General features: G+C 55.5%; 32 protein-coding genes and 1 riboswitch. Of the genes, 16 read left to right on the top strand and 16 right to left on the bottom strand.

The window, feature by feature from the left end; genetic code table 11:
* Positions 1-280: 280 nt before the first annotated feature.
* Positions 281-1,870, bottom strand: coding sequence for a serine/threonine-protein kinase (locus IQ273_RS05125; protein WP_194022093.1), 1,590 nt, complete (start codon positions 1,868-1,870; stop codon positions 281-283).
* A 459-nt stretch (positions 1,871-2,329) separates the two neighbouring features.
* On the opposite strand from IQ273_RS05125, the gene pheT reads away from it, so the two are divergent.
* Both pheT and IQ273_RS05115 read left to right on the top strand, forming a co-directional pair.
* Positions 2,330-4,768: a phenylalanine--tRNA ligase subunit beta gene (pheT, locus tag IQ273_RS05120; RefSeq protein WP_194022092.1), complete on the top strand. Its 2,439-nt coding sequence runs from the start codon at positions 2,330-2,332 to the stop codon at positions 4,766-4,768.
* Positions 4,769-4,903: 135 nt separating this feature from the next.
* Entirely contained in the window at positions 4,904-5,293 is a 390-nt protein-coding gene (locus IQ273_RS05115; RefSeq protein WP_194022091.1) for a pentapeptide repeat-containing protein, read from the top strand.
* Positions 5,294-5,422: 129 nt separating this feature from the next.
* Here IQ273_RS05115 and IQ273_RS05110 read toward each other — a convergent pair whose 3' ends face one another.
* Positions 5,423-6,103, bottom strand: coding sequence for a HupE/UreJ family protein (locus IQ273_RS05110; RefSeq protein ID WP_194022090.1), 681 nt, complete (start codon positions 6,101-6,103; stop codon positions 5,423-5,425).
* A gap of 20 nt (positions 6,104-6,123) precedes the next feature.
* A riboswitch (cobalamin riboswitch) is annotated at positions 6,124-6,297 on the bottom strand.
* A gap of 132 nt (positions 6,298-6,429) precedes the next feature.
* On the opposite strand from IQ273_RS05110, the gene IQ273_RS05105 reads away from it, so the two are divergent.
* The 3 genes from IQ273_RS05105 to IQ273_RS05095 all read left to right on the top strand — a co-directional run bounded on the left by IQ273_RS05105 (position 6,430) and on the right by IQ273_RS05095 (position 14,309).
* Positions 6,430-8,076, top strand: coding sequence for an AarF/ABC1/UbiB kinase family protein (locus IQ273_RS05105; protein WP_194022089.1), 1,647 nt, complete (start codon positions 6,430-6,432; stop codon positions 8,074-8,076).
* Between the two features lie 445 nt (positions 8,077-8,521).
* Positions 8,522-11,320 carry a TIR domain-containing protein gene (locus IQ273_RS05100; RefSeq protein ID WP_194022088.1) on the top strand — a complete coding sequence of 933 codons (2,799 nt, stop codon included), beginning with the start codon at positions 8,522-8,524 and terminating at the stop codon, positions 11,318-11,320.
* Between the two features lie 82 nt (positions 11,321-11,402).
* The gene (locus tag IQ273_RS05095; protein ID WP_228052361.1) at positions 11,403-14,309 is read left to right on the top strand and encodes a C1 family peptidase; all 2,907 of its coding nucleotides are present in this window, start codon (positions 11,403-11,405) and stop codon (positions 14,307-14,309) included.
* 584 nt (positions 14,310-14,893) lie between these two features.
* Here IQ273_RS05095 and IQ273_RS05090 read toward each other — a convergent pair.
* Positions 14,894-16,324 carry an FAD-binding domain-containing protein gene (locus tag IQ273_RS05090; protein WP_194022087.1) on the bottom strand — a complete coding sequence of 477 codons (1,431 nt, stop codon included), beginning with the start codon at positions 16,322-16,324 and terminating at the stop codon, positions 14,894-14,896.
* 155 nt (positions 16,325-16,479) lie between these two features.
* Between IQ273_RS05090 and IQ273_RS05085 the strand changes: the two genes are divergently transcribed.
* The 3 genes from IQ273_RS05085 to IQ273_RS05075 all read left to right on the top strand — a co-directional run bounded on the left by IQ273_RS05085 (position 16,480) and on the right by IQ273_RS05075 (position 17,752).
* Positions 16,480-16,644 (top strand): hypothetical protein, encoded by a 165-nt coding sequence (locus IQ273_RS05085; RefSeq protein WP_194022086.1) that lies wholly within the window; start codon positions 16,480-16,482, stop codon positions 16,642-16,644.
* Between the two features lie 283 nt (positions 16,645-16,927).
* On the top strand, positions 16,928-17,113 hold the full coding sequence (locus IQ273_RS05080) for a DUF4278 domain-containing protein (protein WP_194022085.1): 186 nt from the start codon (positions 16,928-16,930) through the stop codon (positions 17,111-17,113).
* A 339-nt stretch (positions 17,114-17,452) separates the two neighbouring features.
* Positions 17,453-17,752 (top strand): ferredoxin, encoded by a 300-nt coding sequence (locus IQ273_RS05075; protein WP_193968448.1) that lies wholly within the window; start codon positions 17,453-17,455, stop codon positions 17,750-17,752.
* A gap of 124 nt (positions 17,753-17,876) precedes the next feature.
* Here the strand turns inward: IQ273_RS05075 and IQ273_RS05070 are convergent, their stop codons facing one another.
* Together IQ273_RS05070 and IQ273_RS05065 are read right to left on the bottom strand one after the other, a co-directional pair.
* Positions 17,877-18,386: an inorganic diphosphatase gene (locus tag IQ273_RS05070; RefSeq protein ID WP_194022084.1), complete on the bottom strand. Its 510-nt coding sequence runs from the start codon at positions 18,384-18,386 to the stop codon at positions 17,877-17,879.
* A gap of 798 nt (positions 18,387-19,184) precedes the next feature.
* Positions 19,185-19,595: a resolvase gene (locus tag IQ273_RS05065; protein ID WP_228052360.1), complete on the bottom strand. Its 411-nt coding sequence runs from the start codon at positions 19,593-19,595 to the stop codon at positions 19,185-19,187.
* Between the two features lie 150 nt (positions 19,596-19,745).
* On the opposite strand from IQ273_RS05065, the gene IQ273_RS05060 reads away from it, so the two are divergent.
* Positions 19,746-21,707: an FAD-dependent oxidoreductase gene (locus IQ273_RS05060; protein ID WP_194022083.1), complete on the top strand. Its 1,962-nt coding sequence runs from the start codon at positions 19,746-19,748 to the stop codon at positions 21,705-21,707.
* A gap of 139 nt (positions 21,708-21,846) precedes the next feature.
* Here the strand turns inward: IQ273_RS05060 and IQ273_RS05055 are convergent, their stop codons facing one another.
* Together IQ273_RS05055 and IQ273_RS05050 are read right to left on the bottom strand one after the other, a co-directional pair.
* Positions 21,847-22,344, bottom strand: a complete 498-nt coding sequence (locus IQ273_RS05055) for a hypothetical protein (protein WP_194022082.1) — start codon at positions 22,342-22,344, stop codon at positions 21,847-21,849.
* A 144-nt stretch (positions 22,345-22,488) separates the two neighbouring features.
* Entirely contained in the window at positions 22,489-23,064 is a 576-nt protein-coding gene (locus IQ273_RS05050; protein WP_194022081.1) for a hypothetical protein, read from the bottom strand.
* Positions 23,065-23,562: 498 nt separating this feature from the next.
* Here IQ273_RS05050 and IQ273_RS05045 point away from each other — a divergent pair, with 498 nt between their 5' ends.
* On the top strand, positions 23,563-24,735 hold the full coding sequence (locus IQ273_RS05045) for a histidine kinase (RefSeq protein ID WP_194022080.1): 1,173 nt from the start codon (positions 23,563-23,565) through the stop codon (positions 24,733-24,735).
* Between the two features lie 42 nt (positions 24,736-24,777).
* Positions 24,778-25,698, top strand: a complete 921-nt coding sequence (locus tag IQ273_RS05040; protein ID WP_194022079.1) for a hypothetical protein — start codon at positions 24,778-24,780, stop codon at positions 25,696-25,698.
* Positions 25,699-25,767: 69 nt separating this feature from the next.
* Here IQ273_RS05040 and IQ273_RS05035 read toward each other — a convergent pair whose 3' ends face one another.
* The gene (locus IQ273_RS05035) at positions 25,768-25,956 is read right to left on the bottom strand and encodes a hypothetical protein (protein ID WP_194022078.1); all 189 of its coding nucleotides are present in this window, start codon (positions 25,954-25,956) and stop codon (positions 25,768-25,770) included.
* Between the two features lie 309 nt (positions 25,957-26,265).
* On the opposite strand from IQ273_RS05035, the gene IQ273_RS05030 reads away from it, so the two are divergent.
* Together IQ273_RS05030 and IQ273_RS05025 are read left to right on the top strand one after the other, a co-directional pair.
* On the top strand, positions 26,266-26,856 hold the full coding sequence (locus IQ273_RS05030; protein ID WP_313898021.1) for an SRPBCC family protein: 591 nt from the start codon (positions 26,266-26,268) through the stop codon (positions 26,854-26,856).
* Complete coding sequence (locus tag IQ273_RS05025; RefSeq protein WP_194022077.1) at positions 26,843-27,208, top strand: hypothetical protein; 366 nt, start codon at positions 26,843-26,845, stop codon at positions 27,206-27,208. Before IQ273_RS05030 ends, IQ273_RS05025 begins: the two co-directional genes overlap by 14 nt.
* 12 nt (positions 27,209-27,220) lie before the next feature.
* Here IQ273_RS05025 and IQ273_RS05020 read toward each other — a convergent pair whose 3' ends face one another.
* Complete coding sequence (locus IQ273_RS05020) at positions 27,221-27,412, bottom strand: hypothetical protein (RefSeq protein WP_035993818.1); 192 nt, start codon at positions 27,410-27,412, stop codon at positions 27,221-27,223.
* A 168-nt stretch (positions 27,413-27,580) separates the two neighbouring features.
* On the opposite strand from IQ273_RS05020, the gene IQ273_RS05015 reads away from it, so the two are divergent.
* Entirely contained in the window at positions 27,581-28,246 is a 666-nt protein-coding gene (locus tag IQ273_RS05015; RefSeq protein ID WP_194022076.1) for a class I SAM-dependent methyltransferase, read from the top strand.
* Between the two features lie 30 nt (positions 28,247-28,276).
* On the opposite strand, the gene IQ273_RS05010 is transcribed toward IQ273_RS05015, so the two are convergent.
* The 4 genes from IQ273_RS05010 to IQ273_RS04995 all read right to left on the bottom strand — a co-directional run bounded on the left by IQ273_RS05010 (position 28,277) and on the right by IQ273_RS04995 (position 33,365).
* Entirely contained in the window at positions 28,277-30,223 is a 1,947-nt protein-coding gene (locus IQ273_RS05010; protein ID WP_194022075.1) for a CHASE2 domain-containing protein, read from the bottom strand.
* 32 nt (positions 30,224-30,255) lie between these two features.
* Positions 30,256-31,281, bottom strand: a complete 1,026-nt coding sequence (locus tag IQ273_RS05005) for a hypothetical protein (RefSeq protein ID WP_194022074.1) — start codon at positions 31,279-31,281, stop codon at positions 30,256-30,258.
* A 183-nt stretch (positions 31,282-31,464) separates the two neighbouring features.
* Positions 31,465-31,770: a hypothetical protein gene (locus IQ273_RS05000; RefSeq protein WP_194022073.1), complete on the bottom strand. Its 306-nt coding sequence runs from the start codon at positions 31,768-31,770 to the stop codon at positions 31,465-31,467.
* 164 nt (positions 31,771-31,934) lie between these two features.
* Positions 31,935-33,365, bottom strand: a complete 1,431-nt coding sequence (locus IQ273_RS04995; RefSeq protein ID WP_194022072.1) for an NAD(P)/FAD-dependent oxidoreductase — start codon at positions 33,363-33,365, stop codon at positions 31,935-31,937.
* Between the two features lie 358 nt (positions 33,366-33,723).
* Between IQ273_RS04995 and IQ273_RS04990 the strand changes: the two genes are divergently transcribed.
* Complete coding sequence (locus IQ273_RS04990; protein ID WP_194022071.1) at positions 33,724-35,532, top strand: aspartate kinase; 1,809 nt, start codon at positions 33,724-33,726, stop codon at positions 35,530-35,532.
* Between the two features lie 160 nt (positions 35,533-35,692).
* Here IQ273_RS04990 and IQ273_RS04985 read toward each other — a convergent pair whose 3' ends face one another.
* Positions 35,693-36,037 (bottom strand): DUF1815 family protein, encoded by a 345-nt coding sequence (locus IQ273_RS04985; RefSeq protein WP_194022070.1) that lies wholly within the window; start codon positions 36,035-36,037, stop codon positions 35,693-35,695.
* A gap of 371 nt (positions 36,038-36,408) precedes the next feature.
* Positions 36,409-38,232, bottom strand: a complete 1,824-nt coding sequence (locus tag IQ273_RS04980) for an ABC transporter ATP-binding protein/permease (RefSeq protein ID WP_194022069.1) — start codon at positions 38,230-38,232, stop codon at positions 36,409-36,411.
* 440 nt (positions 38,233-38,672) lie between these two features.
* Here IQ273_RS04980 and IQ273_RS04975 point away from each other — a divergent pair, with 440 nt between their 5' ends.
* The gene (locus IQ273_RS04975) at positions 38,673-39,572 is read left to right on the top strand and encodes a transglutaminase family protein (RefSeq protein WP_194022068.1); all 900 of its coding nucleotides are present in this window, start codon (positions 38,673-38,675) and stop codon (positions 39,570-39,572) included.
* On the opposite strand, the gene IQ273_RS04970 is transcribed toward IQ273_RS04975, so the two are convergent.
* Positions 39,569-40,890 (bottom strand): pentapeptide repeat-containing protein (locus IQ273_RS04970; protein WP_313898020.1); only part of this gene is annotated, 1,322 nt, incomplete at its 5' end. The genes IQ273_RS04975 and IQ273_RS04970 overlap by 4 nt on opposite strands.

Genomic DNA, 40,890 nt, shown 5'->3' with positions numbered 1-40,890 from the left:
GGGTCATTGTGGCTGTTCCCGCTGCGGTCATTATCAAAGAGGCTTTAGTGGCGCTGCGCAACGCTCCCGCTCCAGTTTTGAACGCTGAACCCGTTGATACCTCTAGCGCTGGTTCAACTCAGACGCAGGCGGCTGCCCTGCCCTAGGGCGTGTCATCGGTCCTAGCTATACTCCTGATGCCCTCAGCGTTGTCGCACCCAATCCAAAAAAGGCGAGGGGCTAAGGCAAGAGGCTGTAACCGCTGATGCTCGAACTATCAGCCATTAATGGATGCCAGCCCCTAGAGCACGCCACGACGACCGTTGGGCATAACCGTTGACCAGTTAGTTCGAGCGCTAGCGAGCTGATCATCAGAGATCAATGCGCCCGTGAGGTCGGCTCCACAGAGGTTAGCGCCGCGCAGGTTGGCATTAGAAAGACAGGCGTGGGCTAGATTTGCGCCGCGAAGGTCGGCTCCTTCTAAATTGGCATAGTGGAAGTAGGCCTTGACCAGCTTAGCGTTGCGTAGGGTGGCCCGGATCAGGTTAGCGCGGCCAAAGTTGGCGTTGCTGAGGTCAGACCCCTGGAAGTTGGCGCTGGGCAACTTGGATTGGTTAAAGTTGACCTCCACCAGTAGCGTGCGCTGCAAATCGAGGTCTTTGAAGGTTTGCAGCGAGAAGTCGCGCCGCCCCTTGGTGTATTTTTGCTTGACATCGTCTGAGGTCAGCAGGGTAGCAGGGGCTACTTTAGGCCGGGGAGAAGGTGTCCCATTGCGGCTGGGTACCAGGGGAGCGACGCTCTTGGCCCCCGAATGCGATCGCTCGCGCCTGGCTCGAATCGCCGCCGCCATCCGAGATGAGGGAGAACCGCCAGAATTGCTGATAGACGGATGGCTGGAAGAATTGCTGACCGGTCCGCTGCTGTTCGTAAACCCATTGCTGTTCGGCCCCGCTGCCGAGGGAAAGGCCATATTTTGGGCCAAACTCTCCATATAGGGCTCTAGATCTAGATCGCGGTGAATGGCCGCTACGCTTTGGTAGCGGTGCTTCACCGAAATTTCCAGCATTTTTTGCAGCACCCCAGCGAAGTGGTCGCTAATGTGTACCTGCTCGCGCCACAGCAGTTCCCCCGTATTGGGGTCGTAGTTGAGATCCTTGGGTGCTTTGCCCGCCAGCAGATAAACGCAGGTGACCCCCAGAGCATAGATGTCGCTGGCGTATACCGGGCGCATGGCCATTTGCTCGGGCGGTGCATAGCCGGGGGTGCCAATGGCGTAGGCAGTGAGGGCCGTCTGGTCAGAGTTGGCGGCCTGGGTTGGGTTGACCTTGTCTTTTACTGCGCCAAAGTCAATCAGCACCAGTTTTTTATCCTGGTCGCGGCGAATAATATTGGCGGGTTTAATGTCGCGGTGAATGACGTGGTTGTCGTGAACGTACTGCACCATCGCCAAAATTTCGCTCAAGAACTGCTTCACCCCCGCTTCGGTAAAGGGGCCACCGCGCTTGACTTCCTGCTGAAGCGTGAGTCCGTTGATATATTCCTGCACCAAAAAGAACTCTTGATCGCTTTCAAAGTAATCAAGCAGGCGAGGCAGCTGGGGATGGTTGCCAATCATTCCCAAAATTTTGGCTTCCCGCTTAAATAGATCGCGGGCCATTTCGAGGATGTGGGGAGCCTCGGCCGACGGGCGCAGCTGCTTAATGACGCAGGGAGGTTTGCCCGGCAGCAGTTCATCGCGGGCTAAGAACGTAGCACCAAAGCCGCCCCGCCCCAGGGCGCGAATCATGCGATAACGGCCCCGCAGCAGCAGCTCTGCCCCACAGTTTTGACAATGGCTGACCGTGGGGGGGTTTTTTGGCTTTGAACAGTCGGGTTGAATGCAGTAGCTCATGCGGCCCAGGATGGTGGATATCTAGACGAGGCCCGAAGACTACGCCTGGGGTTGAGTTAACCAGCAGCGGGGCAGTTTAGATGGGGGCCACAACGCCGACAATGCGGGAGTTGTGAGGGCCAGTCCCATGCGGTAATGCCACATTACCCCAATTGTTCCCTCTTTCAGAGAGGGGTTATAGCATTCACCCACAGGGATATATACTTCCGCCCAAAATCGCAGTGAAATGTAAAAAATCGATGAACCCTTGATCCCCAGGCGCAGTTGTGCGCCAGTAGAATGCTGGGCCGGGGTCGCCCTTGGGTAGATGCAATGCCCACGGGGTAGAATGTTTGGGCAAATATATCAAGTTCAGCTCGGAATCTGTAGGTTTCCCACCGGCCAAACTCCACTTCTGGACTTGGATGAGGTTTAACCTACAGCGTTTCAGCTTTTTTTAGCGGTCAAACTAGCCCTACCATGCGCATATCTCTCAACTGGCTCAACGAATACGTCAATGTTCAGCTTTCTCCAGAAGAGCTAGCCGATGCCCTAACTATGGCAGGCTTTGAGGTAGAAGACATTGAAGATAGACGCACTTGGGCTGATGGCGTGGTAGTGGGTCGAGTGGTAGATCGCACCCCGCACCCCGATGCCGATAAGCTTAGCGTTTGTGTGGTGGATATTGGCCAGGCCGATAGGTCAACTATAGTGTGCGGAGCCGCCAATGTGCGCGCCGATATCTACGTGGCGGTGGCGACGGTGAATACGCATTTGCCCGTTGTCGATCTCACTATTAAGCCTCGCAAGCTGCGCGGGGTGCCCTCCGAGGGCATGATTTGCTCTCTGGCTGAACTGGGTTTGGCGAAGGATTCGGAGGGTATTCATATTTTTGCGGCCGAGGAGCTGGAGCTAGGGCAAGACGTGCGCCCTTTGCTGGGTCTCGATGACATAATTTTGGATGTCACCTCCACCGCTAACCGGGCCGACGCCCTGAGCATGGTGGGCATTGCCCGTGAGGTAGCGGCGATTACAGGAGCAACGCTGCGTCTGCCCGTTACCCCATCTCCGGCGATACCTGAGAATCAGGCGGCTTTGGCGATCGCCCTCACCGATGAGAAAGCCTGCCCCATTTACATGGGTACGGTGCTGGAGAATATTGAACTGGGGCCGTCTCCCCAGTGGTTGCAGCAGCGCCTGGTGGCGGCGGGCACCCGGCCTATTAACAACGTGGTAGATATCACCAACTATGTGCTGCTGGAATGGGGTCAGCCGCTGCACGCCTTCGATCGCGATCGCCTGCCCACTACCGGCGATGGGTTAACCCTGGGGGTTCGCTATGCCCAGCCTGGCGAAACCCTGGTGACGCTAGATAGCCAGAAGCGTCAGCTCCAGCCGGAAACGCTGCTGATTACCGCTAACGATCAGCCTGTGGCTCTGGCCGGGGTAATGGGCGGTGAAGCCACCGAAGTGCACGACGGTACCCAGGCCATTCTGCTAGAGGCCGCCTTTTTTGATGCGGCAGCGATTCGTAAATCGGCCCGCAGTCAGGGGTTGCGTACGGAGGCTTCGGCTCGCTATGAGCGGGGGGTCAACCCGGCTGAACTGGGGCTGGCCTGCGATCGCGCCCTCCAGCTGCTGCAGGAGCTAGCCGGGGCCACCGTGGTGGCTCAAACCGTGGGTACTACAGCCCTCGGGGCCGCTATTCCCGAACGGGTGCTGACCCTGCGGTTGGGCCGGGTGGCTCAGCTGTTAGGCAAAGTTGTCAATTTGGGGGATACGCCTCAGGAATTGCCGCCTGAGACCATTCAGCGGCTATTGGAAACGCTGGGCTGCCAGGTAGCGCCTGCCGACGACGCAGGGGTGTGGGCTGTGACGGTGCCCGCCTACCGCTACCGCGACCTGGAGCGCGAGGTCGATTTAATTGAAGAGGTTGCCCGCCTCTACGGCTACAACCATTTTGCTGACACCCTGCCCCAAAGGGCGGTGGGGGGCTACCTCTCGGTGGAAGCGGCCCTGCGGCGTCGGTTGCGGGAGGCCTTTCGGGCGGCGGGGCTGACCGAGCTGCTGCATTACTCGTTGACCAAGCCAATTAGCGATCGCCAGGTTACTCTGGCCAACCCACTGTTTCCTGAATATTCTGCCCTGCGACAGGATTTAGTCGATGGTCTGATCGAGGCCTACGCCTTTAACCTCAACCAGGGCAACGGCCCCCTCAACGGCTTTGAGATTGGCCATATTTTTTGGCAGGACGACGACGGCATCCACGAAGCCGAGGCGGTGGGCGGCATTGTCGGCGGTGACGGGCAATCGAGCCAGTGGGTAACCGGCGGCCAAGACCAGCCCCTCACCTGGTACGAGGCCAAGGGCATTTTAGACAGCGTATTCCATCGCCTGGGGCTGGCGGTTGACTACCGGGCCGATAGCACCGACCCGCGTTTTCACCCCGGCCGCACGGCGTCGCTGTGGGTGCGGGGGCGGCTAGAACTAGGGCGGTTTGGCCAGCTGCACCCACAACTGCGCCAGCAGCGCCAGCTGCCCGCTGAGGTGTATGTGTTTCAGCTCAACTGGTCGGCGCTGGAGACCTGCCTGGTGCCGGTGCTGCAAAAGTCGGCCAAGTTTGCGGCCTACTCGACCTTTCCGGCCAGCGATCGCGACTTGGCCTTCTACGCGCCCCTAGAGGTACCCGTAGCTGACTTGACCACCGCCATGGCTAAAGCCGGAGGCAAACTGCTGGAATCTGTCGATTTATTCGATGAATACCGGGGTGAAACCGTGCCCGAGGGACAGCGCAGCCTTGCTTTTCGCCTGGTTTATCGCTCCCCGGATCAAACCCTGACCGATGACACCGTCGACCCCGTCCACCAAAAAGTACGCGCCGCGTTAGAAAAGCAGTTTAAGGTCACCCTGCGGAGCTAAGGGACGATTAGATTTGATCGGACAGAAGGGGAAACGCCAACAGCAGCGGTGCCTACCCGCTTAAAGGATGGTTACAACTGTGGTGCACCCCAGCGGTCTGCCCCTAAGCTAAAGAGGTCTATTCCCATATTTGCCATGACTCAGCCTGCCCCTGCTGCCAATATTGCCACGGCTCCTGCTTTGCTACACGCCTACGCCACCGGGCAGCGCACCTTTAGCAGCGTCATTCTCTCAGAGGTTGACCTCAGTCAGGCAGACCTCAAGGGGGCAGACCTCAGCTACGCCGACCTGAGTGGTAGCGACTTGAGGGGCGCTAACCTGCGGGGAGCCGACCTTAGCTACGCCAATCTGGCCGAGGCCAACCTGACCGAGGCCGACCTGCGGGGAGCCATGTTAATTGGTACTAACCTGAAGACGGCTAACCTGACAGGGGCCTGCCTGACCTCAGCAGACTACGACCCCCAAGAAACGCACTTTCCGAATGGGTTTGACCCGGTGCAGCAGGGCTTGAAAAGCGATCGCTAGGCTCCCCCAAGAAGTCTCCCTTAACCATGATCGGACGCAGCACCAGGCCTATCAGAGATGGACCTGGTGCTGCCTAGCTGGCGGCACCGCTTAGAATATCGGGGGTATCCTAGGAGATAAGGATGCGTTTTAAACCGGCAGTACTGCGTTGAGCAGCGCTGTCGCCAGAAAAGTAGCGCCAATGCCGCAAATAACCAGGCCCGCTGGCTGGATCGAAAACGCGTTTGTACGTTGGGTTAGCTGCCGCCCAATTACAAAGGCCGTCACCGCGATCGCCATCTGCACCACCGTAAACCCGGCTAGATAGGCAGCTAAGGGCACGGTTTGAGCCCCAAAAACGGCCTCGCCGTAGGCAAACCCGTGAAATAGTCCTGCGATCGCCGCCAACCCAGCAACCACAGCACTTTGGGGCCGATTCTTAAGCGCCAGCAGCACGCCAAACCCCAGTACCGATCCAGCAATAATCAGCTCAGCCATCGGTAGGGTGATCGCCGCCAGGTGGAGCCCCGTTCCGGCCATGGCTGCCAGCACGAAGGCAACGGGAATGACGATGCCCCACGTGCTTACCGCCGCTAGCAAGCCCACGGCCACCACAAAGGCTAAGTGATCAAGCCCAATGATTGGGTGGCCCAAGCCCGACAAAAAGCCCTCCGCAAAAGTGCTAGGCACCTGACCGCCCAGCGGGTGGTGGGCCAGGCTGGGCAACGGCAGCAGCAGTAAGGCCGCGATCGCCCCCACAACCCCACGGCTTAGCCGATTCGACAACAAATTGGCCCCGATTGATTTCAAGGCAGAAAAGTAGTGATTCATCCGTACCTCGCAGACGAAGAAAGATCAACAGTGCGATCGGCGGGCATTCTGGCTCGGTCATTTTGGTGTTGAACAGACTAATCTGCTGAGCAAAAATGACCTTACAGCTGCGGGACAGCGGCAGGCTTACACTGCACTTTCCCCGTTGCCTCCAGTGGCTGATCCCCACCAGAACCGACAGCGCCCAAGCATCATAACACCGGGTGAATGCCGCCCTGCCGCTGGTTTATCAATAGTCACTTGAACCAACTCAGCTGGATAGGTCTCAAGTGACAAAGCCTTAACGTCAGTGCGTTAGCATCGATCCATCTGTATCCCAGTTTCCAATGGTTTCATCGTCTCGTTTGACCCGGCAAAGAGAAATCGTCGAAGTCGTGCTGAGCCACGGCTGGGACTACATGCGGCGGCTACTGGTCGGGGGGCAAGCCGACGAGCCCGAGCTGCCGCCCCCGGCGGTGCTGCGCAATATCTTGACCGACCTAGGGCCGGTATACGTCAAGCTGGGCCAGCTATTGAGCACTCGTCCTGACCTCATGCCCCCGGCGTATATTGAAGAACTCAGCAGCCTACAAAGCACGGTTCCGGCCGTAGACCCTGAGGAGATTGAAATCCACATCCGCCAGTACCTCGCCCGCTCCCCGGAGGATTTATTTGAGCGGCTGGAATATTTCGCGATCGCGGCGGGTTCAATCGCCCAAACCCACAAGGCCGTGCTCAAAGATGGTCGGCAGGTAGCCCTCAAGGTGCAGCGCCCCGGCATTGAGCGTCAGGTCGAGCGCGACATGACGTTAATTCGCGATATTGCGCGGCTGGTGTCGGCGACCCAGTTTGGCCAGCGCTACAACGTGGTCGATTTGGCCGAAGAATTTGCCGATGCCCTCAATGCCGAACTCGATTTCACCACCGAAGCGGCCTATACCGATCAGCTGCGGAGCAATCTCTCCAAAAGCGCCTGGTACGACGCCAGCCAGCTGGTCGTACCGGAAATTTATTGGGATCTAACCAACTCCAAGATTATGGCGATGGAGTGGCTGGAGGGCACCCCCCTGCTCAAGGCCGACCTGCGGGTCGAAGATATCCACAGCGACAGTGTTGGTCTGCGGGCAAAAGCCACTACTCTGCTGTTTCGGGCCTTTTTCAAGCAATATTTTGTCGATGGCTTCTTTCACGCCGACCCTCACCCCGGCAATATTTTTTACCTAGAAGACGGCCGCCTGGCCTTGTTAGACTGCGGCATGATGGGTCATATGGACCCTCGCACCCGCACCACGATGACTGAAATGGTGCTGGCCATTGTCAATAGCGATTCCCAGCGGTGCGCTCAGCTGACGCTGCAGCTGGCCGAACCCCTAAAGCCGGTTAACCTGGCCCGGCTAGAGAGCGACTACACCCGACTGCTGGGCCGCTACTATGGCCTAAGTTTGGAGCAGATTAACACCGCCGAAATTTTTGGCGAAATTCTAGCGGCGGGCATTCGCAACAATCTGCGCTGGCCCGCCAATGTGGGGCTGTTCACCAAATCGCTGGCCAACCTGGAGGGAGCCGCTCGCCAGTTCAACCCTGGCGTCAATCTAATTGATGAAGTGCGGCCGCTGATGGCCGACTTGTTTCGTCAGCAGCTGGTGGGAGACGATCCGCTGCTGGCGCTGCTGCGTACGGGGCTAGAATTTCGCAACCTGTCGCTAAGTTCGCCGCGTCAGGTAGGCTTCTTGCTTGATCGCCTCAGTTCTGAGCAGCTTACCTTTAACCTCAAGATTCAAGGTGTTGATGAACTGCGCCGCAGCCTTGACGAAGCCTCCAACCGCCAGTCGTTTAGCATTGTGGTGGCCGCTTTGATCGTGGGAGCAGCGATCGTCGCCACGGGCCGCCAGTCGCCCCAGGGGCAGATTCTTAGCATTGTTTTGTTTGCGGCGGCCAGCTTCTTTGGCCTGTGGCTGCTGTTTAGTATTGTGCGCCCCAGGCGACGGCGGTAAACAGCTATAAGGAGTTGAGGTAGGTAAAGAGACGATCAATTTCGCCGATCGAGTTAAGCTCCTCATATTCTTCTCGGGTGAGCATACCCAGCTTATTGTTTTAAGCAGATCCTCCAGCCAATTTTGAAATGCATTGGTGAACTTAAGGCACTGGTCTCTTATCAGGTAATGAACCGCTCAAATCTGTCCGAATTGCTGTCTATGCCCTGACTACTGAAAATTGGGCTGACTGTATCTACTTTTTGGAGATCTGCGAGGGCTGACTACAGCTTGTTGCAGTGAGATATGGGTACTGTACCTGGATTTTTAAAGGAAGCAAAGCTAAAGCTAAAAGCATTAATCTCTAAAGAGCTATAGATTGATATTGAATAATTATGGAATTTAAAGCGGGGCTGCCCAAAAAGACCATAATTAAGCCACTGGTGCCCTACCTCAATTTCCTCCTGTGGCTGATATTTTTATTTCTTACTCCCGTAAAGACATTGATTTTGCAAGAGTGCTGCATGAAGCTTTAAGCCGTAGTAAATACGATGCCTGGATTGACTGGCAGGACATTGCCCTGACGGCTGACTGGTGGGAAGAAATTAAGCGAGGGATTGAGTCGACAGATTCATTTGTCTTTGTGATTAGCCCCGACTCGATTCAGTCGAAGGTGTGCCGCCGGGAGATTGAACACGCCACCGCCCACAACAAACGCTTGGTGCCGATTGTACGGCGGCAAGGGTTCGATAAGGTGTTTATGCATGAGGGGCTGAGCCGCCACAATTGGATCATGTTTCGAGAACAGGATGACTTTGACCAAGCGTTTCAGTCTTTGGTACAGGCCATCAACCTAAATCTTCCCTATGTTCGTGCCCATACCCGCTTATTAACTCGGGCCTTGGAGTGGGAGCAGGCCCATCGGCGAGACGATTTACTTTTGCGCGGCCAAGATTTGCTGGAAGCCGAGCAGTGGTTGGAATCCGCGATCGCTAAAAAACAAGAACCTAAGGTGGCCGAACAGCACCGGATCTATCTTGACAAGAGCCGCGATGTGGAGGAGGCCAACCGGAGGCTACTAGAGACCGGCAAACAAGCACGACGGCTAAAGCGCGTGGGTGCGACGGTGCTGGGGCTCACCCTGGCGGTGACGGCAGGTACAGGTGTTGTCTTGTTACAGGCTTACCGGCACCTGCACTCTTTACAAATTCAGTCGGCGGTAGACAGAGCCAATCTTGCCTTTAGGGATAACCCTGATCGTTTCGATGCGCTCTTGCTATCGTTGCAGGCAGGACATCAGTTGCAACAAACCCGGCTACTGCAAAACCGGCCTGAGTTAGGGCTTAAAGTTGTAGAAGCCCTGACCCAAGCAGTATTTTGGGTCAAAGAAGTTAACCGTCTGGAGGGCCACACAGACACTGTTAACGGGGTGAGCTTTAGCCCTGATGGTCAGACCATTGCTACAGCTAGCTTTGATGGTACTGCAAAGATTTGGAAATCTACCGGTCAAGAGATTACTACTCTCGAAGGCCACACTGACACAGTTACAGGAGTGAGCTTTAGCCCTAAAGGGGATCTACTAGCCACAGCTAGTTTTGACCAAACAGCACGGCTCTGGACTCCTAAGGGGGAAGAGGTCGCAACCTTAAAAGGCCACACTGCTACGATCTGGGGCGCTAGTTTTAGCCCAGATGGTCAAACGGTGGCGACGGCTAGTGAAGACGGTACCGTCAAGTTTTGGAATTTGGAGGGGCAGGCTCTTCCCATTGTGCTTCAGGGAGGGGGAGGAGGAATTTACACAGTGAGCTTTTCTCCCGATGGTCAATCTGTTGCTACTGGCAATGCTGATGGCACCATTGAACTTTGGGATAGGGCAGGAAACAGGTCAGGTATCCTCAACGGTCCCGCTCCGATTGTTACTCAGGTTAGCTACATTGCCGATGGCCGCACATTAGCGTCGGCCAGTACAGACGGGATAGCCTTCTTGTGGAATTTAGAGTCTCTAGATGCTGAGCCCATAGCTTTAGTCGGACACGAAGATATTGTTCAAAGTATCGTTTTTAGCCCTGACAACCAATATGTCGCCACTGCGAGTAATGATGGCACCGTCAAAGTCTGGAACCGGCAAGGATTTCTCCTAGAAACGCTCAATGGCCATGAGGGTAGGGTTCTAAACCTCAGCTTTCGCCCCATAGACTCTTCCACCCCTGGTCAGCTAATCTTGGCTTCGGCCAGCACAGATAAGACAGTAAGGCTCTGGCAGTTAGGCCCAGGAAAAGCCCAGATCTTAAGTGGCCACCCAGATGATATTTATGCGGTTAGCTACAGCTCTGATGGGCAGTTTATAGCAACATCTGACCGTAACGGCCAAATTTTTATATGGAACAATCAAGGCAAAAAGATCAGAGTTATCTCCAGCCTAAATGGGGCTGGAGGTTCTGTAAACGGGCTGGACTTTAGCCCAAAGGAACAGCTCCTTGCTTCCGCTAGCAGTAGTGGAGTAGCTCATATCTGGGATATGAATGGCACTTTGATCTCTTCATTGAAAGGGCATACAGATATTGTTTTGAGCGTCAGTTTTAGTCCTTCAGGCCAAAATATTGCGACCTCTAGCTATGACGGTACAGCTAAGCTCTGGGATATAAAGGGCAATTTGTTGACGGAAATGAAAGGGCATACAAATGGGGTCCAAAAAGTTGTGTTTAGTAATGATGGCAAATTTTTAGCCACCGCCAGTGAAGATGGCACTGTTAAAGTTTGGAACCAGAGTGGGCAGATTATTCACTCTTTTGATGCTGCATCTGGATCGGTTTATAGCGTTGTTTTTAGCCCAGACAACTTAACCGTAGCAGCGAGTGGTGCAGACAACTTGACTCGAGTATGGGATCTAGCAAAACCAGATGAGCCCATTGCAGTCTTAGAGGGGCACACAGCCCCGGTGTGGAGTATTGCTCTTAGTCCAGATGGACAGAGAATTGCCACTGCTAGTGATGACGGTGCGGTCAAACTGTGGCAAAAAGATGGCACGTTGATAACAACCTTTAAAGGGCATAGCCAGGGAGTCTATGCAGTAGATTTCAACCAAGATGGGACGGCTTTTGTGACTGGGGGTGCAGACGATAACATAATTGTTTGGGATATTAGCAACATCAGTCTAGATCAACTCATGGAAGAGGGCTGTGGCTGGGTAAGGGACTACCCAGCCCAACGCCGAACTGTTTCTGGGGGCGCAGAAGAATTGCCAACCACTTTCTGTTCTCTGTAAACTCTTGTAAAAATAGGTGTTACTTGTTTTCAAATCAAAGATTAATCGAAAAAACCTCTTACTAAATTAAAAGGCTCCCTAAATGTTTAGTGCAAATAGACCCCAAAAATTCACTGAAAAAGGTCTTGGCTGGGTTCCAGACAGCCCTGACGAAAGAGATTATGATCTCTATACAGAAATTACCAAGCAGTACTCAGATAATGACTCTAAAATTTCTCTTAGAAGAGTTCGTGACATTCTAAAGAGTATTGACAACCGTCTTCCTTTCGAAGCCAGGCAAGAAGTTGACCGCCTTTCAGAAGATCTAGAACAGTTTAACTTTGTCAAAGTCAATACGTACCAAGTCCTCTCCGAAAAGAAAAAAGACAGACGAGTTATATTGCTCAAGTTTCTTATGGTTTATTTTTATCAGAAAAATATAATATTTTCTAGGCCAGAGTTTGCCTCAGAGGAAGATGATTCGGCAGAGAAATTAAAAAAGATTAGTGTTATCAAAGCAGCTTTGAGAAACCGTGTAAAAAACAACTTAAAGGCCAGTATAGGAAAAAATAAAAAAGATGATCGAATAGATTTAGAGAAAGATAACTTCCTGGTCTTCTTAAATGAAGCTAATCGCTATTGGTCATGGCTCAACGATGAAGAATATGATTTTATACTGAGGGCATTAGTTGATGGATTTCAGGCTTGGGTGAACCTCTCAATTGAAAAAGTTGAGAATGAGCCCGGCAAAGATACAAAGCAGTACGCAATTCATGCTGATGGTATAGTTGGTATACAAACATACACATGGCTAAGGGAGTGGCTGAAGGTAGGCCCTCTTGAAGAAGACCGGTTGGAAGAAGAGAAACTTGATAGTGACACCGAACTGAAATCCTTCAGGCAAGCAGTATTCTCACGAGTTCCGTTTTCTACATCTTTGCCTTCGGATATGCTAAGAGCAGTGTTTGAACTACTCTTTGTGGAAGAACACAGACAACGATGCCAGGATCAAGGTGAAGAAGAGATTAACAAAATCGGGAAAGAGATTGGCTTACGTGTAGAGCAATTTGCACGAGAGAACTTCTTTGAGATAGAGCCTATTTTGTCGGTCATAACTTTAATCGCTGGGCCTGTAGGGTCTTACCCAAAAACACTGGGAACAGCTCTGGAAATTGCGACTAAAGTTTTTCTCTCTTTATTCAAATACCCAAAAAAATATGATGATAAGACTAATCTCTTACTAGGTGCTAGCCAAGACTCAAAGCAAAAGCCTCCTATTTACTCACTAGGGCAGACGATTCAGCTACCCGATAAAGACTTTATTGCGCTTGAAGAAGAGCAAAAAAATCTCGATCGATTGAAAGAGTTGTCAAAAGAGTCTGTTGACCTCTCTGTTCAAAGAATTAAAATTTATTTCAAAGAGACATTCAGAAGGGACTTGTTAGCCGTTAAAGCTTTAGTAATAAAAGTGAATCTGAAAGACTCTCAGTCACAAGAATTGTCAGAATCTTTCAAGATAGAGCTAAAGAAACTTTGTGACTCAGCTTATTTTCTCGGAAAAATCTATAGGGTTGTGGCTTTTCTAAACTCTAAGTCAGTTGCCTCCACACCAGATGAAAACAAAGAAAAACAACCTACCCAGGGTGCTAACGGTGGCTTGGATAAAGCACCTACAGATTTAGAGAACGCATCCACAGACTTAGAGAACGCATCTAATTTAATTGAGAGAATCCAAAACTTAAACAAAAAAGCTGAAAAATTAGAAGGTGATCCTGTCACGTGGTTTGCTGAACAAACTGAAGCAGACTCCAAGAAAGAAAATGATTTCTTGGTTACTTTTAATGCACTCATCGAACTTCTTGATGAACATGAATTAGATGCTCAACAGCCTAAAGCTACTCAAGAAAACAGTAGATTTAAGGATCTGGTAACCCTTGAACTGACGGATGAGCACGTTGGATCAGTTCCCATATCTCATTCATCGGGTCAAACGATCAGTGCAAGTGATAGGCTAGCTGTCAACTCCTCAGGCAGCCCAAGCAATAGTGAGATCAACCAGTGGCTTTTCCCCAGTTATCTGGTGCCTGGTGGGGCAGATCTGTTAAAGAATCGAAAGGCTGCTAGGAGAAGGTTTGAATCTGTAGAAGGTAAAGATAATCCGCCACCGCCTGATATAAGAACCTATACCTATCTTCCCCAAATAGTAGACTTAAGCCTCTGGTGCTCTCCAATTTATGACCAGGGGTCGTTACAGTCTTGTTCTGCTCAAGCGGGGGCTGCGCTGGTTGAATACTTTGCGCGAAGGTATGGCGGCGGCAATAAAGATGTCTCTCGAAGGTTTCTCTATAAAATTGCTCGTAACCTGATGGGGCGTACTGGCGACTCTGGATCTTCGCTGCGAGAAACTATTAAGGCGATGGCCCTATTTGGCGTGCCTCCAGAAAATTACTGGCGCTATGACACCGACAATTTTGACGAGGAGCCAACACCGTTTTGCTACTCCTTTGCCCAGAACTACCAAGCACTAAACTACTTTCGCATTGACCAGCCAAATATAATGGGGGATGAACTGCTAACTCGTATCAAGATCGCTCTGGCAGCAGGCTTCCCATGCACGTTTGGCTTCACACTGCATGAGTCCATTCATGACCCATTTAATGTTAAGCGAGGGTACATCCCCTACCCGGGTAAGTCAGAATGTGGCCTCTCAAAACCTGATATGCCGGTCGGGGGGCATGCTGCCTTAGCTGTTGGCTACCACGACTTTAAGAGAATCATGAAATCTAACAACCCTCAAGAATTCTCTCAAGGAGCCTTCCTGATTAGGAATTCGTGGGGAACAAGTTGGGGACTTAGCGGATATGGGTGGCTGCCCTATGATTATTTGCTGCAAGGTCTGACCTCCGACTGGTGGTCTCTCATCAAACTAGAGTGGCTAGAGAGTGGAAAGTTTGGTCTGGGGGGAGCAAGAAGCTTTGGAAAATGTGATAGGACTAAAGGTGCTTGTTGAGTTAGCTGGTATATGCGATGCGGCTTCAGGTACAGCTAGAGCGCCGCTGACTAATATCTACCTTGCCGTTAGTCGCTTTGCTAGGTGGTACTCCGGCTTCCCCCAATACTCTCGTTTGTGGAAGCAGTTTGGGATTTGGGCTCCCTTCGTGGCCAGTTGCAGTCATAGGGGTTCCTTGTATCAATACGACACATCATCCAACACTCCAGACAGTTTTGCGGTGGGGATTGGAGAAAAATTACCCACTGCATAGAGTGCAAGTGTACAGCTCCAGCACCAGTTTCTGATGAACGCTGATGGCTACGATTTTCGTTGTTGACAAGGCCAACTACAGGTCCTGGTTTTGTGCCGGTGGGGCATCTCTAACAGTAGCCGCGAGAGGACATGACCTATCACTCCTCCTATGACCAAAAAGCGAACCTCATTGCCCAGGTCGAGCAGTTTTAAGCCCGAATCAATGCCGACCCGGTTGCTTTGGCAGACTGCTTATGGGTTAAATTAAACTCGGATCCAAAAGAAGAAAAGCTACGGGTTTCAACCTAGAAGAGTTTTATTTTATCTGTCACCCTAAGCCTTGCCTCTGGTTAAGTCCTTTGGGCTTTGTACTTGTCTTTAAACAACGCCTGCTGGGTTTTGTGGTCGACAATAGGGGCTGGGTAGTCGCCGCGATCGCCCGCCGCAATCTTCCCGGTCACCAGGGCTCCGGTATCCAGCGACCTGAGTTCGGGTACCCACTGGCGAATGTATTCGGCCTCAGCGTCATACTTTTGGGCCTGACTGGCGGGGTTAAAAATCCGCAGCGGTTTGGGGTCCATGCCGCTAGAGGCACTCCACTGCCAGCCGCCATTGTTGGCCGACAGATCGCCGTCTACTAAATGCTGCATAAAGTATTTCTCGCCCCACTGCCAGTTGACAATCAGGTCTTTGGTCAGAAAACTGGCCACAATCATGCGGCAGCGGTTGTGCATCCAGCCAATCTCGTTGAGCTGGCGCATGGCGGCATCCACAATCGGGTAACCAGTACGCCCCTCGCACCAGGTGGCAAAGTGGTCTTCATTGTTGACCCAGGGAAAATCTTTTAGGGGCGATCGGTAGGGACCATCAGCCAGCTCCGGGAAAAAGTACATCACGTGCTGATAAAACTCGCGCCAGGCTAGCTCCTGCTGCCAGGTCTGCACGTTGTCGCGGGTTTCGTCGCTGCGGCTGCGGCTGTAGGCGGCATCGGCGGCGGCCCATACAGTGCGAATGCCCACGGCTCCAAACTTCAGCGCCGCACTCAGACGCGAGGTGCCATCCACAAAGGGAAAGTTGCGCTGCTCGTCGTAAGCGGCAACGGCGCGATCATCGGCGCAAAATGCCTCTAGCCGATCCAGCGCCCCCTGCTCTCCAGGCTCTACCGGAAACCCGTTTTGCCAGCTAAAGCCCAAATCTGCGGCGCTGGGCAGATCGATGCAGCCGACCGTCTTCGCCGCCTTGTTCTGTTTGGCGCTCAGGGGTTGCAGCCCTTTGGGGCCTGGCAGCGGGTCGGCCTTAGCCCGCCGAATCCAGTTGCGCCAGAAGGGGGTGTAGACGGAGTAAGGGTCGCCTGCCCCGGTGCGCACCTCTCCTGGGGCGTGCAGCAGCTGATCCCAAAAGGTAGTGTGAAATTCTATACTGGCTTCCTTGAGCGCCTGGGCAACACAGGTGTCGCGCTGGCGCGAGTAGGGTTCTACATCGCGGTTCCAGTAGATCGCGTCAACCTCTAGCGCCTGAGCAAGGGCCGGAATTTTTTGGCGTGGGTCACCCTGCAGAATCAGAAGCTGTCCGCCCGCCTCGGCGTAGTCTGTTTGTAGCGCGTTCAAGCAGCCAATCATGTAGGCCACTCGCGCCGGGGCTACGTCACCGTTTTGGAGAATGCTGGGATCAAGGCAGAACACACCCACAACCTGGGGAGTGCGATCGCGCGCCGCCGACAACCCCACATTGTCGCCCAGGCGCAGGTCGCGACGGTGCCAAAACAACACTAAATCGGCCATGGATGCAGCCCCAACGTCCTTTGCAAACAGCTCCCATCAAAGAATATTAAGTATAACGACATTAGCGATCGGGGTTGGGCAGCTTCTATGATGGGGCAGCTTCTATGATGGGGCAGCTTCTGTCTGCAAGCCAAGCCTTTTTGAGGAGATCAACCATGCTGCAAAACAAGCAAATCGTCATGAGCACCTTTAATGGCTACCTTGATTTTTTATCGGAAAGCCAGCCAGCCATTTCCCCCGACACCGCCTGTCAGGTTGCGGCACTGCTAACCCAGGCCGAGTTCAATCTTCAGGTCGCTGAAAACAGTCGTAAGTCCTAGGCGGTTTTTTGAAAAAAGGAAAAGCTTTAGGGGCAAGGGCCTCTAAAGGTACGAAAAGTCTAGAGTTAGCGCCCTGCCCTTACCCCTGAAGCTAGGTATTTAATCATTCGGTCTGGACTGATAAAAATTATGTCGGGCGATCGCCAGAATTGAAACCCAGGATCTCGCAAACTAAACTGTAAATATAGCTACAGTTTACTCAGCGAGTTTGCTCATTATTCGCGCAACCAGGCTGAGGGTAACGCTGCTGCTGTATCGATACCCTCAACGCGGAGTTTTTGTCATGAAGCTGTCCTATCGTGGTGCCCAGTACGACGTGCAGCTGCCCCAGGCGCAGATCGACAGCGTAGAAACCGCTGGCACCTATCGGGGAGCCCCGGCCACCTGGCGGCATGTTAACCGCCGTAAGAGCCATTATCATCAGGTCGAAATGACCTACCGAGGCGTTAAGTATAACCAGTCAATGTAGGCAACCCTTTTTTCACCTACGCTTGGGTCAGGCTGAACATTCAGCCTGACCCATTTTTTTTAGGCTATTTGTCTCAAATTACGGAGTCTCGATCATCCCTATGGCCACCACTGATCGTTTAGGATCCTGAAACCCATAAGCAAACCAATCCATTACCAATCGGTTTGATTACGAATCCCGTTCAGCCAAGCCTTAAAAAGGCAAGACAGGCTTCAGGTTTTCCCGTAGTATCAAGATTGTGTTAGATCTGCTCAGAGCAAATCCTGGAAACCTTATCCCAAGGCTGTTCTGTAGTTTATAGATCGACGTGAAATCTGTATTTGACGAGAGGATAGCACCATGGCAACCTTCAAGGTTACGCTGATCAACGAAGCTGAAGGGCTCAATCAAACCATCGACGTTGATGACGATACCTATATTCTTGATGCCGCCGAAGAGCAGGGCCTAGATCTGCCCTACTCCTGCCGGGCTGGGGCTTGCTCCACCTGCGCCGGTAAAATCACTGCTGGTACCGTTGATCAATCCGATCAGTCCTTCCTGGATGATGACCAGATTGGCGCTGGGTATGTGCTAACCTGCGTTGCCTACCCCACCTCCGACTGCACCATCATGACTCACCAGGAAGAAGAGCTCTACTAAACCTGATCGGCTTATTCCTGCCGTTGCAACCGGTGGGAATAGGCCCTCAAATGAGTTTTTAACCGATAAAAAGGCGCTGCTTAGAACTCTAAGCAGCGCCTTTTTTGTCTTAGGGAACGCAGCGCTACTTGGCTGCGGCTATGCACTGCTCTACCAAAGCCGCAACCTTGTCAACATTCTGCCAGCCCAAAATTTCGGTTACCTTCTTCTCCAGATTTTTGTAGGAGCGGAAGAATTCGGCGATCTCGTCTAACCGGTGGGGGGCTACGTCATCTAACGACTTAACGTTGACGTAGCGGGGGTCTTCAGCAGGCACGCAGAGGATTTTCTCGTCGCGATCGCCGCCGTCAATCATTTCCAGCATGCCGATAGGCCGCGATGCAATTACGCATCCCGGAAACGTAGGTTCATCCATTAGCACCATGCCGTCGAGGGGATCGCCATCATCGGCTAGGGTGTTGGGCACAAAGCCGTAGTCGTAGGGGTATTTCACCGACGAAAACAGCACCCGGTCAAGAATAAAGGCGTTTAGATCTTTGTCAAATTCATACTTATTTTTGCTGCCGCCGGTAATCTCTACCAGCACATTGATTAGTCCAGGCTCGGGCTGAGCTGGAATACGGGATAGATCCACAACAATACTCCAATGGATAACAAATAAACATCACGGACATGGCAGCAGGCCTGGATCCTCGCACCGCAAATAACAGCGGCCAAGCTCCAGCAAGTGCCCTTCCGACATAGTATTCTACGGGGCGATGACTCATTTTCCGCAAGGTTTAAGCCACGATCCCGCAGGTTAAGGCGATAGCGGAGAAGAGGCTGAAGCGTTGCCCACGCTTTATGTCAATAGATCGATCACTGAGTTACCAATGGATTAGGTGCTTTCCTAACGCCCCGCCGAAGCAGGTGCCGCAAAGGCGGGGGGTTGTTCAAGATTGGCTGTAGCTGATGAAAAATGGGCGACCATAAACAGCGGCAACGTTAGCGTCAAAACCGCAATTAATACGCCCAACACACTGGATGAAGGACTAGGAGGTTCCCCCGCAGGGGTGTCAGGTTGACTAGCAGAATCCATACATGCCATTACAGAAATCAACAAGGGATAGCTGTCTGAGGTTGGGGCAGAGCCACAAAAGCCCAGACAATCCCACATATCCAACCATCATCGGTGAGCCTCAGCTGAGGCCACCGCCATCGTGCGCTCGCCATGGACGAGATTATCGACGACACCGAGGTGGAAAACGGTTCCATCACAACCATAATGCAAGGTTATAGCAATCAATCCATGACATTGATCACCCCCAAGGCTTAACTTATGGCTAGATCTAGCCTACAGGTTTAAACCAATCTCGAATCTATCATTCCCGACCGTTTGCAGGAATTACGGATATTACGCTCCACGTCCTCATCCCTTCACCTTCTCATCCCCTCACTTCCCCTGCTCCTCCAGGAGTTTACGGATCGCTCGCAGTTCTTGAAGCATCTGCCGCATCAGATCGTGGGTGAGGGTTTCTTCGACAGGTTGTACCTGAATGGTGGGGTGCAGACCTAGTACTTCTTCAGCAAATCGCCGCACCTCTTGGGGGCGAAACTCTAGGGGAGCATCTTTATCTCGACGCACTTCGGGGTTGAGCTTGGTTTGGTCGTAGGGGGGGTTGAGTAGCTCGGGATCGGTGTTGGCGTAGCGATACACCGAGGCCCGCGATCGATTGAGATATTTTTGTACCGCTTCTACCGACAGAAGCGGTGTAGCCGCAGAGACTACACCGCTACCAGAGGAGGCATAGGGCACCGAATCGGCAGTAGAGGGGGTAGGCGCAAAGGTCGGGTCGGAGGTCATAGGGCGAGGCGAAAGCAAATCTGTGGCTACTTTACCAGGTTCATCTTGCCCCGGTGCGGCTTGTAACGGAGCATGCCAAAGGGCGATCGCAGTGGGAAAAGGTGTGCTACAACCGTGGCAGCGTCAACTAGATTTTGGTAGGACTTTGGTGTGAAGGGCGATCGCGGGCAGATTCAGCAGCATATTCGATGGCGAAAGCGATGGCGAAATCTATCGGGTCTAGCCGCCGTTATGTTTGGGGTTGGCGCGATCGCAGGGCTAAGCGCATCCCGCTGGTCTCCTACACCATCACCTGGGGCAGGCGGCGAGATTGCCCCGGCCCTGAAGCGGCCCCAGATACCTCAGCCAATGGTTTTTAATGGTCGCCCCCAAGTCGCCCCTTTGCCTAAGTTTGAAGACGTTTGGGAATGCCAGGTGGTCGTGGTGGGGGGCTCGCTGGGGGGAGTTGCTGCTGCCGCTCACGCTATGGCCACGGGGGCCACGACCTGTCTGATTGAAGTCGCGCCCTGGCTAGGGGGACAGATCAGCGCTCAGGGGGTGTCGGCTCTAGATGAATCGCTGAGAATGCGCCAGGCCAATAACCTGTCGCCTAGCTGGCAGCGATTTCGCCAAATTATCAAGCAGCAGGTAGCTGAGCTGCCCAGCTGGAGCCCCAGTGGCACATCGCGGTCGGTTGCTGATATCAACAGCTGTTGGGTGGGTACCCTCTGCTTTCCACCCCAGGTAGGGGCCAAGGCCGCCGAGCAGTTTTTAGCCGACACCAACCCCAGTGCTCCAGCCAGCCGCTGGGCCACCATGACCGCCTTCAAAGGGGCTGAGTTTGATGCCACAGGTCGCCGCATTACGGCAGTATACGGCGTACGACGGATTCCGAAAGATCCGGGCTACAGGCCCAAGGGGCGACTGTCTGAGGAGCTAGCCCACTGGTACAGCTGGTCCCCCACAGCTGAGTTCGACCGCATACCCGTGAAGCTACAGGCCCCGCCCGGCCAGCGCATGATTGTAATTGACGCCACCGATACCGGGGAGCTGGTGGCCTGGGCCAAGGTGCCCTATCGCCTGGGGTCTGAGTCGCAGGCCACCACCGGCGAGCCCAATGCCGCCGCTTTCGACAACCCCGACTGTACCCAGGCCTTTACCTACCCGTTTGCGATCGCCATTCAAAATGACCAGGGCGACAGCCTGGCGGCTCTATCGCGGCTCCAGCCCACCTACGCCCTCCATGAATACGAGTCCATCTTTGACCTGGAGGGGTTCCCGTTCTTTGCGGGCAAGAGCGTGTTTAACTATCGGCGCATCGTCAGTCAGACACGCGGCAACCCCTACACCAGCGCTCCAGCCTCCGGCGATATTTCTATGATGAACTGGAACCGGGGCAACGATTGGAACTGGGTAGACACACCTCTGGTGCTCAATGCGGCCGCACTGGAGGCCTCCGGGCAACACCAAAACTGGATGGGAGGCCTGTCGCAATCAGCTCTCAAATTTGGCGAAGAGAACGCCCTTACCTTTGCCCGCTGGCTGCTTGAAACCCAGTCTGGCCCAGATTATCCCTTGGCCTACCTCTACGGGAACGACAGCCCGATGGGCACGTTATCAGGGCTCAGTATGGTCCCTTATTTTCGCGAAGGACGCAGGATTGTGGGCCGCGCGGCCTATGGCCAAGATGAATTTATGATTCGTGAAAACGATCTCCGCTACGACTTTCCTGGTCAGCGAAACTTTAGTCCTACCGCTGTGGGCCTCACCCACTACGCGATCGATATTCACGGCTGCCGCTACCGCAATTGGCAACCCTCAGGAGAGGCGGTTAGCGCTCCGGCCCAAGAACCCCGCGTCAAGCCGGTGCAAATTCCGTTAGAAAGCCTGATCCCCCAGGGGATCGACAACCTGCTTATGGGTGGCAAAGCCATGGCCACGACCCATATTGCCAATGCGTCTACCCGCATTCACTACGGTGAGTGGCAGGCGGGAGCCGCTGCAGGGGTGACGGCTGGCTGGCTGGTGTCGCCTAACACGCCCGTCAGCGACCCAGCAGAGGTGATCCCCAGCGGCTCGATGGGGATGCTGCAAGAGACCATGCGGCTCCAGGGGCTCAAAACTAGCTGGTAAGACTGGCGGTTGACTGACCTAGACGGGGGCATCCCACTTTTGCAGATACCTACGGTCAGAATAACGAATTCACAAATTCTGGCTAATCTCGACCTCAGTGCTTCGCGTCTAGGTCGAGATTAGCCAGAATCTAATGGCGCTAGGTCATCTCGGAGGGTGTGTTAAATAAAACGAACACCTGGCGACAGCAGCGACGCAGTCGCTCTCGGCAGGTGGGGTCGGGGGTAACGTCGCCCAAAAAGGCCCAGCTATCGATAGTAGACAGGCTCCAGCGCTTGCCTCGGTGGTCGAACCCAGCCAGGTCAAGGCCAATGACGCGGCGATTCACGGAGCGTTCGGGAACCGATTCAGAATGGGTATCCCTTCGGGCATCGCCCCTTTGACAGTCGCCTGCTTCCGGATCGGTATACAGGCGAATCTGTACCAGCAGGCTGCGGCACTGAAACAGCCGACTCACACCAGGAAAATGAAACCCCAAATCGATCGAATCGGGATCAACTAGATCGCGAGTGTCGGGGTCGTTGGCCCAAGGTTTAAGATCGGCCCGCAGATCAGGCAGTTCTGCCTTGAAAAGGCCGACCACGGCGGCTATTTTACTGGCGAACTCGATGCTGTTAGCCTGTTCTGCTGCGTTCACGCGACCTGCAACATAGTAAAGGAGCTTTAAGCATAGACTAGCGCTCCTGGTTTAACCGTCAACTGGGTAACGACTGGCCCAACTTTAGCGTTGCCCTACGGCTCTACTCTTCAACCTGACCTCTGACCTGATCTCTAGCCCGCCTTATTGTTCTGGAACAACAGCCGACTGGCACATGTCGAGCATACGGTGGTCGTTGTCGCTTAGGGTATCGAGGGCAAAAAAGCCGTCAAGCCCAAACGGGGATAGCTCACCAGCTGCCCCATTGGCCGCTACGACAGGGCCATCAACTAGGGCCAGGCTATAGGGGTAAGCCTCTTGATCGTAGCTATTGACAATAGTCATTGCTAGATCGCTGCCCTCTACCTGGCCATAGAAACAATCAAAGGATGAGCTGGGGTAATACAAAGCACCATAGACGCGATCGCCCGTGCGCTCAAGGACTACATAGCCCTGGCCAATTTGGTCGGGTTGAGATACCTGGCCAAATAGATAGCGACCAGCCTCGGGCAGTGCCACAGCCGTTTGAGCTACCGCCGAATCTAGAGAGCTTTGGGTAGTGCTTTGGGCCTGAACTGGAGCGATGGCTCCTAGGGCCGCTACCGCCGCTGTACCGATAAACAAGTATGACAGGGGGTAGCGATCGCGATTTCGGCCCTGGTTTAAAAATGGTTTTACCAGGGAGGAAAACAGCTTGGATTGCAACACTTTAATACCCATTCCTTACCCCCTTTCATTTAATCTTTTTGACGTCCTAATCAGTCATGGAGAAGACAACGCAGCGGCGACGGCTCGATTCTCTCTCAGTAGTCTCTTGCCCCTGTCTCAACACTGCAAGAGGCTGTTCTATGGCCCTTTCAGGACTTTCACCCTAGTTTCAATGTAGTAGACCTCGGCAACCCAACCTATTGCTCTAGTACGAACCGTAACAACTCTTTTTAGTAGTGAGATGTAGGTTACTAGCGGGCTGATGTAGCCCTAGTTTTGCGCTTGGCCCTTTGGGCAATCGCACTCCACTGTAAAGTGTTTTTCCGATAGGTATAGTTTCAGGGCAAAGGCCTAAAAGCGCATCCTCCCATAGGACAGCTTGGCAACTGGTTACGATCGCGCTGGTTCTTCCCTAGCCCTAGAGAAGTACTCAAATTGGGCTGTAGAGAGCCTGGTAGTCAGGGTAAAATTATAGGAAGAAACTGGTTTTCAGACTTTTAGGAGACAGTAATGGAGGGTTCCTCCACTTCCTTCGACGATGTTCGAGTGCCCCTCAAGCTGCTGCTATTTATCGATAAGCGGCCTAGCCTGGCCCGGCAGATGCGCCAAATCAGGCAGTATCTGAAAAGCCTGGAAACTCACTTTGAATTCAACCTAGACGTGGTTGATATTGGCGAGCAGCCCTACCTGGCCGAGCATTACAAGCTAGTGGCTAGCCCTGCCCTGATCAAAATTGCTCCTGCCCCACAGCAAATGCTGGCCGGTAGCGACATTGTCAACCAGCTTGAACGCTGGTGGCCCAAGTGGCAGCAAGAGCACCTCGATGCTATCAAGCTGGCCGACTCTGACCCCGACCAATCGGTCGACCTGCTGGCCGAGCTAGAGAATCCCCTCAGCTATTCCGCTGAGTTGATGAAGCTCTCCGATGAAATCTTTCGGCTCAACCAAACTCGCGAAGAACTTGAGGCCCAGCTGCGCTTCAAAGATCGCATCATCGCCATGATGGCCCACGACCTGCGCAACCCGCTCACGGCGGCCTCCATCGCCATCGAAACCCTGGAGTTGGGCTATGCCCCTAACCAGGCCCGCACCCTCACCCTCAAGCCCGAGCTGACCGGCCAGTTGCTCAAGCATGCGAAGACTCAAATTCGAGCCATCAACCGCATGATTACCGACATTCTCAAAGCTGCCCGAGGGGCCTCTATGGAGCTTCAGATTGTGCCCCAGGAGCTCGATCTATCTGCGCTCTGCTTGGAGGTAGTCGATGCCTTTCAAAATCGGCTGCATGAAAAGCAGCAGGTATTAACAACTGAAATTCCACAAGATTTGCCGACGGTCTACGCCGACGGCACCCAGGTCAAACGAGTGATTACCAACCTACTCGACAATGCCATTAAGTACACCCCCCAGGAAGGTGACGTCTCTATTGTCGCGCTCCACCGCACAACGCAAAAAGTGCAGGTCTCTGTAACCGACACCGGCCCTGGCATTCCAGCTGAGAATCGCGACAAAATTTTTGAAGAAAGCTACCGCCTCCAGCGAGACGTTACCCAGGAAGGCTATGGTCTGGGGCTGGCTCTTTGTCAGCGAATTGTGCGCGCTCACTATGGCCAAATTTGGGTAGATTCGTCGCCCGGCGAAGGCAGCGCCTTCTACTTTACCCTTCCTGTCTATCGTGCCTAGTTTATCGCGCTTAAGGGCTGTGCTTGTGGCAAGATAGGGGCCATGATCAAGCGGTTCTTGCATTACCTGAGTCCCACTGTTTGGGCTGGCTCGCTGACCATTTATGGCAATGGTCGTCTCTGGCGCGAGGTGTGGCTACAGGCGGCGCGATCGCGCTGGGCTGAGGTGGCGGCGGCGATCGCGTTTCTCTGGCTGCTGGGGCTGCTGGGGCTAAGCTTTGTGCTGCTACACCTGGAGCACTATCAGGCGCTGCCTCTGCCTTCAGGGGTATGGCAACTGGCCCACGGGCTATCAACCAGCCTGGCGATCGCCCCTGTAGATGCCAGTGCCAACTTTCTAGGCCGCTGGGAGCTAGGTATTTTAGGCTTAGGAGCCTGGTTGTGTTTAGTAGCCGGAAGCCAAAAGCTGGTTCAGCTAGTGGCCGCTGTCTACGGCAGCGGCTCTATCCGGCCCGTGAACTGGCGGACCCGGATCCTGCCCTGGGGGATTACGCTACTGGGGTTAGGGTTGGCCGGGCTGGTTCTTAGCCTGATTGGAGGAGCGACGGTGTCTCAGCCTGGCCTGGCAGCCCAGATCTGGCGGTTGGGGCGATGGGCGATTGCCTTGGCCAGTATCGCCCTAGGGCTTGGAGTGGTATACCGTCTTGTCCCCCGACGCTGGGCACCAGGGCTGCCCCTATGGCCTGGTGTCAGACTGGTACTGCTGCTGGGGCTAGTCGGGCTGGGGCTACGGTACTGGGGTTTGACCTGGCTGGCTGGCCAAAATATAGCTTATGGGTTGTTGCTGACTCTCGGCCTCAATTTAGGAGCGCTCTATGGGCTAATTTTGCTGGTACCCGTAGGGGCTCAGGTCAATCTCAGCGCCCTGCGCCACCGAGGTCCCGTTAGTCGCCCCTGGGGAATGCCACCCCCGCCAACAACGCCACCGTCGTTTGAGTCGTTCAAAATTAATCGCCGCCACTAAAAGCCGCCATTGGGGATCATGATCAAGGGCTGCCATGGGGAACTGGATTTGGTCTGCTAAGCCAATTGGCTAGCGAATCCGCTGCAGGCTGCTGACAATGCCTAATCCAAAGCAGATCAAAATTAGCAGCCAGAGCACCAGACCCGGCAAAAAGGCCAGCACCGACAGACCCCGCAAGACCCATACGATGGCCGTTAGCCCTAGGGCAGCTAAAAATAGCTTGGTTAGCGGTTGCAGCGGATAGCGACGACGGCCCATAGCAGCAATGTCTCCGTTTGTAAAGCTTTCACTGGGCTACGGGAGAATACTGATGCCCTCGGTAAAAGCACCGTAATGATACTACCGCTTTCCCCCCGACTCAAAACTGTCTGGCATTTAATAGAAAAACCAGCGGCACGGCGATAGCATTGGCCTGATAACCCAGCGCTTACTACGGTAGCAAGCTAGGCAGCCGATGGTACTGAATTTGCGATCGCTTTAGGGAACCAGTCTCTAGCCTTTGGCTTCATTAGACTGGCCGTTACAGCCCCGACAAGAGCAGGTCGCGTCCTTAGGAGGAGTAGAGCAGTGGTAGTTAGCAAAGCGCCAGTAATCCGTGAAGTTAGACCCGTAAACGATTTTCTAGCCCAGTTTTCTTCCCGCGATCAGATCGCCCTGCTACGGGGAGATGTGTTGCTCAAATCTCAGACTAGCCAGGATGGTGGGGCGGTAACCGCCTATATGTACGTGCCCCTAGCGCGGCCACAAATTTGGCCCCAGGTGACCAACTACAGCTGCTGGACCCAGTATTTTCCTAACATTATCCACAGTGAAGTGATCGAGACCGTCAAAACGGCCACCCAGCGCTACCGCCGCCTCTACCAGGTCGGGCGCAAAGGGTTTATGCTGCTGACGGCCCAGGTCGAGATTTATCTCAAGGTAGTTGAGACCACCTGTGAGGCAATTCAATTTCGCCTGGAGCAGGGCACCTTTTCTCACTTTGCCGCCGATCTCCATCTGCAAGACTTTAACCAGGGCACCTTGCTGAGCTACTCTGTACAGGCTGCTCCCACGATCCCAGTGCCGTCTTTTCTAATTGAGCAGGCGATGAAGACCGACCTACCCGGTAATATGAGGCAGATGAGACAGGTATTGTGCGCGCGGTATGGTGTGGCTTAAACGACTGCGAGGCAGCGTGTGGCTAGGGCTAGGGTATCTGCTGTCGCCCCTCTCCTGGTGGAACGATGTCGTCTTTAACCTGCCGATTGCCTACGGGTTTGCCTACCTGGTCACCCTGGGGCATCGGCAGTGGTTTTTGCCCGCCACGGTGATTGGCTACTGGCTCTCAAACGTGCTGGGTATGGTGATGATGCAGTGGGGCGCAACCGATGTGGTAATGAGCGATCGCGAGTCGAACTGGCGGCGCGACCTGCTGATTGGGTTGGCTAGCTCTACGGCCTATACGGCGATCGCAGCGGGCCTGGTCTACTTCAAAATTTTGCGGCTGCCCGAGGGCTTGCTGCTCGGCTAAGTCGCTAGCGCTTTAGCTGTAGCGCTCGACAAAGGCTCGCCCCGCCGACATCGCGGCGCTGCTGGTAGTGTAAAACGTGCCATCGCTGAGCACGTCTAAATCGGGGTTGACGATCCAGCACTGGTAGCCTCGATCTTTGCTGTGGCTAACGCCGATAATCCACCCGGTCATCGCCGAGATCTGCACTACTGAATCTGTGTCCATGGCCGTATTCCCCCCTGGGCCTAAGACTTAACCTCATCTCGGCCCTCTAAACTGGCCGAGTCAGGTTCGGTGCTCGCGATGTTATGGTAAGTCAGATCTCTTTTGGCCACGGCAAAACCGCTGACTTTCTTCCCATTTGTCCCGGCTTGCTAACCTAACCCTGCGGCAATGAGCAACCAAACCCTCAACCTCGACGATCGCCTGTACCGCTACCTGGTCAACCACTCAGTTCACGAGCCAGAGGTGCTGGCTGCCCTGCGCCACGAAACTGCCCAGCACCCGATGGCGGAAATGCAGATTGCCCCTGAGCAGGGGCAGTTTATGGCCCTGCTGGTACAGCTTTTGGGGGTGACTAAGGCCTTGGAAATTGGGGTATTTACGGGCTATAGCGCTTTGCGGGTAGCCCTGGCGCTGCCACCGACAGGGAGACTGGTGGCCTGCGATGTCAGTGAGGAGTACACGGCGATCGCCCGCCGCTACTGGCAGCAGGCCGGGGTAGCCGACAAAATTGACCTCCGTATTGCCCCCGCCGCCGATACTCTAGCCCAGCTGATAGAGGCCGGAGAGGCCAACAGCTTCGACTTTGCCTTCATCGATGCCGACAAAAGTGGTTACCCCACCTACTACGAACAGGCGCTACAGCTGGTGCGCCCCGGTGGACTAATTGCTGTCGATAATGTGCTGTGGTCGGGCCGAGTCGCCGATTCAGCCGTAACCGACAACCGAACCACCGTACTGCGCACCTTCAACGAAGCCATTTACAACGACGATCGCGTGGTTAGCAGCCTGGTACCCATCGCCGACGGCCTTACCCTGGCGATGAAGAAGCGCTAAACTTCACTCGTCAGCCAGGTTTGATATAAATCAGGTTGGCTGGGTCGACGGGGGCATTGCCTTCGGCTGGCGCAGGTGATGAACCAGGTCTTTTTGCACCTGGTGGTAGAGGTCGTCGCTCTCGCCCTTGAAGGAGATAATGCCATAGACCTGCACCGCTTCCTGCTCGCGTCCGGCCAAAACGTGGGTGCCGTGGTCTACGGTAACAATGTGGTCTTTAACCAGGTCGTAGCAGGGCTGAGTAATTAAAATATCGGTGCCGATCAGTTTGGTGAGCCCTTCAATGCGGCTGGCGACGTTTACGGTGTCGCCAATGGCGGTGTACTCTAGCCGCTGCACCGACCCCACGTTGCCCACCACCAGCTCACCATAGCTAATACCAATGCCGTTGAAGAGCGGCGGTAGCCCCTGCACCTCAAGGGTGGTGCGCAGGGTCGCTAAGACCTTTCGCATGGCTAAGGCCGCCGATACGGCCCCCAGGGCATCGTGTTCTGGCCCCTGCGATTTGGGCGCGCCAAACTCGGCCATGACGGCATCGCCAATAAATTTGTCGATAGTGCCCCGGTGTTCCAGAATGGCGGCCACCATGACATCTAAATAGGTGTTGAGCAAACTGACGGTTTCCTCAGCCCCCAGCTGGTATGAAATGCGGCTAAAGCCACGAATGTCTGAAAACAGTACCGCCGCCTGAAACCGCTGGCCGACCGTAAGGCTGGTGAAATCTTCGGGCTGGTTGAGAATTTCTTGGGCGACCGAGGGAGCCACGTAGCGCTCTAGGGTGCGGCGCAGGCGCTGTTCTTCTAGTCGGTTGCTGACGGCCCCGGTGGCGATGTAGGTAACACCGCCCATACCCAGGCAGGCCACGGGAATGGCCACCGGCATGAGGCGATCGCCCTGCACCATCAGCAGGTAGGCCAGCCCTCCCCAAATGGTAATCGCACCGACAAAACCCACCAGCCTGGGTACCGGCTGGGTCAACCGATAGCCCAGCCCCAGCCCAATCGCACCGATCGCGATCGCCGTCAGTAGCCCCTGCGCTAAAGGATTGGGCACGGCCGCGCCGAGGGTTTTGCCCTCCATCAGCGCGGCCAGGGCGTGGGCGTGAATCTCAACCCCCGGCATCGCGTTGTCAATGGGGGTGCGCTTGCGGTCCTGAAACGACTCGGCCATCGGGCCAATCAGCACGATTTTGCCTTCAAACTGGTCGGCAATTAGGGGCCAGTTGGTGGGATCGAGCACCTGCACAAATGACACCACCGGGAATGTTCCCGCTGGGCCATAAAAAAAGAGATCCTGACTCTGGCGATCGGGTAGGGGAGAATCGGCAGCGGCTAGGGCTGCCCCGGCCAGGGAGGGCAAGTTATCCTCAAAGCCGTGGGTTTGCCGCAGGGTTTCGATCCCGCGACTGGGGAAGGCTCGGTACTTGCCGTCAACATCGGCCTCCAGGTTAATTAGTCCGACTTGGGACTGGCTGCTGTAGATCGGCTCTAGCAGGTTGGTAAACAGGCCAAAGTCGCTGCTCGATACATCGTAGGCAGCGGCTAAGGCGACGCGATCGCCCCACCGGGCCAGGGTCTTTTCTAGGGCGGCATCGTCGGCGGGGCCGTAGCCGCTGGGGTCAACCAGTAGCACATCAATGACCACCGCCTTAGCCCCGGCGGCCATTAGCTGCTCGATCGCCTGGGCGTAGGCCTGCCGCTGCCAGGGCCAAATCGCCAGCGGAGCCAAAAAGGGATAGCGATCTGGATCAGCCCGATATAGATCGCCCTGGCTGAGGGAGTATTCGTCAATGCCCAAGATCACAATGTCGTCTGGAGGTGGCACCGCCCCCCGCAGCCGCAGCAAAAACGACTGAGCCTGACCCTCAATTAGCACAATCCACGGGTGCTGGGCAGCCAGGGCGATCGCCCCAAACACAGCCCAACTCACCATTAGCCCGTGCCCAAGCTGAAACAGGCGGCGGTAGGACTTAACCACGGCAACTATCCCCTAGCATCATCGGCCTCACCCTAAAACGGGAAGGGAAAACGAATCGACGGACTGGGAATTGGCGGCACCCAGTAGTAGGGCAATGTCACCCCTGGAAACAGCTGCTCAAACGATCGCCGCAGGTTGGCTATACCGGGTATTTCTAACGCAAAGCCATTGATCAACGGCCCTTCTAGCAGGTCGATAAAGTCTTCGGGCGACAGGGCCAGAATAACAGCCTCGTTGTCGTCAGCATCGATGATTACCTGCTGCCCTTCAGCGATCGTTAGAGCATCATCCTCAGTGAAGTCTACGGTTTCTCCCTCAGCACTCGCCGCAGGCAGTGCGGGATCAAGGTCTACATCGCTGGTCGGTGAGCCGCTTTGTTTTAGCCTAGACTGTGCGGCTACCAAGAAACCATCGGTCGGTTTAATCCTAGGCAGATCGGTCATAGGGCCTGTGGGCACAATCGACGGATCGATAGATGGATCAAAGCTCGGATCCGGCCCGGTAGTGGGTGGCTCAATGCCTGGACTAGTACCGGGCCGGGAGGGGGGCTCCACCGGGTTAGCAAAGGGCACCACCGGATCAGCACCAGGCACCACGGGGTCAAAAGATGGATCGAGGGGGTCAAAGTCGTCTGCCATCGAGTCAACCGGCTCGGGGTTGAGGTTGCGCTCAACCACCACCTCGCCCTCAAACACCTGAATGATGGTTTCGCCCGTCTCGCTTACCTCAATGGTATAAATTGTGCCACGCACTCCGGCCACTGTAGAGGTCGAGCAGCCGTTGAGGGTGCCATTAACCAACAGCGTGCCTCGGTTGAGTTGGGCACATTGCCCTACCACCAGGCTGGAGTTGTGGGCCAGGCGAGCAACAGCCCCACTGTTGAATCGCAGCGAGGTGCGGGCAGCCCGAGTTCTAACCTGCTGACGTGGCTGAGCAACGCTGTTGACCTGGGCTGTGCGGTTTTGAATGTAGACCTGGTTGCTGTCTAAAATTTCGGTGACGGTGGCGGCAGAATTAGTCTGGGCCTGGGCCTGATAACCCGATGTAGCCAGCAGCATGCTACTGGCCAAGGTTACCCCCATTCGCCCTGCCAATCGATCCCAACGGGTGCCAGACCTGAACCAAAATCCCTGTAGCGAAAAAGACGCGATCATAAATTTCACTGAGTTGCCTTGATAGGATCTATACACAGGCAACACCCCAAATTCAGCAGAAATTGCGAAACTTAACTAGCGGGGTGGCTAGCTAAACACGTCGGGCTGGTTGTCATCGTGCACTCGGCCTAGGTGCGGCAGGGCAGCCGTAACGGCATCGGGTGACTCGACAATCATTTGGAGTAGATCGTAAGCTTCGACCCGTTGTCCTGTCTGGCTGGAAATTTGGTGGGCGTAGTAGCGCACCTGGGCCATAATTCGCGGCTCTGCCTGGCGCAAATACATACATAGACATGCTTTCGCCTGGGCCTCTGGATCACGCCCCAAAAAATAGGCCATCGCCGCCAGCAGGTGACGTTCGTAGTTGGGCAACGCTTGGGAATTAAGGGTCATAACAAAGTTGTGCAGGGTACCCCTAAAACATTAGCGGCTGCGGGGTTAGAAAATAAGGAAAGTAAGCCAGGACAAACTGCACCGGGCTTTAAAGCGATCGGGCGCTAGGCCCCTTGCCCAACGCCCGATCGCACTACTTTACGACTGTCTGTCGCTGGTAATGGCTAGCTAGAGCTGGCTGAAGGACTGACCTCAACCTTTTCAACCACCTTTTCGGTAATCAGTCGCGACCCCTGCTTGCGGGTCAGGTAGTTGGCCCCCCACTGGGTCATCACCATCAGCTTGTTGTCAAACTCAATTAGGTAAAAAATGTGCACAAACAGCCACACAAACCAGGCTGGGAAGCCAGTAAGCTTGGCCCAGGGCAGGTTAACCACGGCGGCGTGGCGACCAATCACCGCCAGGCTACCGCCGTCTTTGTACTTGAAGGGGGGCAGCGTTCCGTTTTGGAGCCGCTTTTGAATCAGCTTGGCTACGTACTTGCCCTCCTGCATAGCCACAGGGGCAACACCGGGCAGGGGGCGATTCCCCTCCGGAGAGGCTGCGCCATCGCTCTGGTGAGCAAAGTGGGCCAGGTCGCCGACGACAAAAATATTTGGGTGGGTCGGCAGGCTGAGGTCGCTGCTAACGATGACTCGGCCAGAGCGATCGCGATCGGCCCCGGTGCGATTGGCCAGCAACCCGCCCATACCAGGGTCGCGCACCCCCGCCGCCCACAGCACCGTACCCGCCTGTAAGGCAGTCAGCTGATCGCCCTGCCTGAGGGTAATCTGATGGCCTTGAATATCAGTCACCAGCGACTTGGTCAGCACCTCAACTCCCATCTTCTCTAGATCGGCGTGGGCGCGGGCCGATAGCTCAGGCGGGAAGGGCGGCAGCACCCGATCCATCCCCTCAATCAGCAGAATGCGGGTGGCAGTCGTGTCGATGTGGCGAAAATCGTTGCGCAGTGTGTGGTAAGCCAGCTCAGCCAGCGATCCGGCCAGCTCTACTCCGGTGGGGCCACCGCCGACAATGACAAAGGTCAACAGGCTTTTTTTGAGGTCTGGGTCAGTGGTATTCTCGGCCTTCTCAAAAGCCGCAAAGATGCGTCGCCGCATTTCCAGAGCGTCTTCTACGGTCTTGAGACCGGGGGCAACATCGGCCCAGTCGTCGCGGCCAAAGTAGAAGTGGCTCATGCCCGTGGCTACAATCAGGCTGTCGTAGGGAATGGTGCGGCCATCGTTTAGGGTAACCGCCTGCTGATCGGGGTTGATATCGGTGACTTCACCCATCAGCACTCGGGTATTTTTTTGGGCGCTTAATACGCCGCGCAGGGGTGAGGCAATGTCTCCAGGCGACAGTCCGCCCATCGCTACCTGGTACAGCAGCGGCTGAAACAGGTGAAAGTTGCGCTTGTCGATGAGAGTTACCTCTACGTCGGCTCGACCCAGCTGCTGGGCCGCATAGAGGCCGCCAAAGCCGCCCCCGATAATCACCACCTGGGGTTTGCTAGGGGTAACCGGCGGCACTTCAACGGTGGCGGCGGGGTTTTCAACAAGGACCGTATCTGAGGTCATGGCGCTGGTGTCGAGTGGAGGTGGGACGGTCTGCATGACAGTACTGGGAGAGCAGGTTGTTACTTTTCGTTATAAAGCAGAATACCGCTAAATACTGTGCGCTGTGCTATATCCCTTTGGCTAAGCCAAGACCTAACCAAGATTAAGCCAAGACGGTCTTGAGGGGTGTCATTGGTAGGGGCTAGGCTGCTAAAGTGAAAGGTCTGGTTTTAATACCCCAATCCAACAATCCTTCGCCATGAAATGGCCCAGGTCAGTGCTCTGGAGTGATGGTATGAGACTAAAATTTGGAGCAACGTTTACCCCAGTCTAGTTTCCCCAGGACTAGGGCATGGCCAGGCCGCGATGCCCGTAGGGGAGGTACTTGACCCTTGCAGGGAGGCAACAATAAACCATGGCGCTGATCGTACAAAAATATGGGGGCACCTCCGTTGGCACCGTGGAGCGCATTCAGGCGGTCGCTCAGCGGGTGAAGGCCACGGTAGAGGCGGGTAACTCGGTGGTGGTGGTGGTGTCGGCCATGGGCAAGACCACCGACGGCCTGGTGAAGCTAGCGACCGACATTACCAATCAACCCAGCCGCCGCGAGATGGATATGCTGTTGTCGACCGGCGAGCAGGTCTCCATTGCGCTACTGACGATGGCCCTGCATGCTCAGGGGCAGGAGGCGATTTCGCTGACTGGGGCTCAAGTGGGTATTGTCACTGAGGCCGAGCACACTCGCGCCCGCATTCTGAAGATCAAAACCGATCGCCTACAGCGCCACCTGAACGAAGGCAAGGTAATTGTGGTGGCGGGGTTTCAGGGCATTAGCCAGACCTCCGACTTAGAAATTACTACCCTGGGCCGGGGCGGCTCTGATACCTCGGCGGTGGCCCTGGCGGCAGCCCTGGCGGCGGAAAAGTGCGAAATCTACACCGACGTGCCCGGCATTTTGACCACCGACCCGCGCCTGGTGCCCGAAGCCCAGCTGATGGAGGAGATTACCAGCGACGAAATGCTGGAACTGGCCAGTTTGGGGGCTAAGGTGCTGCACCCTCGGGCGGTAGAAATTGCCCGCAACTATGGCGTGACTTTGGTAGTGCGATCGAGCTGGACCGATGAACCCGGCACCCGCGTGATTTCTCCCCGACCTCAGCCGCGACCCTTGGAGGGGCTGGAGCTGGCTCACCCGGTAGATGCCGTCGAGTTTGACACCGACCAGGCCAAGGTGGCGCTGCTGCGCATTCCCGATCGCCCCGGTATTGCCGCCCGGCTGTTTGGCGAACTGGCCACCCAGACGCTGAATGTCGATTTAATCATTCAGTCGATCCACGAGGGCAACACTAACGACATCGCTTTCACAATGGTGAAGGCGAATTTGGCCAGGGCCGAGGCGGTAGCTGAGGCGATTGGTCCCGCCCTGCGCAGCAACCCCACCGACACCACCCAGGCCGAGGTGATGGTCGACCAGCGGATGGCTAAAATCAGCATCGCTGGGGCAGGCATGATTGGCCGTCCGGGGGTGGCCGCCAACATGTTCTCGTCGCTGGCGGCGGCGGGGATCAATCTTCAGCTGATTTCGACGTCGGAGGTGAAAGTTAGCTGCACGATTGATATAGATGATTGCGATCGCGCCATTGCCGTCCTCTGCCAGGCCTTTGAAGTCACCTCATCGCCCATGCCCCAGGGCGTGCCTACGACTAGCGATCCCGCTCCAGAGGTGCGCGGGGCCGCCCTCGACATCAAGCAGGCCCGCGTCGCCATTCGCCATGTGCCCGATCGCCCCGGTATGGCGGCCAAAATCTTTCAGCTGCTGGCCACCCACGGCGTCAGCGTCGATATGATTATTCAGTCGCAGCGCTGCCGCCTGGTCAACGGCCAAGCCACCCGCGACATCGCTTTCACCGTCGCCCAGGCCGATGCCCAAACCGCTAAGGCCGTAGTCGAGTCTGCCGCCGCCGAACTGGGCTTTGGGGACGTGGCGGTGGATGAGGCGATCGCCAAGGTCAGCGTCGTGGGCACTGGCATGATCTACGCCCCCGGTGTGGCCGCCCGTATGTTTAAGGCCCTCTCAGAGCAGGGGATCAATCTGCAAATGATTGCCACCTCAGAGATCAAAATTAGCTGCGTGGTGGCCGAGGCGGAGGGCGTTACGGCCCTACGAGCGGTGCACAATGCTTTTGGCCTGGCCGGGCTCAAGCGTACAGTGGTGCCCGCCTAGAAGATGCACGCTAGCCGTTCGCTAGAGGCTGAAGGACGGCTAACCAACCAAAAAACACCGCTGGTAACTACCGGTGCCATTTTCCCCAAAAGGGGAAGTATTGTTGTTGAGCTATATTGCGCTAGCGATCGCGCCAGATTTGCGGGATCGGTCTACCGCATTAGGCTTTGGTGGATACTGGCTGCTGAGAGCCCATTGGCTGAATGCGGAACTTGACCAGGTTGGCCAGTTCTTGCAGCTGGTGAATGGCCTCCGCCCCTTCCAGCTTCATCAGCTCGCGATCGTCGCGCATTTCAGTCCAGGTGATGCCGTAGTCGGACACCAAAAAGCGAATCAGGTGATCATCGCCTAGGCTCACCATGAAGGACGCACTATTGAGCTGACCACCGCAGGTGTAGCAGGATGCGAGATAGCCCATATCCTCAAGCACTGTGGCCAGCGCTTGCAGGTTCATGACCAGATCCCTGACAAATTGACGGTGCTGCTCGGCTAATCGGACAAACATAACGACACTCCTCGTTACCCATAGAAATTGTAACCTAAAAATTAATTAATTCTTAAGATGTTGACCGGGGTACTTATTTTCTGCTTTCTTAATTCGTCCATCTTAACCACCTCCATCACAAATACGCCTCTTTTCAACCATAAATCGAATCTCTATCAGTCGCCCTACAGCCAAAAAAGTAGGCTGGGAAAGCTTTCTGTAGATTGTGAAAACTTGAAAACTTGTGCCTCCTAGGGCAAAGTCTGCCAATGAGATCACAGGCTGAGGCAACCGTAGGTAAATGCACATCGCCCTAGGGTAAGCACTAACCCCAGGTCAATCGGTAGCTGTCACCACTAAATTGCCATTCTGGACGGCAATTTCACCCAAGCTTAGGAATTTGCTACAGCCAGGTCGGGAGATTTTATTATCCAGGTGTGGTCTTCGCCCAGTTCGAGAGTGGTTTGGTGGTAGTCGTGCAGCGACTCACGGTGGCCTACGCTGACAAAGGTGGTGCCGGTGTGGCGCAGATGCTCGTAGAGTTGGGCTTCATTGGCCAGATCGAGGGCGCTGGTGGCCTCGTCGAGGATAGCGAACTTGGGCTGATTGAGCAGAATGCGGGCAAAGGTGAGGCGCTGCTGTTCGCCCAAGGACAGCACGGCACCCCATTCTTTAACGGCGTCAAAGCCGCCAAAGCGATCGGCTAAATCGGCCAAGTTCACCTTTTCTAAGGCGGCTTGCAGGGCGGTATCGTCTACGTCCTGGCGGGTGTGGGGGTAGAGCAGCTGATCCCGCAGGGAGCCGAGAACCATGTAGGGCTTTTGGGGCAAGAACAAAATATTGTCGAGGTCAGGGCGGTGGATGGTACCGCTGCCGGATTGCCACAGGCCCGCGATCGCCCTCAGCAGCGAGCTCTTGCCGCAGCCGCTCGGCCCCACAATCAGCAGCCCGCTCTGATCGGGCACCGCTATGGAGAGATTTTCGACCAGAGTGCGCTGGTAGTTGGGGGTTTGCAGCGTAAAGTTGTCCAGCGCCAGGGAGTCGGCGGTTGCGATCGCGATTTTGGGCTGGTCGGCAGTCTCCGGCTCAGTATCTTCTAGCCCGGTGAGTTCAGGCGCAGTACCTTCAGACTCGGACTCCGTTTTGGCGGTCTCTGCCTTTGCAGCGTCCTTATTCTTAGAATCGACTAGTTTGGTGGATTCGATCTCGCCGTGGTTGAGCGCTTCGGCAAAGCCGTAGAGGCGGTCGATACCGGCCCCAAAGGAGGTCAGTTCTGAGAACCGAGCCACCACCACGTTAAGCGAAAAGAACACCCGCACAAACGCCCCCTGGGCCTCGGAGACTTTGCCGACTTCAAGATCGCCCGCAAACACGGCGGGGGCAACGACGATTGCAGGCAGCACAAAGGGAATGAACTCGTAGGCGTTGGTCAACACGTTGAGGTTGAGTTCCCAGATAATCAGCCGCTTGAAGTTTTCGAAGGCGGCCATAAAGCGATTGTTGACCTGGTTGGCCTCCTGGGCTTCGCCCCGGTAGAAGGCGATCGCCTCGGCATTTTCGCGAATGCGCACCAGGCTAAAGCGAAAGTTGGCCTCCCGCTTGAGCTGCTCAAAGTTGAGCCGCACCAGGGGCTGACCAAACACCAGCACCGTGACCAGGGTGCCCACCACGGCGTAGAGCACCAAAAACCCCACCAGCGACTTTGAAATACCCCACAGCACGCTGCTAAAGGCAATCACCTGGAGTACCGAGCTGACCACCACCAGCAGCAGCGCCAGGGACTGCTGGGTAAAGTTCTTAACGTCTTCGGCGATGCGCTGGTCGGGGTTGTCGATATCGGGCTGAAACTGCTGAATGTCGTAAAAGGCGCGATCGCGAAAGTAGTCGCCCACAAACCGCCCGGTCAGCCAGCGCCGCCACTCTAGCCCCAGGCGCTTTTGCAGGTAGTCGTAGCCCGCCAGCAGCGGCGCGTAGGCCACCAGCACGCCAATGAACACCAGCACCGTTTCCCAGAAGCGGGCTTCGTCTTTGGCCGACAGGGCCGAAATCAGCACGCCGCGCTTGTTGTTGAGCACCACGCTGAGGCCGGTGTAGCCCAGCAAAAATACCGCAATCAGCAGCAGCAGGCCCCTGGCTTTCCACTTTTCGTCGCCAAACCAGTACGATTTTGCGATCGCCCAAAACCGTTTGAACCCCGTCAGGTTGAATCGTTCCATGCCGTCGCTGCGTCTCCCGCTGTGCAAAGGGTGCCTGGGGAGATCTTACAAAAGTTAATCCTTTTGTGCCGGAGCGGGCCTGGGCTACGAGCCTGCTTGATCCCGAGTCGTCGCGGCACAGGCTCCCCAACTGACCTTGTCATAGCAAATCCGAATCGCATAACCCCGAGTCCAAACAGGCGGCTTGCGTAGGGGCAAACGGTGTTTGCCCAGTACTCGAAGGCTGAAATAAGTCCACTATTCCGGCTCGCTTGGCTCTCTCGCTCCCCTGCTCCCTCGCGATTGGCAATAGTCGCCACACTTATGCCGCTGTCTACTAGCTTAGCCAGGGCTAGCCAAGGCGGATTCAGTATCAAACCAACTACGTTGCCAAACCAATTGCACCGTTAGACAGCCGCCCATAGTAAAAAGAATGGAGCCTGCACATTAGGACTGCCCCTATGTCCGTTATTTATGAAGTTGAGCACGTTACCCGCTACCGCTACGCTAAGCCGGTTACCTTTGGCCCCCACCGAGCCGTATTTTTGCCCCGAGGCAGCTACAGCGGTCGGTTGTTGAGCTATTCTCTCGACATCAATGTACCGGCCAGGGTGCACTGGGTCAGCGATACGCTCTCGAACAACGTGGCTGTGATTGAGGTAAAGGAACCCGCCCAGGAACTGTCTGTGACCTGCCGGTTTCAGGGCGAACATTTTGGCACCCGCAGCATCGAAGACTTTCCCCTCGACGCCAGGGCCAACGAAGTGCCGGTGCAGTACACCCCCGACGAATGGACCGATCTGGCGGTTTACCTGCGGCCCCACGCCGAAGACCCCGACGGCTCGGTAGCGGCCTGGGCGAAGCACTTTGTGGGGGGCGATCGCGACGCTACTAGCGACGTGCTGAACCGGATCATGAACACCATTCGCGATACCTTTACCTACCGAGGCCGCGAAGAAGAAGGCACCCAGCCCCCCGGCGAAACCCTGCGGCTGAAGTCGGGTACCTGCCGCGACTACGCCTGGCTGATGATCGAAACCCTGCGGCGGCTGGGGTTTGCCTGTCGGTTTGTGTCGGGCTATCTCTACGACTCGGCCCTCGACGGCGGCGATGTGGGCATGACCGGATCTGGGGCCACCCACGCCTGGCTACAGGTGTATCTGCCGGGGGCTGGCTGGCTGGTGTATGACCCCACCAACCGCATTACTGAAGGGTTTGATTTGATCGCGGTGGCGATCGCGCGACACCCCGGCCAGGCCATTCCGCTGGCGGGATCGTGGTTTGGCGATGCCGACGACTACCTGGGCATGGAGGTGGCGGTCGCGGTGCGCAAGCTGGGCAGCATTCCCGAGTTTGGCTAGCGACCCAGCCGGTTAGGGACATCGGCACAGCCGCCGGGGATCGTGGCGCGGGTGCCCTCGCCACCCCAGGCGCAGACGTAGCGGCGCTGCTCCTCAGACAGGCGATAGACGCCGCTCAGGTTGGCCCCCTCGACCACGGCCCCCGTGTTGACCCCGGTCACATAGTCGGGGGTGCCTGTGCGGGTGCGGGGGGTGGCGGTGTCTACGCTGCCGTAGAACAGCCGCGCCTCCATCAGGTCGGCCCCGGCGAGGTTGGCCTGGTACAAAATTGACCTGGCAAAATTGGTGCGGACCAGATCGGCGCGGCGCAAATCGGCGCGAATCAGGTTATTTTCGCTGAGGTCGGCCCAGCGCAAATCGGTGCCCGCCAGGTTGGCAGCGGCCAGCATAGCCCCCAGATCGATCACGCGGGTGCCGTTGAGTCGGTCTTCTTCGTAGCCGCCCCGGCCGTCTAGAATGGCACGACCCAGGCGATTGTCGCGCCGCAGCGGGGTGAGCAGCTTGGAGCGCGACAAAAAGCGAATCACCTTAGCCTTGCCGCCAGCATCGACACTACCCAAAATGGCGGCGGTGCGGGCCTCGGCAATAATGCGCTCCTGGGGCCAGTCTTCGAGCAGTCCCTCCTCATCTAGCACCAGATCTGAAATGCCCTGAAAGAAAGAGTCAATGGTTTGCTGCTGCGTAATCAGGTTTTGCTGGCGGGTCAAATCACGGGAAATAACGTACTGCCGCCAGGCCACAAACAGGGCCAAAAAAGCAATAAAAATTTGCCCGATCGCCCCCAGAAAATCGCCCAGGGCACCGAGAATATCCCACCGCAGGGTCAGTCCCCAGGTCAAAATGGCGCGGTTGATGCCGGTGATGTTCATCAGCCCAAGGATGCCAATCAGCACGCCCGGAATGGCGATCAGCAGCGACTGCTGCCGAGGCGACAGTTCCCCCAGCACCTCCTGAAAAAAGGGCCACATCAGCCGCAGGGAGACCAGCGTGGCCACCAGCGACCCGGCCAGGGTGAGCCAAAAACTGCCCGTAACCAGCCCCAGCCCGATGACAGCCACCGATACGATGGTGATCGCGCTGGCCGAGGTCACCGCCGGGTCAACCAGAATGGGGCCAGCATTAGTGGGGTCGGAGGGGTCGAGATCGAGGCGCTGAGCCTGCGTTTCAGCCGAGTTATTGGACCCATTATCGGTGGCTGACGGAGCTGAGTGAGGCCGAGGGGCCAGCTTGCCGATCGCCGCGTCAGCGCCATTGCCTAAATCATGACTTGACTCTGAAGTGGGCGTGGGCGGCTGAGGCTGAGCAGGGTTTGGGGGCG

Source organism: Nodosilinea sp. LEGE 07298 (assembly GCF_015207265.1).
GTDB lineage: Bacteria > Cyanobacteriota > Cyanobacteriia > Phormidesmidales > Phormidesmidaceae > Nodosilinea.
This window is presented reverse-complemented; position numbering and strand designations above follow the sequence as displayed.

Excerpts from the sequence above, each read along its gene's own strand:
- IQ273_RS05125 (WP_194022093.1), bottom strand. The coding sequence starts at position 1,870 with ATGAGCTACTGCATTCAACCCGACTGTTCAAAGCCAAAAAACCCCCCC.
- pheT (WP_194022092.1), top strand. The coding sequence starts at position 2,330 with ATGCGCATATCTCTCAACTGGCTCAACGAATACGTCAATGTTCAGCTT.
- IQ273_RS05115 (WP_194022091.1), top strand. The coding sequence starts at position 4,904 with ATGACTCAGCCTGCCCCTGCTGCCAATATTGCCACGGCTCCTGCTTTG.
- IQ273_RS05110 (WP_194022090.1), bottom strand. The coding sequence starts at position 6,103 with ATGAATCACTACTTTTCTGCCTTGAAATCAATCGGGGCCAATTTGTTG.
- IQ273_RS05105 (WP_194022089.1), top strand. The coding sequence starts at position 6,430 with ATGGTTTCATCGTCTCGTTTGACCCGGCAAAGAGAAATCGTCGAAGTC.
- IQ273_RS05095 (WP_228052361.1), top strand. The coding sequence starts at position 11,403 with ATGTTTAGTGCAAATAGACCCCAAAAATTCACTGAAAAAGGTCTTGGC.
- IQ273_RS05090 (WP_194022087.1), bottom strand. The coding sequence starts at position 16,324 with ATGGCCGATTTAGTGTTGTTTTGGCACCGTCGCGACCTGCGCCTGGGC.
- IQ273_RS05085 (WP_194022086.1), top strand. The coding sequence starts at position 16,480 with ATGCTGCAAAACAAGCAAATCGTCATGAGCACCTTTAATGGCTACCTT.
- IQ273_RS05080 (WP_194022085.1), top strand. The coding sequence starts at position 16,928 with ATGAAGCTGTCCTATCGTGGTGCCCAGTACGACGTGCAGCTGCCCCAG.
- IQ273_RS05075 (WP_193968448.1), top strand. The coding sequence starts at position 17,453 with ATGGCAACCTTCAAGGTTACGCTGATCAACGAAGCTGAAGGGCTCAAT.
- IQ273_RS05065 (WP_228052360.1), bottom strand. The coding sequence starts at position 19,595 with ATGACCTCCGACCCGACCTTTGCGCCTACCCCCTCTACTGCCGATTCG.
- IQ273_RS05050 (WP_194022081.1), bottom strand. The coding sequence starts at position 23,064 with ATGGGTATTAAAGTGTTGCAATCCAAGCTGTTTTCCTCCCTGGTAAAA.
- IQ273_RS05045 (WP_194022080.1), top strand. The coding sequence starts at position 23,563 with ATGGAGGGTTCCTCCACTTCCTTCGACGATGTTCGAGTGCCCCTCAAG.
- IQ273_RS05040 (WP_194022079.1), top strand. The coding sequence starts at position 24,778 with ATGATCAAGCGGTTCTTGCATTACCTGAGTCCCACTGTTTGGGCTGGC.
- IQ273_RS05035 (WP_194022078.1), bottom strand. The coding sequence starts at position 25,956 with ATGGGCCGTCGTCGCTATCCGCTGCAACCGCTAACCAAGCTATTTTTA.
- IQ273_RS05025 (WP_194022077.1), top strand. The coding sequence starts at position 26,843 with ATGGTGTGGCTTAAACGACTGCGAGGCAGCGTGTGGCTAGGGCTAGGG.
- IQ273_RS05020 (WP_035993818.1), bottom strand. The coding sequence starts at position 27,412 with ATGGACACAGATTCAGTAGTGCAGATCTCGGCGATGACCGGGTGGATT.
- IQ273_RS05015 (WP_194022076.1), top strand. The coding sequence starts at position 27,581 with ATGAGCAACCAAACCCTCAACCTCGACGATCGCCTGTACCGCTACCTG.
- IQ273_RS05005 (WP_194022074.1), bottom strand. The coding sequence starts at position 31,281 with ATGCTGCTGGCTACATCGGGTTATCAGGCCCAGGCCCAGACTAATTCT.
- IQ273_RS05000 (WP_194022073.1), bottom strand. The coding sequence starts at position 31,770 with ATGACCCTTAATTCCCAAGCGTTGCCCAACTACGAACGTCACCTGCTG.
- IQ273_RS04995 (WP_194022072.1), bottom strand. The coding sequence starts at position 33,365 with ATGCAGACCGTCCCACCTCCACTCGACACCAGCGCCATGACCTCAGAT.
- IQ273_RS04990 (WP_194022071.1), top strand. The coding sequence starts at position 33,724 with ATGGCGCTGATCGTACAAAAATATGGGGGCACCTCCGTTGGCACCGTG.
- IQ273_RS04985 (WP_194022070.1), bottom strand. The coding sequence starts at position 36,037 with ATGTTTGTCCGATTAGCCGAGCAGCACCGTCAATTTGTCAGGGATCTG.
- IQ273_RS04980 (WP_194022069.1), bottom strand. The coding sequence starts at position 38,232 with ATGGAACGATTCAACCTGACGGGGTTCAAACGGTTTTGGGCGATCGCA.
- IQ273_RS04975 (WP_194022068.1), top strand. The coding sequence starts at position 38,673 with ATGTCCGTTATTTATGAAGTTGAGCACGTTACCCGCTACCGCTACGCT.